50 protein-coding genes (1 of these 50 running past the window's edge) are annotated in these 57671 nt (G+C 74.1%); 45 read left to right on the forward strand and 5 right to left on the reverse strand.

Annotated elements, in window-relative coordinates; genetic code table 11:
* From FH969_RS05335 to FH969_RS05415, 17 genes are all read left to right on the forward strand, one after another.
* Positions 1-257 (forward strand): GyrI-like domain-containing protein (locus tag FH969_RS05335; RefSeq protein ID WP_139986397.1); only part of this gene is annotated, 257 nt, incomplete at its 5' end.
* Positions 258-373: 116 nt separating this feature from the next.
* Positions 374-2413, forward strand: a complete 2040-nt coding sequence (gene thrS / locus FH969_RS05340; protein ID WP_139986398.1) for a threonine--tRNA ligase — start codon at positions 374-376, stop codon at positions 2411-2413.
* 3 nt (positions 2414-2416) lie between these two features.
* Positions 2417-3070, forward strand: coding sequence for an HIT family protein (locus FH969_RS05345; protein ID WP_246071722.1), 654 nt, complete (start codon positions 2417-2419; stop codon positions 3068-3070).
* Positions 3070-3708, forward strand: a complete 639-nt coding sequence (gene pgsA, locus FH969_RS05350; protein WP_108717496.1) for a phosphatidylinositol phosphate synthase — start codon at positions 3070-3072, stop codon at positions 3706-3708. Before FH969_RS05345 ends, pgsA begins: the two co-directional genes overlap by 1 nt.
* On the forward strand, positions 3705-4670 hold the full coding sequence (locus FH969_RS05355) for a phosphatidylinositol mannoside acyltransferase (RefSeq protein WP_139986399.1): 966 nt from the start codon (positions 3705-3707) through the stop codon (positions 4668-4670). Before pgsA ends, FH969_RS05355 begins: the two co-directional genes overlap by 4 nt.
* Positions 4667-5812, forward strand: a complete 1146-nt coding sequence (locus tag FH969_RS05360) for a glycosyltransferase family 4 protein (protein ID WP_139986400.1) — start codon at positions 4667-4669, stop codon at positions 5810-5812. Before FH969_RS05355 ends, FH969_RS05360 begins: the two co-directional genes overlap by 4 nt.
* Positions 5809-6414 (forward strand): hypothetical protein, encoded by a 606-nt coding sequence (locus FH969_RS05365; RefSeq protein WP_139986401.1) that lies wholly within the window; start codon positions 5809-5811, stop codon positions 6412-6414. Before FH969_RS05360 ends, FH969_RS05365 begins: the two co-directional genes overlap by 4 nt.
* 36 nt (positions 6415-6450) lie before the next feature.
* A complete protein-coding gene (locus FH969_RS05370) occupies positions 6451-7926 on the forward strand; it encodes a PrsW family intramembrane metalloprotease (RefSeq protein WP_139986402.1) in 1476 nt (491 codons plus the stop codon).
* A 119-nt stretch (positions 7927-8045) separates the two neighbouring features.
* Positions 8046-8666 carry an NUDIX hydrolase gene (locus tag FH969_RS05375; RefSeq protein WP_246071723.1) on the forward strand — a complete coding sequence of 207 codons (621 nt, stop codon included), beginning with the start codon at positions 8046-8048 and terminating at the stop codon, positions 8664-8666.
* Positions 8667-8868: 202 nt separating this feature from the next.
* On the forward strand, positions 8869-9630 hold the full coding sequence (locus FH969_RS05380) for a YebC/PmpR family DNA-binding transcriptional regulator (protein WP_108717492.1): 762 nt from the start codon (positions 8869-8871) through the stop codon (positions 9628-9630).
* Positions 9631-9769: 139 nt separating this feature from the next.
* Positions 9770-10486 carry a crossover junction endodeoxyribonuclease RuvC gene (gene ruvC, locus FH969_RS05385; protein WP_246071724.1) on the forward strand — a complete coding sequence of 239 codons (717 nt, stop codon included), beginning with the start codon at positions 9770-9772 and terminating at the stop codon, positions 10484-10486.
* Between the two features lie 67 nt (positions 10487-10553).
* On the forward strand, positions 10554-11180 hold the full coding sequence (gene ruvA, locus FH969_RS05390; protein WP_139986403.1) for a Holliday junction branch migration protein RuvA: 627 nt from the start codon (positions 10554-10556) through the stop codon (positions 11178-11180).
* Position 11181: 1 nt separating this feature from the next.
* Positions 11182-12201, forward strand: a complete 1020-nt coding sequence (gene ruvB / locus FH969_RS05395) for a Holliday junction branch migration DNA helicase RuvB (RefSeq protein WP_246071725.1) — start codon at positions 11182-11184, stop codon at positions 12199-12201.
* A 69-nt stretch (positions 12202-12270) separates the two neighbouring features.
* Positions 12271-12699, forward strand: a complete 429-nt coding sequence (gene yajC, locus FH969_RS05400; RefSeq protein WP_139986405.1) for a preprotein translocase subunit YajC — start codon at positions 12271-12273, stop codon at positions 12697-12699.
* A gap of 56 nt (positions 12700-12755) precedes the next feature.
* Positions 12756-14813, forward strand: coding sequence for a protein translocase subunit SecD (secD, locus tag FH969_RS05405; RefSeq protein ID WP_246071726.1), 2058 nt, complete (start codon positions 12756-12758; stop codon positions 14811-14813).
* Complete coding sequence (gene secF / locus FH969_RS05410; RefSeq protein WP_108717488.1) at positions 14813-15910, forward strand: protein translocase subunit SecF; 1098 nt, start codon at positions 14813-14815, stop codon at positions 15908-15910. Before secD ends, secF begins: the two co-directional genes overlap by 1 nt.
* Before the next feature lie 181 nt (positions 15911-16091).
* The gene (locus tag FH969_RS05415) at positions 16092-18425 is read left to right on the forward strand and encodes a RelA/SpoT family protein (protein WP_139986406.1); all 2334 of its coding nucleotides are present in this window, start codon (positions 16092-16094) and stop codon (positions 18423-18425) included.
* Between the two features lie 51 nt (positions 18426-18476).
* On the opposite strand, the gene FH969_RS05420 is transcribed toward FH969_RS05415, so the two are convergent.
* From FH969_RS05420 to FH969_RS05430, 3 genes are all read right to left on the reverse strand, one after another.
* Positions 18477-19058 carry a hypothetical protein gene (locus FH969_RS05420; RefSeq protein ID WP_139986407.1) on the reverse strand — a complete coding sequence of 194 codons (582 nt, stop codon included), beginning with the start codon at positions 19056-19058 and terminating at the stop codon, positions 18477-18479.
* 283 nt (positions 19059-19341) lie between these two features.
* On the reverse strand, positions 19342-21264 hold the full coding sequence (locus tag FH969_RS05425; RefSeq protein WP_246071727.1) for a DUF349 domain-containing protein: 1923 nt from the start codon (positions 21262-21264) through the stop codon (positions 19342-19344).
* Entirely contained in the window at positions 21261-22103 is an 843-nt protein-coding gene (locus tag FH969_RS05430; protein ID WP_139986408.1) for a peptidylprolyl isomerase, read from the reverse strand. Before FH969_RS05430 ends, FH969_RS05425 begins: the two co-directional genes overlap by 4 nt.
* Before the next feature lie 231 nt (positions 22104-22334).
* On the opposite strand from FH969_RS05430, the gene hisS reads away from it, so the two are divergent.
* Positions 22335-23735 carry a histidine--tRNA ligase gene (hisS, locus tag FH969_RS05440; RefSeq protein WP_139986410.1) on the forward strand — a complete coding sequence of 467 codons (1401 nt, stop codon included), beginning with the start codon at positions 22335-22337 and terminating at the stop codon, positions 23733-23735.
* Positions 23736-23903: 168 nt separating this feature from the next.
* Here hisS and FH969_RS05445 read toward each other — a convergent pair whose 3' ends face one another.
* Positions 23904-25724 carry a DEAD/DEAH box helicase gene (locus tag FH969_RS05445; RefSeq protein WP_139986411.1) on the reverse strand — a complete coding sequence of 607 codons (1821 nt, stop codon included), beginning with the start codon at positions 25722-25724 and terminating at the stop codon, positions 23904-23906.
* 357 nt (positions 25725-26081) lie between these two features.
* Here FH969_RS05445 and FH969_RS05450 point away from each other — a divergent pair, with 357 nt between their 5' ends.
* From FH969_RS05450 to FH969_RS05460, 3 genes are all read left to right on the forward strand, one after another.
* Positions 26082-27248 carry a pyridoxal phosphate-dependent aminotransferase gene (locus tag FH969_RS05450; protein WP_139986412.1) on the forward strand — a complete coding sequence of 389 codons (1167 nt, stop codon included), beginning with the start codon at positions 26082-26084 and terminating at the stop codon, positions 27246-27248.
* A 64-nt stretch (positions 27249-27312) separates the two neighbouring features.
* The gene (gene aspS / locus FH969_RS05455) at positions 27313-29178 is read left to right on the forward strand and encodes an aspartate--tRNA ligase (protein ID WP_139986413.1); all 1866 of its coding nucleotides are present in this window, start codon (positions 27313-27315) and stop codon (positions 29176-29178) included.
* Positions 29175-30080, forward strand: a complete 906-nt coding sequence (locus FH969_RS05460; protein ID WP_139986414.1) for a GNAT family N-acetyltransferase — start codon at positions 29175-29177, stop codon at positions 30078-30080. The genes aspS and FH969_RS05460 overlap by 4 nt, the downstream gene beginning before the upstream one ends.
* Positions 30081-30119: 39 nt before the next feature.
* Here the strand turns inward: FH969_RS05460 and FH969_RS05465 are convergent, their stop codons facing one another.
* Positions 30120-32414: an MMPL family transporter gene (locus tag FH969_RS05465; protein WP_139986415.1), complete on the reverse strand. Its 2295-nt coding sequence runs from the start codon at positions 32412-32414 to the stop codon at positions 30120-30122.
* A gap of 66 nt (positions 32415-32480) precedes the next feature.
* Between FH969_RS05465 and FH969_RS05470 the strand changes: the two genes are divergently transcribed.
* From FH969_RS05470 to FH969_RS05590, 24 genes are all read left to right on the forward strand, one after another.
* Complete coding sequence (locus FH969_RS05470; RefSeq protein WP_139986416.1) at positions 32481-33908, forward strand: replication-associated recombination protein A; 1428 nt, start codon at positions 32481-32483, stop codon at positions 33906-33908.
* Between the two features lie 462 nt (positions 33909-34370).
* The gene (gene rpsD / locus FH969_RS05475; protein ID WP_108717477.1) at positions 34371-34994 is read left to right on the forward strand and encodes a 30S ribosomal protein S4; all 624 of its coding nucleotides are present in this window, start codon (positions 34371-34373) and stop codon (positions 34992-34994) included.
* A 138-nt stretch (positions 34995-35132) separates the two neighbouring features.
* Positions 35133-35495, forward strand: a complete 363-nt coding sequence (locus FH969_RS05480) for a DUF948 domain-containing protein (protein ID WP_108717476.1) — start codon at positions 35133-35135, stop codon at positions 35493-35495.
* On the forward strand, positions 35495-35815 hold the full coding sequence (locus tag FH969_RS05485; RefSeq protein ID WP_108717475.1) for a hypothetical protein: 321 nt from the start codon (positions 35495-35497) through the stop codon (positions 35813-35815). Before FH969_RS05480 ends, FH969_RS05485 begins: the two co-directional genes overlap by 1 nt.
* Positions 35816-36006: 191 nt before the next feature.
* Positions 36007-38697 carry an alanine--tRNA ligase gene (alaS, locus tag FH969_RS05490; protein WP_108717474.1) on the forward strand — a complete coding sequence of 897 codons (2691 nt, stop codon included), beginning with the start codon at positions 36007-36009 and terminating at the stop codon, positions 38695-38697.
* 2 nt (positions 38698-38699) lie between these two features.
* Positions 38700-39164 carry a Holliday junction resolvase RuvX gene (gene ruvX / locus FH969_RS05495; RefSeq protein ID WP_180359680.1) on the forward strand — a complete coding sequence of 155 codons (465 nt, stop codon included), beginning with the start codon at positions 38700-38702 and terminating at the stop codon, positions 39162-39164.
* 18 nt (positions 39165-39182) lie between these two features.
* Positions 39183-40442 carry an endolytic transglycosylase MltG gene (mltG, locus tag FH969_RS05500; RefSeq protein WP_108717472.1) on the forward strand — a complete coding sequence of 420 codons (1260 nt, stop codon included), beginning with the start codon at positions 39183-39185 and terminating at the stop codon, positions 40440-40442.
* Positions 40443-40509: 67 nt separating this feature from the next.
* A complete protein-coding gene (locus tag FH969_RS05505; RefSeq protein ID WP_139986417.1) occupies positions 40510-41364 on the forward strand; it encodes a shikimate dehydrogenase in 855 nt (284 codons plus the stop codon).
* On the forward strand, positions 41361-42059 hold the full coding sequence (locus tag FH969_RS15950; protein ID WP_180359678.1) for a prepilin peptidase: 699 nt from the start codon (positions 41361-41363) through the stop codon (positions 42057-42059). Before FH969_RS05505 ends, FH969_RS15950 begins: the two co-directional genes overlap by 4 nt.
* Before the next feature lie 114 nt (positions 42060-42173).
* Entirely contained in the window at positions 42174-43361 is a 1188-nt protein-coding gene (aroC, locus tag FH969_RS05515) for a chorismate synthase (protein WP_108717469.1), read from the forward strand.
* Positions 43358-43993 (forward strand): shikimate kinase, encoded by a 636-nt coding sequence (locus FH969_RS05520; RefSeq protein WP_139986419.1) that lies wholly within the window; start codon positions 43358-43360, stop codon positions 43991-43993. Before aroC ends, FH969_RS05520 begins: the two co-directional genes overlap by 4 nt.
* Positions 43990-45099 carry a 3-dehydroquinate synthase gene (aroB, locus tag FH969_RS05525; protein ID WP_139986420.1) on the forward strand — a complete coding sequence of 370 codons (1110 nt, stop codon included), beginning with the start codon at positions 43990-43992 and terminating at the stop codon, positions 45097-45099. The genes FH969_RS05520 and aroB overlap by 4 nt, the downstream gene beginning before the upstream one ends.
* Before the next feature lie 86 nt (positions 45100-45185).
* Positions 45186-45899, forward strand: a complete 714-nt coding sequence (locus tag FH969_RS05530; protein WP_139986421.1) for a helix-turn-helix domain-containing protein — start codon at positions 45186-45188, stop codon at positions 45897-45899.
* 219 nt (positions 45900-46118) lie between these two features.
* Entirely contained in the window at positions 46119-46625 is a 507-nt protein-coding gene (locus tag FH969_RS05540) for a hypothetical protein (protein ID WP_180359679.1), read from the forward strand.
* Positions 46626-46833: 208 nt separating this feature from the next.
* Positions 46834-47391, forward strand: a complete 558-nt coding sequence (efp, locus tag FH969_RS05545) for an elongation factor P (protein ID WP_108717465.1) — start codon at positions 46834-46836, stop codon at positions 47389-47391.
* Positions 47392-47396: 5 nt separating this feature from the next.
* The gene (gene nusB / locus FH969_RS05550; protein ID WP_108717464.1) at positions 47397-47855 is read left to right on the forward strand and encodes a transcription antitermination factor NusB; all 459 of its coding nucleotides are present in this window, start codon (positions 47397-47399) and stop codon (positions 47853-47855) included.
* Positions 47856-47915: 60 nt separating this feature from the next.
* Positions 47916-48509, forward strand: coding sequence for a bifunctional pyr operon transcriptional regulator/uracil phosphoribosyltransferase PyrR (gene pyrR, locus FH969_RS05555; protein ID WP_108717463.1), 594 nt, complete (start codon positions 47916-47918; stop codon positions 48507-48509).
* Positions 48506-49495: an aspartate carbamoyltransferase catalytic subunit gene (locus tag FH969_RS05560; protein ID WP_108717462.1), complete on the forward strand. Its 990-nt coding sequence runs from the start codon at positions 48506-48508 to the stop codon at positions 49493-49495. The genes pyrR and FH969_RS05560 overlap by 4 nt, the downstream gene beginning before the upstream one ends.
* A complete protein-coding gene (locus FH969_RS05565; protein ID WP_108717461.1) occupies positions 49492-50799 on the forward strand; it encodes a dihydroorotase in 1308 nt (435 codons plus the stop codon). Before FH969_RS05560 ends, FH969_RS05565 begins: the two co-directional genes overlap by 4 nt.
* Positions 50796-51386 carry a PH-like domain-containing protein gene (locus FH969_RS05570; RefSeq protein WP_234417629.1) on the forward strand — a complete coding sequence of 197 codons (591 nt, stop codon included), beginning with the start codon at positions 50796-50798 and terminating at the stop codon, positions 51384-51386. The genes FH969_RS05565 and FH969_RS05570 overlap by 4 nt, the downstream gene beginning before the upstream one ends.
* Positions 51383-52642 carry a glutamine-hydrolyzing carbamoyl-phosphate synthase small subunit gene (gene carA / locus FH969_RS05575; RefSeq protein WP_108717460.1) on the forward strand — a complete coding sequence of 420 codons (1260 nt, stop codon included), beginning with the start codon at positions 51383-51385 and terminating at the stop codon, positions 52640-52642. Before FH969_RS05570 ends, carA begins: the two co-directional genes overlap by 4 nt.
* Positions 52642-55989: a carbamoyl-phosphate synthase large subunit gene (gene carB, locus FH969_RS05580; RefSeq protein WP_108717459.1), complete on the forward strand. Its 3348-nt coding sequence runs from the start codon at positions 52642-52644 to the stop codon at positions 55987-55989. Before carA ends, carB begins: the two co-directional genes overlap by 1 nt.
* Complete coding sequence (gene pyrF, locus FH969_RS05585; protein ID WP_218975269.1) at positions 55986-56921, forward strand: orotidine-5'-phosphate decarboxylase; 936 nt, start codon at positions 55986-55988, stop codon at positions 56919-56921. Before carB ends, pyrF begins: the two co-directional genes overlap by 4 nt.
* An 86-nt stretch (positions 56922-57007) precedes the next feature.
* On the forward strand, positions 57008-57671 hold the 5' portion of the coding sequence (locus tag FH969_RS05590) for a tyrosine-protein phosphatase (protein ID WP_139986423.1). 146 nt of this gene lie beyond the right edge of the window; only the first 664 of its 810 coding nucleotides appear in the window; its start codon is at positions 57008-57010; the stop codon falls past the right edge of the window.

Here is a 57671-nt window from a genome sequence, read left to right on the forward strand (position 1 = left end):
TGTGGGTGTCCTGGGTCGCCGGACCTGACCCCGTCGAGGGTGAGGGGTGGCAGGTGGTCTCGTTGCCCGCCGTCGAGCGCGCCGCCGTGCTCACCTACCGCGGCGCGATGGCGGGCATCGGCGAGGCGTGGGCGAACCTCTGGGCGGCGGTCTCGGCCGACGGGCACTCCGCAACAGGTCCCAGCCCCGAGGTGTACCTCGTCTCCGACGGACCGCAGGAGTCCTGGGTCACCGAGCTGCAGATCCCCGTCGCCTGACGTCGCCCGACGGGCGAGACCCTGCGCCGCGCGCCACGAGCCGCACGCCCCCGGCCCGAGTAGGCTCGGGCGTCGGGCCGTTCGGCCCGGTCAGCCCCCGACCCCAGGAGTCCGCAGTGCCCAGCGTGCGCATCACCCTCGACGGCATCGACCACGAGATCGAGGCCGGGACGACGGGACTGACGCTCCTGGGCAAGGAGAAGGCGGTCGTGGCCGTGCGGGTGGACGGCGAGCTGCGCGACCTCCACCGCGAGCTGCCCGGCGGCGCGGCGGTCGAGCGGGTCGGCATCGACACCCCGGACGGGCTCGCGATCCTGCGCCACTCCACCGCGCACGTGCTCGCACAGGCCGTCCAGCAGGTGAACCCCGACGCCAAGCTCGGCATCGGCCCGCCGATCACCGACGGCTTCTACTACGACTTCGACGTCGAGACCCCGTTCACGCCAGAGCAGCTGCGCGAGCTCGAGAAGGTGATGACCCGGATCATCCGCGACGGGCAGTCCTTCCGCCGCCGCGTGGTGACCGAGGAGGAGGCGCGCGCCGAGCTGGCCGCCGAGCCGTACAAGCTCGAGCTCATCGGGCTCAAGGGCGGCACCGGCCAGGGTGACACGGGCGACGCGGACGTCAGTGAGGTCGCCGAGGGCGCGAGCGTCGAGGTCGGCGGCGGCGAACTGACGATCTACGACAACGTCGCGCGGACCCGCGAGGGCGAGGAGGTCGTGGCGTGGAAGGACCTGTGCCGCGGTCCCCACGTCGCGAGCACCCGGGTGCTCGGGAACGGCTTCCAGCTCATGCGCAGCGCCGCCGCGTACTGGCGGGGGAGCGAGAAGAACCCGCAGCTGCAGCGCATCTACGGCACCGCGTGGCCGAGCAAGGACGAACTGCGCGCCTACACCGAGCGACTCGCCGAGGCCGAGCGGCGCGACCACCGGCGCCTCGGCGCCGAGCTGGACCTCTTCTCCTTCCCGGACGAGATCGGCTCGGGCCTGGCGGTGTTCCACCCCCGGGGCGGCATCATCCGCTCGGCGATGGAGGAGTACTCCCGCAAGCGGCACGTCGAGGCGGGCTACGAGTTCGTCTACACCCCGCACGCCACCAAGGGCCGACTCTTCGAGGTCTCCGGGCACCTGGACTGGTACGCCGACGGCATGTACCCGCCCATGCACCTGGACGCCGAGCACCACGCGGACGGCAGCATCAAGCGCGAGGGCCAGGACTACTACCTCAAGCCGATGAACTGCCCGATGCACAACCTGATCTTCGACGCGCGCGGCCGCTCCTACCGCGAGCTGCCGCTGCGGCTGTTCGAGTTCGGCACCGTGTACCGCTACGAGAAGTCCGGCGTCGTGCACGGCCTCACCCGGGCGCGCGGGTTCACCCAGGACGACGCCCACATCTACTGCACCCGCGAGCAGATGCGGGACGAGCTGAGCAGCCTGCTGACCTTCGTCCTGGACCTGCTCAAGGACTACGGGCTGGACGACTTCTACCTCGAGCTGTCCACCCGCAACCCGGAGAAGTCCGTCGGTGACGACGCGACCTGGGAGGAGGCGACCGAGACGCTGCGCGAGGTCGCCGAGGCCTCGGGGCTCGAGCTCGTCCCCGACCCGGGTGGCGCGGCGTTCTACGGACCCAAGATCTCGGTCCAGGCCAAGGACGCCATCGGCCGCACCTGGCAGATGTCGACCATCCAGCTCGACTTCAACCTGCCCGAGCGGTTCGACCTCACCTACCAGGCCGCCGACGGCTCCCGCCAGCGCCCGGTGATGATCCACCGTGCGCTGTTCGGCTCGATCGAGCGGTTCTTCGCCGTCCTGCTCGAGCACTACGCGGGCGCCTTCCCGGCGTGGCTCGCGCCCGTGCAGGTGCTCGCCGTCCCCGTCGCGGAGCCCTTCAACGACTACCTCGCGGACGTCGTGGCGCAGCTGCGCCGTGCGGGCGTGCGCGCGGAGCTCGACGACTCCGACGACCGCTTCAACAAGAAGATCCGCAACGCCACCACGCAGAAGGTGCCGTTCGTCCTCATCGCCGGAGGCGAGGACGCCGAGAACGGCGCGGTGTCGTTCCGGTTCCGTGACGGCAGCCAGCGCAACGGGGTCCCGGTGGCCGAGGCGGTCGAGCTGGTCCGGACCGCGATCGCCGAGCGGACGGCCTGACACGTGACGCGCGACGCGCCCGGCCCGGACGTGCCGCTCGAACGGTCCGAGTCGTTCGCGGGCGACCCCGACCGCTTCGAGCGGCTCTGGACGCCGCACCGGATGGTCTACATCGACGGCGCCGACAAGCCCGCCGACGCCAGCGCCGGGGAGTGCCCGTTCTGCCGCGTCCCCTCGCTGGACGACGCCACCGGGCTCGTCGTGCACCGCGGCGAGCTCGCCTACGTCGTGCTCAACCTCTACCCGTACAACCCGGGCCACCTCATGGTCGTGCCCTACCGGCACGTCGCGGGTTACTCCGAGCTCACGACGGCGGAGCTCGCCGAGGTCGGCGACCTCACCCAGCGCGCCATCCGCGTCCTGCGCGCCACCTCACGTCCCGACGGGTTCAACCTCGGCGTGAACCAGGGCGCCAGCGGAGGGGCCGGGATCGCGGCGCACCTGCACCAGCACGTCGTGCCGCGGTGGACCGGCGACGCGAACTTCATGCCGGTCGTCGCCTCGACCAAGCCGCTCCCGCAGCTGCTCGGCGCGACCCGCGAGCTCCTGGCGGGCGCCTGGGCCACGCACGCCGACCCCGTGGCCGCTGCCGACGTGACCGCTGCCGACGCGAGCACTGCCGACGCTGCCGACTCACCCCGGGTCGAGGAGGCCTGATGCTCAAGCACCTGCGCGCCGTCGTCGGCCGGATCCTCGGCCCGATCGCGGCGTTCCTGCTGCGGATCGGCCTCACGCCCGACGTCGTGACGATCGTCGGCACGCTGGGCGCCATGGCCGGGTCGCTCGGCCTCATCGCGCGCGGCGAGCTGTTCGCGGGGACGATGGTCATCACGTTCTTCGTGCTGTTCGACGTGCTCGACGGCACCATGGCGCGCCAGGCCGGGACTACGGGGCCGTGGGGTGCCTTCCTCGACTCGGTGCTCGACCGGTTCGCCGACGGCGCCCTGTTCGCCGCCCTCACGATCTACCTCGCCGGTCAGGACGAGAACGTGGCGGCCGTCGCGGCGCTCGCGTGCCTCGTGCTCGGCTCGATCGTGCCGTACGCCCGCGCCAAGGCCGAGTCGATCGGGTTCACCGCCACGGTCGGCATCGCCGAGCGCGGCGACCGGCTGCTCCTCACGCTCGTCGCCACCGGCCTGGTGGGGCTCGGGCTGCCCCCGGTGCTCCTCACTGTCGTCCTCGTGGTGCTCGCGGTCCTCTCGCTCGTGACCGCGGTGCACCGCATGCTGTACGTCCGGCGCCAGGCGCTCGCGGCGCAGCGCGTCGACCCGGCCGCGGGGGAGGGCCACGCGTGAGTCGCGCCCGGCGGTTCCGCGCCCCCGGCACCACGCAGCTGTTCGCCTTCGCCTGGCGGAACGTGCGTCACCTGCCCGACGGCCTCGTGCGCGCCCTCGCGGCGCTCGCCGCCGACGTGACGTGGCTGTCCCGCACCGACGGCGTGCGCCGGCTCGAGGCCAACCTCGCCCGCCTGCGCCCCGACCTGGACGCGCGGGCCCTGCGTCGCACGTCGCGCGCCGGGATGCGCTCCTACCTGCGCTACTACGCCGAGGTGTTCCAGCTGCCCGGCTGGAGCGAGGCACGCGTCGACGCGCGCGTGCGGGCCACCGGGCTCGACGAGGTGCGCACCGCGCTCGAGGACGGCAGCGTCGTCCTCGCGCTCGGGCACGCCGGCAACTGGGACCTCGCGGGGGCGTGGGCGGCGCGGCACCTCACGCCGGTGCTCACCGTGGCGGAGAAGCTCCCCGACGGCCTGTACGAGGAGTTCGTCTCGTTCCGCAACGCCCTCGGGATCGAGATCGTGCCGCTCGAGGGCGGCGCCACCTTCCGCCGGCTCGTGCGGCGTTCCGGCGCGCAGACGTTCCTCGTCCCGCTCCTCGCGGACCGCGACCTCACGGCGCACGGCATCGAGGTCGACCTGCGCGGCCACCCCGCGCGCGTCGCGGCCGGCCCGGCGGCGCTGGCACTGGCACGCTCCCGACCGCTGTTCGCCGTCGCGATCCACTACGAACGCCTCACCGGGGCGCGCCGGCGTGCGGCGGGCTCGCCCTGGGGCATCGTCCTGAACTTCCTTCCCGTGGCCACGACCGACGACGGCGGAGCGCGCCTCGACGTCCGGACCCTCACCCAGGCCTGGGTCACGGCGTACTTCGACGCGATCGCAGCGTTCCCGCAGGACTGGCACATGCTGCAGCGGGTCTTCCTCGCCGACCTCGACCTCGAGCGGCTCGCCCGTGCCCAGGACCGTGAGCGCGGATGAGGATCGGCATCGTCTGTCCCTACTCGATGGACGCACCCGGCGGTGTCCAGGTGCACGTCAAGGACCTCGCCGGGCGCCTCATCGCCCTCGGCCACCACGTGAGCGTGCTGGCGCCCGCCGAGGACGAGACCGACCTGCCGGACTTCGTCGAGGGCACCGGGCGGTCCGTCCCGGTGCGGTACAACGGCTCGATCGCGCGCCTCGCGTTCGGACCGGTGACGGCGCGGCGCGTGCGCACGTGGCTCGAGGACGGCGCGTTCGACGTCGTGCACATCCACGAGCCGCTGAGCCCGAGCGTCAGCCTCATCGCGCTGTTCCAGGCCGAGAGCGCCGTCGTCGCGACGTTCCACACGGCGACCGACCGCTCCCGTGCGATGCAGATCGCCTACCCGATGCTGCGGCCGGCGCTGGAGAAGATCGCCGCTCGGATCGCGGTGTCGGAGGAGGCCCGGCGCACCGTCGTCGAGCACATCGGCGGCGACGCCGTGGTGATTCCCAACGGTGTGGAGCTCGCGACGTTCCGCCGGGCGGACCCCGATCCGCGCTGGACGAGCACGCCGGAGCGGCCGACCGTGGCGTTCCTCGGCCGCACCGACGAGCCCCGCAAGGGCCTCGGCGTGCTTCTCGAGGCGCTGCCCGACCTCGCCGCACGGGTGCCCGGCCTGCGCGTGCTCGTCGCGGGGCGCGGTGAGCTCGACGAGGCGCGCGAGGCGGACGAGCGCACCCCGGGGGTGCTGGAGCTCCTGGGCGAGGTGAGCGACCGCGACAAGGCCGCCCTGCTGCGCTCGGTCGCCGTGTACATCGCGCCGCAGACGGGCGGGGAGAGCTTCGGGATCGTGCTGGTCGAGGCGATGGCGGCCGACGCCGTCGTGGTCGCGAGCGACCTGGCCGCGTTCCGGCGCGTGCTCGACGAGGGGCGGGCCGGCGCGACGTTCGAGGTCGGCAACCCAGGTGCGCTCGCCGACGCGGTGGTCTCGATGCTCGCGGACGGCGACCACCAGGACGCCTGCCGGACGCACGCACGCCGCTGGTGCGAGCAGTACGACTGGGACGTGGTGACCCGCCAGGTGCTCGACGTGTACGCGCTGGCCGTGGGGGAGAGCCCCGAGCCGATCGATCGCCTCGCCGGTGGGCGCGCATGACCGCCGAGACCTGGCTCGTCGCGCTCGCCGTCGCGGTCCTGCTCGTCTGGCTCGCGCTCGCCCGCGCCAACCGGATCGACCTGCTGCACCAGAAGGTGACGCGGACGGCCGCCACCCTGGACGCGCAGCTCCTGCGGCGCGCCGCGCTCTCCGCCGAGCTTGCGGTGTCGGGGGAGCTGGACCCCGCGTCCGGGCTGCTCGTGGCGGACGCCGCGAACGCGTGCCTCGCCGAGGCGCGCGAGGACGTGGAGGCGGACCTGGCGCTGCGGTCCGGATCGGGCGGGCGGCGCCGCCCGCCGGCGCTGCCTGGTCGGGTGACGCTCACCGAGGACCGAGAGACCGTCGAGAGCGACCTGTCCCGGGTGCTGCGCCAGGCGATGGGCGAGGTGGGCGACGACGGCGTGGCGGCCAGCGCAGGCGAGGGCACGCTCGCCGGCGACCTCGTCGCGACCTGGCGCCGCGTGACGCTCGCGCGGCGGTTCTACAACGAGGCGGTGGCACAAGCCGTCCGCGTCCGATCCCAGCCGATCTCGCGGCTGCTGCGCCTCGCGGGTCGCGCGCGGATGCCGCGCATGTTCGAGATGGACGACACCCTGCCCTGACCCGGCTCGACGGCGAGCGTTGGCTAGGGTGCTCGCGTGACGTATCCCCCCACGCCTCCGCCCACCGGCGGGTACCCGCCGCCGCGCCGGGCGGCCGACCCGGCGCAGGCCGACCAGCAGGGTGCGCCGCAGGGGTACCCCCGGCAGACACAGCCGCAGCAGCAGGGTTACCCGCAGCAGCACGGGTACCCGCAGCAGACTCAGCCGCAGCAGGGGTACCCGCAGCAGCAGGGCTACTCGCAACGGCAGAGCTACCCCACGGCGAGCCGCCCCGTCGCTGCCGGGCCCGTCGCCGCCGGCAACCGGGGCGTTCCGGGCGGCCCGCCGGGCTCGCCGGGAGCCCACGCGGCGTGGTCCGGCAGCGCCGTCGTGCCGCAGCAGTGGGCCCGCTCGCGTGGCAGCGGCTCCGTGGGCACCTGGGCGGCGCTCGGGATCCTGGGGTTATCCGCACTGTGGGGCATGTGGATCGTGCTGTCCAACGTCGGCACGGCCCCGGCCGCGGTCGGCTTCGTGGCGGCGCTCGTGCCGCTGATCGCCGTCGTCGCCGTCGTGATGTGGCTGGACCGCTGGGAGCCGGAGCCGCGGATCATGCTGCTGCTCGCGTTCCTGTGGGGCGCCGGCCCCTCCGTGGTCATCGCCTACTTCGGCAACACCGCGGTCGCACAGGCCATCTACGACGCGACTGGCGACCCCGGCGTCGCGAGCGTCCTCGGCTCGGTCATCTCGGCGCCGGTCCTCGAGGAGCTCGCGAAGGGCACGGGCGTGCTCCTCATCTTCCTGCTGCGGCGCTCGTACTTCGACGGCGTGGTCGACGGCATCGTCTACGCCGCCATCGTCGCCGCTGGTTTCGCCTTCACCGAGAACATCCTGTACTTCGGGCGGTACATCGACTCCCTGGTGCCCGTGTTCGTGCAGCGCGGCGTGATGTCGCCGTTCGCGCACATCCTGTTCACCGCCTGCACCGGAATCGCGCTCGGCCTCGCGAGCCGGAGCAGGAGCCGACGGTCGGCGTGGTGGTTCTTCCCGCTCGGCCTGCTGAGTGCCATGGCGCTGCACGCGCTGTGGAACGGGTCGGCGTCGCTCGAGGCGCTCGGCGTCCAGGGCGTCAGCTTCTTCCTCCTCTACGCCGCCGTCCAGGTCCCGCTGTTCGTCGCGGCGATCATGCTCGTCGTCTGGCTGCGCCGGCAGGAGAGCGCGGTGATCCGGGACCGCCTCGGCGAGTACGCCGCCGCCGGGTGGTTCGCGCCGCACGAGGTCGCGATGGTGTCGTCGCTGCGGCAGCGCTCGCAGGCGCGCACGTGGGCCGCCCGGGTGGGGCCGACCGCCGCCCAGGCCATGCGCACCTTCATCAAGGACGCGACTTCGCTCGCCTACCTCCGCCAGCGCGCCGTGTCCGGCCGCGCGGACCTGCGCACGCACGCCACCTCCGAGACGGACCTGCTGGGGCGGATCAAGGAGGACCGGCAGACCTTCCTCGCCGCGGCCGGCGTCGCGGGAGCTCCACGGGCCTGAGCCCCGGTGGCACGCCTCCTGCCACGGGCGGGCTCGAGGCGCGGGCGCGCCCGCGTCCCGGCCGTCTGCGATGCGGTAGACACGTCACGGGCAGACGAGCGATCGACGAGGAGGTACGCGTGCGCAGCACACCCGCGCAGACGACGCCCGACGGCGAGCACCACGGCGCGAGCGCGCCCGACGGCGAGCACCCGCCCCTGCCGGGCGGGGAGTGGGCGATCGGGCCGGACGGCATGCCCGTCCGCGAGGCGGCGCGCCTCGTCCTCCTCGACGCCGCAGGCCGGGCGCTCCTGGTGCGCGGGCACGACGCGCACGACGTCGAACGCACCTGGTGGTTCACCGTGGGTGGCGGCATCGAGCCCGGCGAGGACCCGGTGGCGGCCGCCGTGCGAGAGCTGCACGAGGAGACCGGGCTGAGGCTCGCCGTCGCCGACCTCGCCGGACCGGTGGCCACGCGCTCCGCGGTGTTCGACTTCTTCGCGCGCTCGGTGCGCCAGCGCGAGGTCTTCTTCGTGGCGCACCTGGACCGCGAGGTGCCGCAGGAGGAGCTCGTCCGGCACGGGTGGACCGATGTCGAGCGCGCCTTCATGGACGAGCTCGCGTGGTGGTCGGCCGACGACCTCGCCGACGTCGCGATCGAGGTGTTCCCGCGCGACCTTCCCGACCTCGTGCGCTGGCTCGCGCCCGGCTGGGACGGCACGCTGCGCGACCTCGGCCACGAGGGTGAGGGCACCGCCTGAGCGGCGCCGCGACCCGCCACCGCCCGGCCTGCGAGCGATCGGCGGCCGGGACACGCGGCGGGTCCTGGCCCGCGACCCGCGGACGCGCACGGCGCGCGAGTAGGATCGACCGGGCCGTTCCTGCCAGCTGCCGCGACGCCGACGCTCTGCTCGGAGCTGCGCCGCGACGCCCGGGACGGGAATCGAGACGAGGGCGAGGAACATGTCGGGTCACTCCAAGTGGGCCACCACGAAGCACCAGAAGGCCGCGAAGGATGCCAAGCGCGGCAAGCTGTTCGCGAAGCTCATCAAGAACATCGAGGTCGCGGCGCGCACCGGCGGCGGGGACCCCGCGGGCAACCCCACGCTCTACGACGCCATTCAGAAGGCCAAGAAGACCTCCGTTCCGAACGACAACATCGATCGCGCGGTCAAGCGCGGCTCCGGCCAGGAGGCCGGCGGCGCGCAGTACGACACGATCATGTACGAGGGCTACGGACCCGGCGGGGTGGCCGTGCTCGTGGAGTGCCTCACGGACAACCGCAACCGCGCGGCGGCCGACGTGCGTGTCGCCTTCAGCCGCAACGGCGGGTCGATGGCGGACCCGGGCAGCGTGTCCTACCTGTTCTCGCGCCAGGGCGTCGTCGTGGTGCCCAAGACCGACGGCCTGACCGAGGACGACGTCCTCGTGGCCGTCCTCGACGCGGGCGCCGAGGAGGTCAACGACCTGGGCGAGGCGTTCGAGGTCCTGTCCTCCGCGAGCGACTTCGTCGCCGTGCGCAAGGCCGTCCAGGAGGCCGGCCTCGACTATGAGTCGGCCGAGGCGGAGTTCCGCCCGTCCGTCGAGGTCGAAGTCGACGTCGAGGGTGCGCGCAAGATGCTCCGCCTCATCGACGCGCTCGAGGACTCCGACGACGTGCAGAACGTCTTCGCGAACTTCGACGCCTCCGACGAGGTCATGGCGGAGCTCGAGGCCGAGGACTGACGCTCGCCACCGCCCGACGCACCGAGCGCTCGTCCGACGGCGAGCATCGGGTCAGCCGGCGGCCCCGCCGGCCGCCGGGGTTGCGGTCCGCGCGTGTCGCAGCGCCCCCTCGGCGCTGCCCGTACCGCACAGTGGAGCGGTGACCGCGACCGCCGTGCCCCGACCGGGTGATCCCGGTTCCCAGGTCCGCGGGCGCACCGTGCTCGGCGTCGACCCCGGCCTGACCCGGTGCGGGCTCGGCGCCGTGACGGTCACGGGCGGGCGGGTCGTCCGTATCGTCGACGTCGGTGTCGCCACCTCCAGCCCCGACGAGCCTGTCGAGCGGCGGCTGCTCGCGATCGCCGACGCGATCGAGGCCTGGCTGGACAGGCTGCGCCCGGACGCGGTCGCCGTCGAGCGCGTGTTCGCGCAGTCCAACGTCAGCACCGTCACCGGCACCGCGCAGGTCGCCGGGCTCGCGATGGTCGCGGCGACCCGGCGCGGCATCCCGGTGGGGCTGCACACCCCGAGCGAGGTGAAGGCCGCGGTGACCGGCAACGGCCGCGCAGGCAAGGAGCAGGTCACCACCATGGTGACCCGCGTGCTGGCCCTCGCCGAGGCTCCGCGACCTGCGGACGCCGCGGACGCCCTCGCGCTGGCCATCTGTCACGCCTGGCGGACCGGGCCGATCTCGGGCGCCGCGGCCGCCGCCGCGGCCGCCGGGGGAGTCCGTGCAGCGTCCGACGCAGGTACGGGCGCGGGATCTCCTGGCGGCTCGTCGCTGACGGCGGCCCAGGAGGCGTGGCGCGGCGCGGAGGCCAGCGCCCGCCGGTCCGGACGGCGCGTCGCGCCTGCCCGGCCCACCGTGGGACGCTAGTCTTCGATTCGTACACGTGTTCGCCGTCGTGCCCTCTCGGGACGCGACCCGACGTCCCGGAGGTTCCGTGATCGCCCTGGTTCGCGGCGAGGTCGCCGCCATCGGCCTGGACCACGCCGTCGTGGTGGTGAACGGCGTCGGGATGCGCGTGCACGCCGCTCCGAACACGCTGGCCGAGCTACGGCACGGCACGGAGTGCACGCTGCACACCACCCTCGTGGTGCGCGAGGACTCCCTCACCCTGTTCGGCTTCGCCGACGTCGACGGGCGCGACACGTTCGAGATCCTGCAGACGGTCACGGGCGTCGGGCCACGCCTCGCGCTGGCCATGCTCGCGGTGCACACGCCGGACGACCTGCGCCGCGCTGTCGCGACCGAGGACCTGGCCGCGCTGTGCCGCGTGCCGGGCATCGGGCGCAAGGGCGCGAGCCGCCTCGTGCTCGAGCTCGGGGACCGGCTGGGGGCGCCGCTGGGCGCCGGCACGGCGGCCGGAGCCGGGGGAGCCGCCGCCCCCGCCCTGACGTCGGCCGGGATCGAGGACGACGTGGTGGCGGCCCTTGTGGGCCTGGGTTGGAACGCGAAGGCGGCCCAGGACGCGGTGGCCGGCGTGATCGAGCGCGGCGAGGCGACGGCGAGCGACGCCGCCGGTGTGCTGCGCGCCGCCCTGCGGGCACTCGCGGCTCAGGGTCGCTGACGTGAACGAGGAGGGGCTGCTCGCCGCGGAGGCCGACGAGCTCGAGCGGGCGGCGGAGGCCGCGCTCCGGCCGCGCCGGCTCAGCGAGTTCGTGGGTCAGCGGGTGGTGCGCGACCAGCTCTCGCTCGTGCTCGAGGCGGCGATCGCACGGCGCCGGCCGCCCGACCACGTGCTGCTCGCGGGCCCGCCCGGACTGGGGAAGACGACGCTCGCGATGATCGTCGCGAGCGAGGTGGGCGCCGCGCTCCGGCTCACCTCGGGTCCGGCGATCGCCCACCCCGGTGACCTCGCGGCGATCCTGTCCGGCCTGCAGGAGCACGACGTGCTCTTCATCGACGAGATCCACCGCCTCGCGCGTCCCGCGGAGGAGATGCTCTACCTCGCGATGGAGGACTTCCGGGTCGACATCGTGGTGGGCAAGGGCGCGGGTGCCACCGCGATCCCGCTGAGCCTGCCGCCCTTCACCGTGGTCGGTGCCACCACGCGCGCCGGACTGCTGCCGGCGCCGCTGCGCGACCGCTTCGGGTTCACCGGCCACATGGACTTCTACGAGACGGCCGACCTCGAGAAGGTGCTCGCGCGCTCCTCACGCCTGCTGGGCATCGAGCTGTCGGGTGACGCCGCGCACGAGATCGCCAGCCGGTCGCGCGGCACACCGCGGATCGCCAACCGCCTGCTGCGCCGCGTGCAGGACTGGGCGCAGGTGCGTGGCGAGGGCGTCGCCGACCTCGCCGCCGCCGAGGCTGCGCTGCGCGTCTTCGAGGTGGACCCGCGGGGGCTGGACCGGCTCGACCGCGCCGTCCTGCGGGCCCTCTGTGAGCGTTTCGGCGGCGGACCGGTGGGCCTCACCTCGGTCGCGATGGCCGTGGGGGAGGAGCCGGAGACGGTCGAGACGGTCGCCGAGCCGTTCCTCCTGCGCGAGGGCTTCCTCGCCCGCACGCCGCGGGGACGGATCGCCACGGAGCTGGCCTGGCGACACCTGGGCCTCACGCCGCCGGCCGCCGGCACGCTCTTCGACTGAACTACACTCGACCGAGCACCGCGCCCGCTCCGCCTGCGCGCGCCCCCCGACACGAAGGTCTGCACACTCATGGGTGAGTCCCTCCCGCTGATCCTGCTGCTCGGCGTCGCCGTGATCGGCATGCTGTTCATGAGTCAGCGCGGCAAGAAGCAGCAGGCCAAGCAGAGCGACTTCCGCAACACGCTCGAGCCGGGCCAGCAGGTGATGACCTCCTCGGGCCAGCTCGGCGCCGTGGTCGAGGTCGTCGGCGACGCGGTGACGATCGAGACCACCCCCGGCGTCCAGACCCGCTGGGTCAAGGCGGCGATCCAGGCCGTGCCGCCGCAGTTCGCGAGCGTGCTGGAGCCGGTCGAGTCCACCGAGGCCCTCAACGCGCTCGAGACGGGCGAGGCGACCTACGTGGACGACGTCCTCACCGACCCGGGTGCGGAGCGTCCGAGCTACGGGACGGCGCAGGACCGCGACGACGAGGGGACCTCGGGCCCCGCTCGGGCCTGATCTCTCCGAGATGAGAGCCGCGGCCTCGCCGCGGCGCGAGTAGAAGGAAGACCCCGGTGGCCCGACGCAGCACGATCGCGCGCCCGCTCTACGTTCTCGCACTGCTGCTGGTCGCGATCTACGGTGCCGTCGGCATCGGGGTCGCGACCGGCAGCTCCGGCGTGGGCAAGGCCTCGTTCACCCCGGCGCTCGCGCTGGACCTCGAGGGCGGAACGCAGCTCATCCTCACCCCGCGCACCACCACGGGGGAGGACATCACCAGCGACGACGTCAACCAGGCGATCGCGATCATCCGCCAGCGCGTGGACGGCTCCGGCGTGGCCGAGGCCGAGATCACCAGCCAGGGCGGCCAGAACATCGTCGTGGCCATCCCGGGCGAGGTGGACGACACCACGGTCGACCTCATCACGCAGTCCGCACAGATGCGGATGCGCGCGGTGCTCATCGAGTCCGGCCCGGGCACGATCGACCCCGCCGCGCTCGAGGCGAGCGAGGACCCGACCGCAGACCCCAGCGCTGACGCGACGGCGGAGGCCGGCACGGACGCGACGGCGGAGGCCGGCACCGATGCAACGGCGGACGCTACGGAGGAGCCCACCGCGACCCCGACGTACACGCAGGACCAGATTGACGAGGCTGCGTTCACCGCGGCCGACGCGGACGGCGACGGCGTGCTCTCGAACACGCCGGCCACGACGCCGACCGACGCCTCCGACCAGGCCTGGGTGACCGAGCAGGTCACGTACGACTACCTGCGGCTGGACTGCACGCTCCCGGAGAACCGCATCGGCGGCATCGACGACGACGTGGACGCCCCGCTCGTCACCTGCTCGCAGGACGGCACCTCGAAGTACGTGCTGGGTCCGGCCGAGCTCACCGGCCAGGACCTCTCCTCGGCACAGATGGGCTACAAGCAGTCCTCGACCGGCATGCAGACCAACCAGCCGATCGTCCAGCTCACGTTCACCGACGAGGGCGCCACGAAGTTCGCGACCGTCACCACGCGCCTGTCCGCGCAGACGACGCCGCCGGCGAACCAGTTCGCGATCGTCCTCGACGGTCTCGTGATCTCGGCGCCGACCGTGAACGAGCCGATCCCGAACGGCATGGCCGAGATCTCCGGCCCCACCACCAACCCGTTCACCCGGGCGGAGGCGACCTCGCTCGCCAACCAGCTCAACTTCGGTGCGCTCCCGCTCACGTTCGAGGTGCAGTCCCAGGAGCAGATCTCCGCGACGCTCGGCACCGAGCAGCTCCAGCGCGGCATGCTGGCCGGCGCGATCGGCCTCATCCTCGTCGTCGCGTACAGCTTCCTGCAGTACCGCGGCCTGGGCATCGTAACCGTGGCCAGCCTCGTCATCGCGGCGGCGCTCACGTACGGCGTGATCCTCGTGCTCTCCTGGACGCAGGGTTACCGGCTCTCGCTGCCCGGCGTCACCGGGTTGATCGTCGCGATCGGCATCACCGCGGACTCGTTCATCGTGTACTTCGAACGTATCCGTGACGAGGTGCGCGAGGGCAGGTCCCTGTCCGCGGCCGTCGAGCACGGCTGGACGCGCGCGCGCCGCACGATCCTCGCCTCCGACGCCGTGAACTTCATCGCCGCGATCGTGCTGTACCTGCTCGCCGTCGGCGGCGTGCGTGGCTTCGCCTTCACGCTCGGCCTCACGACGATCATCGACCTCGTCGTCGTCATGCTCTTCACGCACCCGCTCATGCGCCTCCTCATCAAGACGCGCTTCTTCGGCGGCGGACACAAGTGGTCCGGCCTCGACCCCGTATCGCTCGGCGCCTCGGTGGCCGCCTACGCGGGCCGAGGCCGCGTACGGACGCCCGTGGAGCGCAAGGCCGCCGTCGCGAACGCGGACACCCGCACCATCGCGCAGCGCAAGGCCGACGCCGAGCGCGCCGCCCGCGAGGCGGCCGCAGCCGACGCGACGAGCACGGTCGCGGGCACGACGGCGAGCGACCCGGACGCGACGGCGGCGGACCAGGGCGCGACGTCGGCGGGCACCGAGCCCGCGACCGCACCGCCCACCGAGCCCTCGACGAAGGCCCCGGGCGTGGTTCCCGTGCCCTCGGCGACCGACGAGCCGGAAGGAGGCTCCCGCTGATGGCCGGCAAATTCTCCCAGTTCGGGAACGACCTGTACTCGGGCAAGCGCTCGTTCGACATCATCGGCCACCGCCGTCGCTGGTACCTCATCGCGTGCGGCCTGGTCGTGTTCTCGCTCGCGCTGCTCCTCGCGCGTGGCCTCAACCTCGGCATCGAGTTCCGCGGCGGCTCGGAGTTCACCGTGTCGGGCGCGTCGACCACGGCCTCCGAGCCGGCGCAGGAGGCGCTCAACTCGGTCGACGCGAACCAGGTGGCGCGGGTCTCGGTGGTCGGCGGCAACTCGGTCCGCGTCCAGACCGAGGCGCTGGGGGCCGACGACACCGAGGCGATGCGGGACGCGCTCGCCGTGGCGTACGGGGTGGATGCGACGCAGGTGACCTCGTCGTTCGTCGGGCCCAGCTGGGGTCAGGACGTCACGGCGAAGGCGCTGCAGGGTCTCGTCATCTTCCTCGTGATCGTCACGGTCGTGATGGCGTTGTACTTCAGAACCTGGAGCATGGCCATCGCCGCGCTCGTCGCGCTGCTGCACGACCTCGTCGTCACCGTCGGGCTGTACGCGGGGGTCGGGTTCGAGGTGACGCCGGCGAGCGTCATCGGGTTCCTGACGATCCTCGGGTACTCGCTCTACGACACGGTGGTCGTCTTCGACAAGGTGCGCGAGAACACCGCACACGTCCTGGACCAGAGTCGCGTCACGTACGCCGAGGCCTCGAACCTGGCCGTGAACCAGACGATCGTCCGCTCGATCAACACCTCGGTCGTGGGCATCCTCCCGGTCGCGTCGATCCTGTTCGTCGGCGCCTTCCTGCTCGGCGCCGGCACCCTGCGGGACATCGCGCTCTCGCTCTTCATCGGCATGATCGTCTCGACGCTCTCGTCGATCTTCCTCGCCTCGCCGCTCGAGACGACGTTCCGCCTGCGGCGGCCCGCGTACCGCGAGCACACCGCGAAGGTGCTGGCGCGTCGTGCGGCGAGCGCGGACGCCGACGTCACGATCACCTCCGACGACGTGCGCTCCGAGGCCGATCGCGTCACCGCGCTGCTGCCCGGCGGACACCAGGGCCAGGCGGCCCAGCCGAAGCGCAAGAAGCGCTGAGGTCCGCCCGCACGAGCGCCCGCCGGGGTCACCCGGCGGGCGCTCGTGCGTTCCGCCGTCGGGCACAGGCACCGACCCGGCGCCCTGTGGACCGCGCCGCCCCGCGGACGCTCGCTCGCCGTCGTGCCCGCCCGCGGGACCCGTGGACGGGTGGGCCCGTTCGCGGACCTAGGATGACGAGATGGCGGACGAGGGGCGTCACAACCTTCCCGGAGGCAGCGAACCTGTCATCCCGCGGTCGCGCATGCGCTCCACGCTGGTGCGGTTCGGCTCGCGCGGTCACTCGAGCCCGCCAGCGATCGAGCCGCTGCTGCAGGTGGTTCGCGCGAACCACCCGCGTGAGGACCTCGCCGTCATCGAGCGCGCGTACCTGGCCGCGGAGCGGGCGCACGAGGGGCAGCTGCGCAAGAGCGGCGACCCCTACATCACGCACCCGGTGGCGGTCGCGACGATCCTCGCCGAGCTCGGCCTCACGTCCTCGACGCTCGCGGCGGCGCTGCTGCACGACACCGTGGAGGACACGCCGTACACGCTCGACCAGCTGCGCACGGAGTTCGGGCCGGAGATCGCGGCCTTGGTCGACGGCGTGACGAAGCTCGACAAGGTGACGTTCGGCGAGGCGGCGCAGTCCGAGACGGTCCGCAAGATGGTCGTGGCGATGGCGCGCGACATCCGGGTCCTCGTCATCAAGCTCGCCGACCGCCTGCACAACGCGCGGACGTGGCGGTACGTCTCCTCCGCCTCGGCCGCGAAGAAGGCGCGCGAGACCCTGGAGATCTACGCCCCGCTGGCGCACCGGCTGGGCATGAACACCATCAAGTGGGAGCTCGAGGACCTCTCGTTCGCCACGCTGTACCCCAAGGTGTACGACGAGATCGTGCGGCTCGTGGGGGAGCGGGCGCCGGCGCGCGAGGAGTACCTCGGCGTGGTGCGCGAGCAGGTCGGCGAGGACCTCAAGGCCGCAAAGATCCGAGCCACGGTGACCGGCCGGCCGAAGCACTACTACTCGATCTACCAGAAGATGATCGTGCGCGGCCGCGACTTCGCCGACATCTACGACCTCGTCGGCGTGCGGGTCCTCGTGGACTCGGTGCGCGACTGCTACGCGGCGCTCGGCGCGCTGCACGCGCGGTGGAACCCGGTCCCGGGCCGGTTCAAGGACTACATCGCGATGCCGAAGTTCAACATGTACCAGTCGCTGCACACCACGGTGATCGGGCCCGGCGGCAAGCCGGTCGAGATCCAGATCCGCAGCCACGAGATGCACCGGCGCGCCGAGTACGGCGTCGCCGCGCACTGGAAGTACAAGGAGCGTCCCGCGCCCGGGGCGGCCGCGCGCGGCGAGCGGGGCGGCGAGGCCGGCGAGATGCCGTGGCTGCGCCAGCTCGTGGACTGGCAGCGCGAGACGAGCGACCCGGGGGAGTTCCTCGACTCCCTGCGCTACGAGATGGCCGGCACCGAGGTCTACGTGTTCACGCCGAAGGGCGACGTCGTCTCGCTGCCGGACGGGTCCACTCCGGTCGACTTCGCGTACGCCGTGCACACCGAGGTGGGTCACCGCACCGTCGGGGCGAAGGTGAACGGCCGCCTCGTGCCGCTGGAGTCCGCGCTGGAGAACGGCGACACGGTCGAGATCTTCACCTCCAAGGCGGAGGGGTCTGGCCCGAGCCGGGACTGGCTCGGCTTCGTGAAGTCCCCCCGCGCCCGGAACAAGATCCGCGCGTGGTTCACCAAGGAGCGCCGCGAGGAGGCGATCGAGGAGGGCAAGGCCGCGATCGCCAAGGTGATGCGCAAGCAGAACCTGCCGATCCAGCGGCTGCTCACGCACGACTCACTCGTCGCGCTCGCCGCCGACATGCGCTACCCCGACGTCTCCGCGCTCTACGCCGCCGTGGGGGAGAACCACGTCTCCGCGGCCAACGTCGTGCAACGGCTGGTCGCGAGCCTCGGCGGCGAGGACGGCACCACGGAGGACCTCGCCGAGGTCACCACGCCGGGGTCGGGCCACATCGCGCGGCCGCGGGGCGGCATCGTCGGGGTCATCGTCGCCGGCATGGACGACGTCTGGACCAAGCTCGCCAAGTGCTGCACACCGGTGCCGGGCGACCCGATCGTCGGGTTCGTGACGCGCGGGCAGGGCGTCTCGGTGCACCGCGCGGACTGTCCGAACGTGGCGGTGATGCGTAGCGAGCCCGAGCGGTTCGTCGACGTGGCCTGGGCGCCGGACGCGCAGAGCGTCTTCCTCGTCCAGATCCAGGTCGAGGCGCTCGACCGGGCGCGTCTCCTGTCCGACGTCACCCGCGTGCTGTCGGACAACCACGTCAACATCCTGTCCGCCACGGTGTCGACCTCGAAGGACCGGGTCGCGCTGAGCAAGTTCGTGTTCGAGATGGGCGACACCTCCCACCTCGGCCACGTGCTGCGCGCCGTGCGGGACATCGACGGCGTCTTCGACGTCTACCGCGTCACCGGCGTCCGCCCGGACGCCGCCCCGGTGCCGTCGGCGCGCAGCTGATCGTCGGCGCCGCGCCGCGTCGCGTCGCCGGCGTTGGCGGCGCCGCGCCGGTCACTCGTCCGCGAGCACGACGGCGAGCAGCGCCTTCGCGCGTCGGGCGTGGGCGCGCTCGGGCTGGCTCGTGAGCAGCCGTTGCACCTGTGCCACGCGCGTGCCGGCGTCGAGCAGGGCTCGGACCGCGGCGACGACCTCGCGGGCGTCGAGCTCGCCCTGCCCCGGCGTCGCTCCCGGGAGCGCGCCGAAGCGCAGCAGGTCGGCCGCCGTCTGGGCGGGTGTGGTGACGGCGACCCCACCCAGGACGAGGATCTCGTCGGGCGGCAGCACGAGGGTGCGCGGTCGCACGCGGTAGGTGCGGGTGCTGCGGGGTGTCCGGTAGGCGACGTCGAGCGCGTCAGGGCGGACGCGGCCCGTGTGCACCCACGCCGCGGCACCGAGAACCACGATGGCGCCGGTCGGCACGAGCGAGCGCAGCGAGGTGGCGCGCTCGGCGGGTCCGGGTGGGACGTCGGGGGCGGTCGCGCCGGCCCAGAGCGCGGTGGCCGGGTCGATCGCGAGCGGCGGCGGGCACAGCCCGTCGGTCGGGAGAACGACGAGGGGCGCAAGGGGGAGCGGGCGCCAGGCGGGGAGGGTCACGCCGTCAGTCTCGCGCTGCTGGCCGCGCTGGGGAACGACGACGGCGCGCCTGTGGATCCACGTGCCGGTGGCGGGCGAGGGGTGAGGTCTGCCGCGTGTGGGGTTGACGTGGCGGCGCCGGTGGCGGGCGAGGGGTGAGGTCTGCCGCGTGTGGGGTGGACGTGGCGGCTCTGCAACCCACCCGGGACCGCCGACGGGGCGCCTGGAGTGATCCAGGCGCCCCGTCGAGGTGACCATCGGACGCGGCGAGCGGGCGGACCGAGCGCCCGTTCGCCGTCGGGCGTCAGCGCTGCGAACGCTGCACGGCGTCGAGCCACTGCCGCCGAGCGGCCAGCGCGGTCCGCGCGGTCTCCACCGCGCGGGCGTCGCCCTTGGCCTCGGCGGCCGCGAGGTCGGCCTCGAGGGCGTTGATCGCGTCGACCAGCTGGGCGGTCGCGCCCTCGACGCGGGCCTTGAGCTCGGGGTCGCTGCGCCGCAGGTCGGCCTGCTCGGCGTCGCGCACCGCCTGCTCGACGGCGCGCAGCCGCGCCTCGACCCGGCTGATGTCCTTGCGGGGCACCTTGCCGGCCTCGTCCCAGGCGTCCTGGATCGCGCGCAGCTCACGCTTGGTCGAGGCGAGGTCCTTGACCGGGAGCAGGGCCTCCGCACGCGTGAGCAGCTCGAGCTTGACCTGGAGGTTCGCCTCGAACTCCGCGTCCACGGCCTCGTTCGCCGCCGTGCGGGCGCCGAAGAAGTGGTCCTGCGCGGCCTTGAAGCGCGCCCACAGCGCGTCGTCGTCCTTCCGGGAGCCGCGGGGGGCGGCCCGCCAGGAGTCCATGAGGTCGCGGAACTCCCCGCCGGTGGCGCCCCAGTCGGTGGAGTCCTGCAGCGCCTCCGCCCGCGCGACGAGCGCCTCCTTGACGCTGCGGGCCTCGGCGTTGCGCTTGTCCAGCGTCGCGAAGTGCGAGCGGCGTGCCTTGTCGAAGACGGTGCGCGCGTGCGAGAACCGCTTCCAGAGGGCGTCCTCGGTGGGGCGGTCGATGCGCACGCCGCTGCGCTGCGCCGTCTTCCACTCCTCCAGGAGGGCGGCGACCTTCGCCGTCGCGTCGCGCCACTGCACGCGCTCCGGGTCGGTCGCGGCGAGCGCCTCGACCTGCTCGACGATGGCGGTGCGCTCCTCGACGGCGCGCGCCCGGCTCTGCTCGCGCTCGGCCTGCGCCGCCGCGGCGATCTCCTGCGCGCGGACGGCCGCGGCCGACAACCGGGTGCGCAGCGCGGGCAGGTCGCCGACCGCAGCGGGCTCGGTGAGCTGCTCCTGGAGCGAGGCGATGGTCGAGGTCGCGTCCTTGGCGGGCAGGCCCGGCAGACGGGTCTCGAGCAGCTGGACCTGAGCGGCGAGGTCGAGGTACCGGCGGACGTAGAGGCTGAGGGCCTCCTCGGGCGCGCCACCCGGGACTTGGCCGACGACGCGGACCGTGTCGCCGTCGCGCACCGACACCGTGCCGTCCTCGGCCACGACGCCGAACTCGGCCGCGGCGGTCGCCGCCTCGTCCAGGGGTGCGGGGATCGGGGCGGGCGCCGCGGCCGGTGTGGCGGGGGCGGCTCCCGGGCGCGGTGCGGGGCGGGCCCCGCCGCCACCGGGTCGAGGACCGGGGCGCGGGCCCGGCCGGGGGCCCGGCGTGGGGCGCGGACGCGGCGTCGGAGGGGGCTCGGAAGCCGTCTCGGCTGCCGGCGTCTCGGGCTCCGGCGCGGCGACCGACTCGGTGGCGGCCTCGGGCTCGGCAACGGGCTCGCTGGCGGCCTCGGGCTCGGCCTCGCTCACGGCCTCCTGCTCGGCGGGCTCGTCGGAGGCGTCGGGGTCCGTGGCCACGTCGGCCTCGACCGCGGGCTCCGGCTCCGCAGCCGCGTCCGGGTCCGACGCGACGTCGGGCTCGTTCGCCTCAGGAGCCTGGACCGAGATCTCGGCCTCGACCGGGACGTCCGGCTCGACCGCCACCGCGGGCTCGGGGGCGGCGGCGACCGCGGGCTCGGGGTCGGCGGCGGTCTCGGCCGCGGCGTCGGGCTCCTGCTCCAGCGCGGGTGCGTCGTCGACCATCTGGTCGACCGGCTGGCCGCCTGCCGGCTCGGCAGACTGGTCGACGGCCGGGTCGAGCTCGCCGACAGGCCCCTCCTGGAGGGCGTCCTGCGGCTCGGGGGTCGTCTCGAGCGGGTCTGGGGTGGTGGTCACGAGATGGTCACCTTCTCGATGATGACCGCCGTCGCCGGCGGTCCGTCCGAGGCACCGGTGGTGGTGCCTGCTGCGCCTACGGACTGAAGGATGTCCAGTCCCTGGGTCACGGTACCGAACACCGTGTACCCCCCGGCAGCGTCGTCCGGGAGCGTGGTGTCCTCGAACACGAGGAAGAACTGGCTGCCCTGGCTGTCGGCGATGCCGGGCTGCCGCGCCATGGCGACCGTGCCGGCCGGGTAGGCCTGGTCGCTCGGCGAGTTCTCGATCGGCCCGAAGCTGTAGCCGGGACCGCCGGTGCCGCTCGCCGTCGGGTCCCCGCACTGCAGCAGCGCGTCCGGGAGGAGGCGGTGGCACGCCGTGCCGTCGTAGAAGCCGTCGCTCGCGAGCATGAGGAAGGACGCCACCGCCTGCGGGGCGGCCGCGCCGTCGAGCTCGAGCACGATGTCGCCGAGGTTCGTCGTGACCGTGGCCGTCCACGTGGTGCCGAGCGAGTCGGTGGCGGGCGGGGGTGCGTCGTAGGTGCGCGGCACCGTGGTCGGCAGGGCGTTCGGGTCGATCGACGCTGACGCGCCCGCCTCGGTCGCGCCCGCCGTCGCCTCGGCGGTCGCGGTCGCGGTCGCGGTCGCGCCGACCGTGGCCGTGGGGTCGACGGCCGGGTCGTCGCCGACGTCGCCCAGCGTGACCGCCGCGACCACGCCCGCGAGCACGAGGAGACCCGCCACGAGGCAGATCGCCACGATCCGTCGCTCCCGACGCAGCTTCGCGGCCCGCTCGTAGCGCGCCTGCGCCTTCGCTGCGCGTCGCCGCTCCGCGTCGCGCTGCTGCCTGCTGACCACTGCGGCCTCCCGCCGTCCCCGCCGATGCTCTGTGCGTCGCCGCCGCTACCCGTGCCGCGGCCGTCGGCAAGTCTAGGTCGGCGCCGCCCTCTGCCGGACCGCGCGCCGCCCCGCTCGACGACCGGCGCGGCGCCCCGCTCGGCGACTGGCGCGCCGCCCCGCTCGACGACCGGCTCGGCGCCCGCTCGGCGACTGGCTCGGTCGATCCGAGGGACCTGGAAGGATCGAGGCATGGCACGTGCATCCCTGTCCGGCTTCCCCGAGTGGCTCCCCGACCAGCGCATCGTCGAGCAGCGCGTGCTCGACGTCATCGCGCGGACCTTCGAGCTGCACGGGTTCGCCTCGGTCCAGACCCGCGCCGTCGAGCCGCTCGGCGAGCTCCTGCGCAAGGGCGAGACGTCGAAGGAGGTCTACGTGCTCTCGCGCCTGCAGGCCGACGAGGGCGAGGCCCCCGCGGACGAAGTCGACCGCCTCGGCCTGCACTTCGACCTCACCGTCCCGTTCGCGCGCTACGTCGTGGAGCACGCCGGTCGCCTCACGTTCCCCTTCAAGCGCTACCAGATCCAGCCGGTCTGGCGCGGCGAGCGGCCCCAGGACGGCCGGTTCCGCGAGTTCTGGCAGGCCGACATCGACGTCGTCGGCGACGGCGAGCTCCCCTTCCACCTCGAGGTCGACGTCGCGCTCGTCGCCGCCGAGGCGCTCACCGCTCTCGGGGCGCTCGGCCTGCCGCCGGTGCGCATGCTCGTCAACAACCGCAAGGTGGTCGAGGGGTTCTACGCCGGGATCGGCCTCGACCGCACGGAGGAGGTGCTGCGCGTCGTCGACAAGCTCGCCAAGATCGGGCCCGACGACGTCGCTCGCCTCCTGCGCGAGGAGGTCGGGGCGAGCGAGGCGCAGGTCGAGGCGTGCCTGGCCCTGTCCCGCCTCGGCGGCGACGTCACGGTAGTGGATCAGGTGCGCGACCTGGCCGACCGGTACGCCGTCGTCACCGCCGACGACCCGGCGCGTGCGCTGCTCGCGACCGGGCTGGGCGAGCTGTCCGCGCTGCTCGAGGCCGCCGAGCAGCGTGCCCCCGGGGTCGTGGCCGCCGACCTCTCGGTGGCCCGCGGCCTCGACTACTACACGGGGTCGGTCTACGAGACCGTCCTGCTCGGGCACGAGAATCTCGGCTCGATCTGCTCCGGCGGGCGCTACGACTCCCTTGCGACGGACGGGAAGCGCACCTTCCCCGGCGTCGGGATCTCGATCGGCGTGTCCCGGCTGCTCTCGCGGCTGTTCTCCGCCGACCTGGTCCGTGCGACCCGCAGCGTGCCGACGGCGGTGCTCGTCGCCGTCGTGGACGAGGACCGTCGTGCGGCGTCGGACGCGATCGCGGCGACGCTGCGCTCGCGCGGCATCCCGACCGACGTCGCCCCGACGGCGGCCAAGTTCGGCAAGCAGATCCGGTACGCCGACCGCCGCGGCATCCCGTTCGTGTGGTTCCCGGGCTCGGACGAGCCAGGCAGCGATCAGGCGGCGCACGGCGAGGTCAAGGACATCCGCTCGGGCGAGCAGGTGGCCGCCGACCCCGCGATGTGGAGCCCGCCGGCCGAGGACCTCTGGCCGCGCGTGGTCGCGGTCGTTCCGCAGTAGCCGGGGACCCCGCCGCCCGGCGCACCACGCGCGAGAGGCCGGTCCCGAACGGGACCGGCCTCTCGCCGTCGTGCAGGTGAAGCGTGCGCACGGGTGACCCGACGGCGGCGGGTGGACGAGCGTCCACCCGCGCCGCGTGGTCGGTGTGCGCCGATCAGTGCGTGCTGATCAGTGCGCGAAGGTGCGCGGGCGGCGCGGACGGTCGTCGCGGTCGCGCGGGCCGGCCTCACGGCCGCCGCGCGAGGGCGGACCGGAGTCCGCCTTGATCCGCAGCTGACGCCCAGCCACCTTGGCCGCGCTGATCCGGCGCTCCGCCTCGGCGTCGATCCCGAGCGGGATCTCGACGATGGAGAAGGACCCGAAGATGTCGATCTTGCCGATCTCGGCGCCGCGCAGGCCGCCCTCGCCGGTGATCGCGCCGACGATGCCCTGGGGCGTCACGCCGTCGCGGTGGCCGACCGAGATGCGGTAGCGGTTGCCACCCGACTCACGCGAGTCGCGACGGCCCGAGCGCTCACGGCCGCGACCGTCACGGTCGCCCCGCTCCTCGCGCTCGCCGTAGGAGCGGCGGTCGTCGCGGAGCGCGAACTCCTCGGGAACCTCGCGCGTCACGCCGTCGTCGCCCACGGCGAGCGCGAGGAGCGCGGCGGCGACGTCGAGGATGTCGGTCCCCGTCTCCTCGCAGTGCGCCACGAGCTGGGCGCGGGTGGTCGCGAGCGGGCTCGCGCCGATCCGGGCCTGCGCGGAGCCGAGCGCCGCGCCGAGGCGGTGGGTGAAGACGTCGGCGCGCGAGGGCAGCCGGGTCTCGACGAGGGTGGAGCCCGTCACGCGCTCGATCGTGCGCAGGCGGGGCTTCTCCTTCGGCGTGAGGAACGTGAGTGCCACGCCCGTGCGGCCGGCGCGGCCGGTCCGCCCGATGCGGTGCACGTACGTCTCGACCTCGCGCGGGACGTCGAAGTTGACGACGAGGCCGATGCGCTCGACGTCGAGCCCGCGGGCCGCGACGTCGGTGGCGACGAGCACGTCGAGCGTGCCGGCGCGCAGGCGGTCCACGATCTTCTCGCGGTCGCGCTGGGCGACGTCGCCCGAGATCGACGCGGCGTTGACGCCCATGGCGCTCAGCGCGGCCCCGACCTCCTCGGCCGTCTCCCGGGTGCGGACGAAGACAATCGCGGCCTCGGCGTCGCTCGTGGCGAGCACGCGCGCGACGGCCTCGGTCTTGTTGCGGAAGGGCACGACGGCGTAGCGCTGCTCGACCGAGCCGATCGGCGTGGACTGACGCGCGATCGAGATCTCGACCGGGTTGCTCAGGTGCGTGTTGGCCACCGCGCGGATCGCGGCGGGCATCGTCGCGGAGAACAGGGCGACCTGCTTGCTCTTGGGCGTGCCCGCGAGGATCGTCTCGACGTCCTCGGCGAAGCCCATCCGGAGCATCTCGTCGGCCTCGTCGAGGACCACGAAGCGCAGCGTGGACAGGTTGAGCGCGCGGCGCTCGATCATGTCCATGACGCGGCCGGGCGTCCCGACGACGACCTGGGCGCCGCGCTCGAGGCCCCGCAGCTGGGGCACGAAGCTGGCGCCGCCGTAGATCGGCAGCACCGTGGCGCGCGAGCCGGACGGCAGGAACGACGAGATCGCGTCGGCCACCTGGATCGCGAGCTCGCGGGTCGGGGTGAGCACGAGCGCCTGCGTCTCGCGCGAGGAGCCGTCGACGGCGGCGAGCATCGGCAGGCCGAACGCGGCGGTCTTGCCGGTCCCGGTCTGGGCGACGCCGACGATGTCGCGGCCGGCGAGCAGCGCCGGGATCGCGCGGGACTGGATCGGGGTCGGGGTGGTGAAACCGAGGGCGTCGACCGCCGCCATGATGTCGGCGGGCAGGCCGAGGCCAGCGAAGGTGGGGCCGGTCTCGACGGACGTCTCGACGGACGTCTCGGCCTCGGACGAGGTGTCGGCGGGCGTGCGGGCAGGGCTGTCAGCAAGGTCTGGCATGGCAGGGATATCCCAACGTGTCGAGCGGGGGGAGAGGTCGACGCGCGACGGGTCGCGTGCCGCACGTCCGCGCCCGGCCCGTCGTCCTGCCGTCGCACTCTGCGACGCGCGTGGTCCCGTCCGCTGCCTGGTCGTGCTGCAGCGCTCTGCGGGAGCTTGTGATGGGGCCCTGTGGCGGATTCGCACTCCAGGAACTCCCATAGCCTACCGGACGGGGTCCGCGCGGGCGGGGACGCCCCCGGTGACCTGGCTCACCCGCGCCCGCAGCCGCTGCGACCGCCGTGTCCGTGCCCAAGCCAGCGCCGGTGCCAGTGCCGGTGTCAGTGCCGGTGCCAGTGCCAGTGCCAGAATGCCGGGGTGTCGCCGTCCCGTCGCTCCGCCGTCGCGCCGTTCGAGGTGATGGACGTCGTCGCCGAGGCCATGCGGCGCCGCGCGGAGGGGCTCGAGTCGTACCTGCTGTGCGTGGGGGAGCCGAGCGGGGGAGCGCCCGCCGACGTGCGCGCCGCGGCCGAGCGCGCGCTGGCCGACCCCGCCGGGATCGCGCACGCCTACACGCAGCCCTCGGGCCTGCCCGCGCTGCGCGAGGAGATCGCGGGTCACTACGACCGGTGGCACGGCGTCGCGGTCGACCCCGCCGACGTCGTCGTGACAACGGGCGCGTCCTCCGCCTTCCAGGTCGCGGCGCTCGCCGCGTTCGACCACGGCGACCGGGTCGCCGTCCCGGCGCCGGGCTACCCCGCCTATCGCAACCTCCTGGCCGCGCTCGGCTGCGAGGTGGTCGACGTCGACGCGGGCGCCGCCTGCGACTACCGGCTCACCGTGGCGGCCCTCGCGGAGCAGCACGCCCGCCGGCCCCTCGCCGGGGTCGTGCTCGCGAGCCCCGCCAACCCCACCGGCACCATGGTCGACGCGGTCGCCATGGCGGCGCTGACGCGCTGGTGCGCCGAGAACGGCGTCGTCCTCGTGAGCGACGAGATCTACCACGGGCTCACCTACACGGGCTCGCGCGGCGAGAGCGCGCTCGCGCACACCCGTGAGGCGTTGACGGTGGGGTCGTTCTCCAAGTACTGGGGCATGACCGCGTGGCGGCTGGGCTGGATCGTGCTGCCGCGTGCCCTGCGCGCCGCGGGGGAGGCGCTGGCGGGCAACCTGCAGCTGTGCGCGCCGTCGCTCGCGCAGGTCGCGGCGCTGCGCGCGTTCACGCCCGGCAGCTATGCCGAGTGCGACGCGCGGCGGGACGCGCTGCACGCCGCACGGGACGCCGTCGTGGCGCGCGCACCGGCGCTGGGCTGGCGTGACGTCGCCCCGCCGGACGGCGCGTTCTACCTGTGGGCGGACGTGTCGGGCAGCGGGCTGGACTCGCGCACGTACTGCGCCCGCCTGCTCGAGGCCACGGGGGTGGCGCTGGCGCCCGGGACGGACTTCGACCCGGTCGCCGGGAGCTCGCACGTGCGGCTGTCGTTCTCGCCCGGCGCCGAGGTGGTCGCGCGGGCGTGCGACCGGATCGCGGACTGGAGCGCCTGAGCGCGACTACCATCGAACGTCGGCTCGCGCGCTGCGGGCCGAGACACCCGGAAGGAACCTCCTCGTGCTCCGCACCCACACCGCAGGCGACCTGCGCGCCACCGACATCGGGACCACCGTCACCCTCACGGGCTGGGTGGATCGCCGTCGGGATCACGGCGGCGTGGCGTTCCTGGACCTGCGCGACGCCTCCGGCATCGCCCAGGTCGTCGTGCGGGACGAGGAGGTCGCGCACCCGCTGCGCGCCGAGTGGGTCCTCCAGGTCACCGGTGAGGTGACGCGCCGACCCGCGGGCAACGAGAACCCGAACCTCCCCACCGGTGAGATCGAGGTGGTGGCGAGCGACGTCGTCGTGCTCAACCAGGCCGCGCCGCTGCCCTTCCAGGTCTCCACCGCGCTGGACGCGACCGAGCACGCCGCGATCGGTGAGGAGGCGCGTCTGAAGTACCGCTACCTCGACCTGCGCCGCCCGGCGCCCGCCCGCGCGCTCCGCCTGCGCGCGAGGGTCTCGCAGGTCGCGCGTCGCGTGCTCGACGGCGAGGGCTTCGTGGAGATCGAGACGCCCACCCTCACGCGGTCCACGCCCGAGGGCGCGCGCGACTTCGTGGTGCCCGCGCGCCTGTCCCCGGGGTCCTGGTACGCGCTGCCGCAGAGCCCGCAGCTGTTCAAGCAGCTGCTCATGGTCGCGGGCATGGAGCGCTACTACCAGATCGCCCGGTGCTACCGGGACGAGGACTTCCGGGCCGACCGCCAGCCGGAGTTCACCCAGCTCGACGTCGAGGCGTCGTTCGTGGACCAGGACGACGTCATCGCGCTCACCGAGAAGCTGCTGGTGGAGATCTGGCGCCTCGTCGACGTCGAGGTGCCCACCCCGATCCGGCGGATTACCTACGCGGACGCGATGGCGCACTACGGCACCGACAAGCCCGACCTGCGGTTCGGGCTCGAGCTCGTCGACCTCACGGCGTACTTCGCGCAGACCCCGTTCCGCGTGTTCCAGGCGCCGTACGTCGGAGCCGTGGTGCAGCCCGGCGGCGCCGCGACGCCGCGCCGCGGCTTCGACGCGTGGCAGGAGTGGGCCAAGCAGCGCGGCGCCAAGGGCCTGGCCTATGTGACGGTCGGCGAGGACGGCACGCTCGGCGGGCCCGTCGCCAAGAACCTCACCGACGACGAGCGTGCCGGCCTGGCGCAGGCCACGGGCGCGGGCCCGGGCGACGCGATCTTCTTCGCGGCCGGCGCCGCGACCGCGTCGCGCGCGCTGTTGGGCGCCGCGCGCCTGGAGATCGGCCGCCGCGGCGGCCTCATCGACGAGGACGCCTGGTCGTTCGTGTGGGTGGTCGACGCGCCGCTGTTCAAGCCCGTGGGCGAGGACGACGACGTCGCGGTCGGGGCCGGTGCCTGGACCGCGGTGCACCACGCGTTCACGTCGCCGACCCCGGACTGGATCGACACGTTCGAGAACGACCCGGGCGCCGCCCTCGCCTACGCCTACGACATCGTCTGCAACGGCAACGAGATCGGCGGCGGCTCGATCCGTATCCACCAGCGGGACGTGCAGGAGCGCGTGTTCGCCGTCATGGGCATCGACCCCGAGCAGGCGCAGGAGAAGTTCGGCTTCCTGCTCGAGGCGTTCTCGTTCGGAGCGCCCCCGCACGGCGGGATCGCGTTCGGCTGGGACCGCATCGTCGGCCTCCTCGCGGGCACCGACTCGATCCGCGACGTCATCGCCTTCCCGAAGTCCGGCGGCGGTTACGACCCGCTGACCGGCGCGCCCGCGCCGATCACGGCGCAGCAGCGCAAGGAGGCCGGCGTCGACGCGGCGCCGCCGAAGCCGAAGGCCGGTCAGGCCGAGACGGCCGCTGGGGACGCCGCCGCGACGCCCGACGGCGAGGCACCGGCCGCGCCCTCCGTCACCTCGGCGCGGGCGTGAGGCTCGCGCTGCCCGACCCGCTCGTCGACCACCCCCTGCTGCTCGCCGAGCGCGGGGAGTGGTCGGCCGCGCGCGTCGAGCGCACCGCTGACGCGGTCCTGCTCGTGCGACCCGGCGCGCAGGGCGACGTGCTGTTCGCGCTCGGCCCGGACGCGGGCGTGCTGGATCTGCTCGACGCCGAGGCGCGGCTGCGCTACCGGTCCGAGGCACGGGGGGCGATGTGGCTGTCGGCCCCGGCCTCCGTCGCCGTGCCCGCCTGGGTGCTGGACGCGCTCGGGCTCGCGGCGTTCTCGCGCTGGGACTGGCTCGCCACGACGGAGCGGCCCGGGGAACGTGGCCACGACGCCGGCACCGTGCGGCTCCTCGATCGCCTGGCGGACCAGGATGCGATCCGCGCGGTGCTGACAGCCGCGAACCCCATCTCGACGGCGGATCCGTCCGCCGCCGGCGAGGTCGCGTGGTTCGGCGCGTACGACGGCGAGGCGCTCGTCGGCGTGATCGGCGCCCGGATCGCCCAGGGTGGGCTCGGCGAGGACGAGCGCGGGGGTCGTGGAGCGGACCGGGTGGGCTCGGCGTGGGGCACGGCCTCGGGCACGGCGCCGGATTCGGTGTCGCACGAGGCGTCCGCCGAGGAGCCGACCGTCGAGCCCACGGACGGCGAGCCGTTCTCCTGGCACCTGCACGGGCTCGCGGTGCTGCCGCAGACACGCCGGCGTGGCCTGGGCGCGGCGCTCACCGCGGCGGCCACCGCCGCCGGCCTGGATGCCGGCGCCGACTGGGTCTCGCTCGGGATGTACGCGGACAACGCGGGCGCCCGGCGTCTGTACGAGCGGCTCGGCTTCGTCACGCAGGCGCGCATGGCCTCCTACGGGCCCCAGGGCGTGACGCGGCCGCTGCGCTGACGGCGGGCGCGGGCAGCATCGGGGCGCGGACGCGGCGGCTCAGTGCTCGATCGCGAACCGGGCGGCGATCGGGCGCATCCACCGCGGCGCCCACCAGTTGAGGTCGCCGAGCACGGTCATGGTCGCGGGCACGAGCAGCATCCGGACGAGGGTGGCGTCGAGCGCGACCGCCACGGCCAGCGCGAACCCGGCCTCCTTGATCGGCAGCAGATCGCCCGAGGCGAAGCCGGCGAACACGACGATGATGACGAGCGCGGCGGACGTGATGATCCGACCCGAGCGCTGCAGACCGAGCCGCACTGCGTCGTCGTTCGTCGCGCCGTGGTCGTACAGCTCCTTGATCCGCGAGATGAGGAAGACCTCGTAGTCCATCGCGAGGCCGAACCCGAAGGCGATGACGATCGCCACGACGTAGCTCTCGAGCCCGCCCGACGGCTCGAACCCCAGCAGCCCTGCGCCGTGGCCGTCCTGGAACACCCACGTCGTGATCCCGAGCGAGGCGCAGATCGACACGGCGTTCGTGAGCAGCGCCTTGATCGGCACGAGGACCGACCCGGTCATGAGGAACAGCAGCACGAAGGTCGCGAGCACCACCATGCCGCCCGCGAGGGGCAGGCCCTCGAGCAGGGCCGCGGTGAAGTCGGCCTGGCCCGCGGCCTGGCCACCGACCAGCAGCGGCTCGGGGGTGTCGAGGGCGCGAATGTCGTGGACCACCGTGACCGCGTCGGCGCTGTCCGGCTCGATCGAGTCGCCCAGGCGCACGCCGAGGAGCACGTGCTCGCCGTCGGCCCCCACGGGTGCGGCCGCGTCGACCGAGGCGACGCCCGGCACGTCCGCAAGGTCGGCGGCGATCGCGGCGACGTCGTCCTCGGCGGGGGACACGGCGTCGGGCACCACCCAGATGTCCGCCGCGGACGTGGCGGGGAAGCGCTCGGCGACCGCGTCGTACGCGCCTCGCGCGGCCGAGGACTCCGGCAGCGCGTCGATGCCGGAGTTGCGCAGGTGCAGGTGCGCCAGCGGCGACGCCGCGACCAGCAGCAGCGCGAGGCACGTGAGCAGCACGAGCCACGGCCGGCGCTGCACCCACGTGGTGAGCCGGGAGAACACGCCGTGCTCGGGGGCGACGTCGCCCAGGCGCCCGACCACGCGCCGCACCAGCGGCACCCGGGCCAGCACCGAGGGGCGCAGGAAGCGCCGTCCGCTCAGCGTGAGCAGCGCCGGCACCAGCGTGATCGCCGTGAGCAGCGCGATGACCACGACGATGCCGCCCGCCACGCCGAGGCCCTTGAGCAGCGACGGCGACATCGCGGTGAGCGCGCCGACGCAGATCGCGATGGTCAGCGCCGAGTAGAGCACCGTGCGGCCGGCGGTCGCCACGGTCCGCTCGACGGCGCGCACCACCAGCGGGTCGCGCCGGCGGCCGCCGCGGCGGCGCTTCCCGAGGGCGATCCCCGCCGTGATCGCGAGCTCCATCTCGTCGACGAGGTGCTTCAGCTCCTCGCGGAACCGCGACACCATCAGCAGGCCGTAGTCGATCGAAAGGCCAAGCCCGAGCAGCGTGACGACGTTGATGACGACCGAGTCCAGGTCCATCACGTACGACAGCGCCCAGATGCTCCCGAGGCCGCTCGCGATCGACGCGAGGGCGCCCACGATCGGCATCCCCGCGGCCAGCGCCCCGCCGAACACGATGATCATGACGAGCAGCGAGATGGGCAGCGCGACGAGCTCGCCGCGGACGAGGTCCCGTTCCATCTGGTGGTTGAACTCGCGGATGAGGATTGCGCCTGACGTCACGTCGGCGTCCGTGGCCAGGTCCGCGTCGACGAGCTCCTGGCCGAGCGCGACGAGCCGGTCCTCCACCTCGAGGCCGACCGCCTTCTCCCGCGCGTCGGACAGGTCGCTCTCGAGCGTCACGGTGACGAGGAAGGCCTCGCCGTCCTCGGACACGAGGGCCGCGACCTCGGGCGCCGTGGGACCGAGTGGGTGCTGGTAGGGGTCGGCCTCCTCGGCGACGCCGTCGATCGCGGTGAGGTCCGCGCGGGCGTCGTCGAGGATCGCGTCGGTGGCGGCGACCGCGTCGGCGTCGGTGAGGTCCACGCCGTCGACCATGAGCGTCGTCGTCGCGCCCGAGGCGGACTCCTGCAGCAGCTGCGAGACCTGCTCGGACTGGCTGCCGGGGACGGTCGGCTCGCCCGTCTCGAGCTTCTTGAACAGCGGCGTGCCGCCGAGCCCGGTCATGGCGGCGCCTGCGGCGATGCCCGCGACGAGCACCCAGACGACCAGGACCCACAGCGGGCGGCGCGTGACGAGGTGGCCGAGGCGGACGAACACGGGGTCAACTCTCCCACGGGCCGCGCGCGCAACGGGGGCGTCAGCGCCTCGCCGTAGGCTTCCGGGGTGGATCTGTTCGAGGCGGCCTCGCGCGCCGACGACGGCACGCCGGCCGTGCGCGCCGACGCGCCCCTCGCGGTGCGGATGCGCCCGGCCCGGCTCGAGGAGGTCGTCGGCCAGGACCACCTGCTCCAGCCCGGCTCTCCGTTGCGCCGCCTGGTCGAGCCCGCCCGCCCGGGTGCGGTGCCGCCGTCGTCCGTCGTGCTGTGGGGCCCGCCGGGCACCGGGAAGACGACCATCGGCTACCTCGTGGCCTCCGCGCAGGGACGTCGGTTCGTCGAGCTGTCCGCGGTCACCGCCGGGGTGCGCGACGTGCGTGCCGTCATCGAGGACGCCCGGCGCCGGCTCGCGGGCGGCGGCGAGGAGACCGTGCTGTTCGTGGACGAGGTGCACCGCTTCTCCAAGACGCAGCAGGACGCGCTCCTGCCCAGCGTGGAGAACCGGTACGTCACGCTCGTCGCGGCGACCACCGAGAACCCGTCGTTCTCGGTCATCTCGCCGCTGCTGTCCCGCTCGCTGCTGCTCACGCTTCGCCCGCTCGAGCCCGACGACGTCGCCGGCCTCGTGCGTCGCGCCGTCGCCGACCCGCGCGGCCTGGCCGGCCGGTTCACGATCGACGACGACGCCGTCGCGCACCTCGTACGCCTCGTCGGCGGCGACGCGCGCAAGGCGCTCACCGTGCTCGAGGCGGCCGCGGCGACGGCGGGCGACGAGGCCGCAGCCGGCGACGCGGCAGCCGGCGAGGACGCGGCGGGGGCGCCCGACGGCGAGCCCCCGGTCGCGATCGACCTCGCCACCGTGGAGCGCGCCGTCGACGTGGCGGCCGTGCGCTACGACCGCGACGGGGACCAGCACTACGACGTCGCGAGCGCGTTCATCAAGTCGATGCGCGGCAGCGACGTCGACGCGGCGCTGCACTACCTCGCCCGGATGCTCGCGGCGGGGGAGGACCCCCGGTTCGTGGCGCGGCGCATCGTCATCGCGGCGAGCGAGGAGGTCGGGATGGCCGACCCCACCGCGCTGTCCACCGCCGTCGCCGCGTTCCAGGCCGTGAGCTTCATCGGCATGCCCGAGGCGCGGATCGTGCTCGCGCAGGCCGTGGTGCACATCGCGACCGCGCCGAAGTCGAACGCGTCCTACGCCGCGATCGACGCGGCGCTGGCCGACGTGCGCGCGGGTCGTGCCGGGTCCGTGCCCAGCCACCTGCGGGACGCGCACTACGCGGGCGCCGAGCGGCTGGGCTACGGCCAGGGCTATGCCTACGCGCACGACGCACCGCACGCCGTCGCCGCCCAGCGCTACCTGCCCGAGGGGCTCGAGGGTGCTCGGTACTACGCGCCGACCGGGCGCGGCAACGAGGCGCAGGTGGCCAAGCGGCTCGAGCGGATCCGGGAGATCCTCGACTCCGTCGGGCCTGTTTCGCCCCCGGTGTGACGCTGGGCGCGGCCGGACCGGCCGGTGTGACGCTGGGCGCGGCCGGACCGGCCGGTGTGACGCTGGGCGCGGCAGGGCCGGCCGGTGTGACGCTGGGCGCGGCAGTGCTCGCCGGTGTGACGCTGGGCGCGGCAGGGCCGGCCGGTGTGACGCTGGGCGCGGCAGGGCTCGCCGGTGTGACGCTGGGCGCGGCAGGGCTCGCCGGTGTGACGCTGGGCGCGGACGGGCTCGCTCTGCCGCGCCGAGCGTCACACGCGGGATCTCCGACGCGCAGCAGCACGAGGCGATGCGGTAGGATCCTTCAGTTGCCTTGCGCCCGCCCACGACCACCCGGTCGCGATCGGACAGCACGGCCCTGGGGTCCTAGCCACCGCACCGGCTCGCCGGAGCACCGAAGGTCGGCCCCACCCCCGGACGGACACGCCGCGCCGGGAGTGACATCGAGACAGGAACGAGAACAGCATGGCTTCCAGCCGCGCCCGCAACCAGGTGCGCCTCTCGCGCGCCCTGGGCATCGCCCTCACGCCGAAGGCCGCTCGCGCCTTCGAGAAGCGTCCCTACCCACCCGGTGAGCACGGTCGTGCGCGCAAGCGGCAGGAGTCCGACTACGCGGTGCGTCTCAAGGAGAAGCAGCGTCTGCGCGCGCAGTACGGCATCCGCGAGGCCCAGTTCCGCCGCACGTTCGACGAGGCGCGTCGTCACCCGGGTCTGACCGGTGACCGCTTCGTCGAGCTGCTCGAGATGCGTCTCGACGCGCTCGTGCTGCGCTCCGGCTTCGCCCGCACGATCGCCCAGGCCCGCCAGGTCGTGGTGCACCGCCACATCCTCGTGGACGGCGCGATCGTGGACCGCCCGTCCTTCCGCGTGAAGCCGGGCCAAACCATCCAGGTCAAGCCCAAGAGCCAGGCCACCACCCCGTTCCAGATCGCCGCCGCCGGTGCGCACCGCGACGTGCTGCCCCAGGTGCCGGGCTACCTCGACGTCCAGCTCGAGAAGCTCCGCGCCTCCCTGGTGCGCGAGCCGAAGCGCGCCGAGGTCCCCGTGCAGGCCGACGTCCAACTGATCGTCGAGCTCTACGCCCGCTGATCCGCGACCGTCCGAGTCCGTCGCGTCGACTCGACCCACCGCGTGTGCCCCGGCTCGTGCCGGGGCACACGCGCGTCTGGGTAGTCTCGTCCGAGGATCCGCCACCTCCCGGCTCCGACTCCACGGAAGGGTGCACTCGTGTCCGTATCGCTCGGTGACATCGCCGGCCTGCTCGCCGCGCTCGCGTTCGTCGCGCTCGTGGTGGTGCTTGCCGTCCCGCTGCTGCGGCTCGGCGCCGTGCTCGACGAGACCCGGACCAGCGTCACCCGGTTCACAGAGCACACGCTGCCCGTGATCGACGAGGCCGCCGAGACCGTGCGGGGCGCCAACGCCCAGCTCGGCAAGGTCGACACCGTGACCACGTCGGCCGCCGAGATCGGCACCAACGTCTCGGCCCTCACCACGCTCGTGTCGGCCACCCTCGCCCGCCCGATGATCCGGGTCGCGGCGTTCTCCTTCGCGGTGCGCAGCGTCGTCGCGCGCCGTCGGGGGCGGTCCTGATGCGCCGCCTGGTCTGGGCCGGCCTCGGGGCCGCGGTCGCCGTCGCCGTCGTGTACCAGGTGGGCCGCGCCCGCTCGGCGGCCGACTCGGTCGCCCGCACCCTCACGCCGCGCGGCCTCGCCGACGCCGTCACGCGCGGTGTCACCGAGCTGCGCGTCGCCGCGGGCGAGGTCGCCGAGGCGATGCGCGAGCAGGAGGCGCGCCTGGCCGCCGACCTCCTGCCGCCGCCCGACGCGGTCGCCGAGTCACGCACGCACCGCGCCGCCCGGACGCGGCCCCGCGCCGCGGACGCGTGGGACGTCGACGACGAGGACTTCTAGCCGACGGTCGTCGCCGAACGCACCGGCCCGCAGGACCGGGAGCTCGTGCCCGCCGGCGACCGGAGCCCACCCGTAGCATCCACCTCCGGCCGGCTCGCTGGCCGACCCGCTCGCCCCAGCACCCACCCGGCTGCTCACCCCGCACCCACCGCCGCCGCCTGCGGCTCCACGAGGACCCACGAGGACCCACGATGCGCACCGCTCAGATCCGCCGCCGCTACCTCGACTTCTTCGAGGAGCAGGACCACACGATCGTCCCGAGCACGTCCCTCATCTCCCCGGACCCCTCGATCCTCTTCACGATCGCCGGCATGGTCCCGTTCATCCCTTACATCGTGGGGACCGAGCCCGCACCGTGGCCGCGGGTGGCGAGCGCCCAGAAGTGCATCCGGACCAACGACATCGAGAACGTCGGGCGCACCACGCGGCACGGCACGTTCTTCCAGATGCTCGGCAACTTCTCGTTCGGCGACTACTTCAAGGACGGGGCAATCGCCTACGCGTGGGAGCTCCTCACCGGTGACCCGGAGAGGGGCCGGTTCGGCTTCGACGGCTCACGGCTGTGGGTGACCATCTGGGACCAGGACGACGTCGCGCTCTCGGCCCTCACGAACGTGGGCGTCAACCCCGACCAGATCGTGCGCCTGCCGCGCGAGGAGAACTTCTGGGACACGGGCCAGCCCGGCCCGGCGGGCCCGTGCGCGGAGTTCCACTACGACCGCGGGCCCGAGTTCGGCCCCGAGGCGGTCGGCGGGACGGTCGACCCGGGCGGTGACCGCTACCTCGAGATCTGGAACCTCGTCTTCGACCAGTTCCTGCGCGGAGAGGGCACCGGCAAGAGCTACCCGCTGCTCAAGGAGCTGGACTCCAAGGCCATCGACACCGGCGCGGGCCTGGAGCGCATCGCCTTCCTCAAGCAGGGCAAGGCGAACATGTACGAGATCGACGAGGTATTCCCCGTCATCCAGCGCGTCCAGGAGCTCTCGGGCCGCACCTACGGGGGCGGCGACGGCGTGAGCGAGCCCGAGGACGACGTGCGGATGCGCGTCGTGGCCGACCACGTCCGCTCGGCGCTGATGCTCGTGGGCGACGGCGTCCGGCCCGCCAACGAGGGCCGCGGCTACGTGCTGCGCCGTCTCCTGCGCCGGTCCGTGCGGGCCATGCGTCTGCTCGGCGTGACCGACCCGGCGCTGCCGGAGCTCCTGCCGGTGTCCAAGGACGCGATGAAAGCCTCCTACCCCGAGCTCGAGGCCGACTTCGCGCGCATCTCGGGCATCGTCTACGACGAGGAGGACGCGTTCCGACGCACCCTGGAGTCCGGCACGACGATCCTCGACACCGCGGTGCGCCGCGTGCGGCAGTCCGGCGGCACGGCGATCACCGGCGAGGACGCGTTCAAGCTGCACGACACCTACGGCTTCCCGATCGACCTCACGGTCGAGATGGCGTCCGAGCAGGGCCTCTCGATCGACACCGAGACCTTCCGCCGGCTCATGACCGAGCAGCGCCAGCGCGCCCGCGCGGACGCGCTCGCGAAGAAGACCGGCCACGTCGACACGTCGATCTACACCGCGATGGCGGGCGACCTCGCTCAGCCCGTGCAGTTCCTCGGCTACACCGACGCGACCGCACGGGTGTCCGTGGTGGGTCTGCTCAGCGGCGGTGCCCCGGTGCCCACCGTGTCCGCGCCCGCGGACGTCGAGGTCGTGCTGGACCGCACGCCCTTCTACGCCGAGGCCGGCGGCCAGCTCGCCGACCAGGGCCAGATCGTGCTCGACGGCGGTGGCGTGATCGAGGTCGACGACGTGCAGGCCCCGATCAAGGGCTTCTCCGTGCACCGCGGACGCCTCGTCGAGGGTCAGGCGACGCTCGGCGACGGCGGCGTGGCGAGCATCGACACCGAGCGCCGGCACGCGATCGCGCGTGCCCACACCGCCACGCACCTCGTGCACAAGGCGCTGCGGGAGACGCTGGGGGAGTCGGCCACCCAGGCCGGCTCCGAGAACGCGCCGCACCGGCTGCGGTTCGATTTTCGGGCCGGCAGCCAGCCGCCCGCCTCCGCGCTGCCCGAGATCGCCGAGCGCGTGAACTCACGCGCGGCGGAGGACCTCGAGGTCACCGACCGCACGATGGCGCTGGACGACGCGCGTGCACTCGGCGCGATGGCGCTCTTCGGGGAGAAGTACGGCAACCGGGTGCGGGTCGTGGAGATCGGCGGCGACTGGTCACGCGAGCTGTGCGCCGGGACCCACGTGCGCTCCACCGGGCACCTCGGCCCCGTCACCCTGCTCGGGGAGTCCTCGATCGGCTCCGGCGTGCGCCGGGTCGAGGCCCTCGTCGGTGACGCGGCCCAGCGCTTCCACGCGCGCGAGCAGGTCCTGGTCTCCCAGCTCTCCCAGCTCGTCGGCGTGCGCAGCGAGGAACTGCCCGAGCGGATCTCCGGCCTGCTCGGCCGGCTCAAGGACGCCGAGCGCGAGCTCGCCGCGCTGCGCCAGTCCCAGCTCCTCGCGAAGGCGGGGGCGCTCGTCGCGCAGGCGCAGGACGTCGACGGCGTGCGCGTCCTCGCGCACGACGCGGGCGAGGTCGCAGGCGGGGACGACGCACGCACGCTCGCCCTCGACCTGCGTGAGCGGCTCGGCGGCGCGGCCGTCGTGGTGGTGGGCGCCGTCGCCAAGGGGCGGCCCGCCGTCGTGGTCGCGACCTCTGAGGCGGCGCGCGGGCGCGGCCTCAAGGCCGGCGACCTGGTGCGCGACCTCGCGGCCGCCCTCGGCGGTCGCGGCGGCGGTCGCGACGACGTCGCGCAGGGCGGCGGGGCCGACGCCTCGGCGCTGCCCGCGGCGCTGGCCGGCGCGGCCGAGTCGGTGCGCTCGAGGCTGGCCTGAGCGTGCGTCGCGGGGTCCGGGTGGGTGTCGACGTCGGCAGCGTGCGCGTCGGCGTCGCCCGCAGCGACCCCGACGGCCTCATCGCGACCCCGGTCGAGACGGTGCGGCGCACGCCCGGCCAGGATGGGTCCGCCCGGGTTGTGGAGATCGTGCGCGAGTTCGACGCCGTCGAGGTGGTGGTCGGGCTCCCGCGATCCCTGGACGGGCGCGAACGTGCGGCCGCCGGCCTCGCACGGGGTTACGCTCGGACGATTGCGCGCGCCGTCGCACCGGTCCCCGTCCGTCTCGTGGACGAGCGATTCTCGACGTCGACGGCGCAACGGGCGATGACCGCCTCGGGCCGCAGGGCCCGAGACCAGCGGTCCGTCGTCGACCAGGTGGCAGCGGTGGTGATCCTGCAGGCTGCTCTCGACCTCGAGCGCTCCACGGGGACGCCGCCGGGGACTGAACTGACGTCAGGGGGCTGACGTGGAGGAATCGATACCGTGACGGATCTCTTCGGGGACTCGCCCGAGCACGACGAGCTCGAGTACGAGGAGGAGCGGGCCAGCCGGCGCCAGCGGCGCACGTCCGGCCAGGGGGGCAACGGACGCGGCGACAGCAGGTCCGCGCGCGAGGTCGCGCGCCGCCGTCGGCGCTCGATCTTCAGCTTCGTCGTGATGATCGCGATCCTGGGGGGGATCGGGTTCTTCGCGGTGAAGATCATCGTGCCGTCGGTCACGCCCGACCCGCAGGCGACCCCGATGGTCACCGACTATCCGGGTCCCGGCCACGACGAGGTCACGGTGGACATCCCCGAGGGGGCCAACGGCGCTCAGATCGGCGACATCCTCACCACGGCCGGCGTGGTCGCGACGACCGACGCGTTCTCCGCGGCGTTCGCCGCGAACTCGGCCGCCACGTCGATCCAGCCCGGGTCGTACTCCCTCGCCCTGGAGATGAAGGCATCCGACGCCGTCTCGGCGCTGCTGGACCCGAACCGCCGGGTGGACAGCCGCATCACCATCCCGGAGGGCTGGCGCGCCGACCAGATCTACGCGCGGATCGCGGACAACCTCGGCATCCCCGTCGAGGACGTCACCACGGCCGCGCACGACTACGCGAGCTTCGGGCTCGACGGTCCGCCCAACACCAACGACGGCGTGCTGGACCCGATGGAGGGGTGGTTCTACCCCTCGACGTACTCGGTCCCGCCGGGCTCCACCGCCGCCGACGTGCTCAAGCAGATGTACGACCGCACCATCAGCGAGCTCGACAAGCTCGGCGTTGCCCCCGAGGACCGCCTGCGGGTCCTCACGATCGGCTCGATCGCGATCAAGGAGGCGTTCTTCGAGGAGGACTGGCCCAAGGTCACCCGCGTCATCGAGAACCGCCTCGTCCCGGGCAACGCGACGGGAGCCACCACGCTGGGCATGGACTCGACGCTCGACTACGCGTGGTCGGTGCAGAACCCGGGTCAGACGATGGACCCCTCGCTGCACAACAGCGACACGAGCCCGTACAACACCCGCAAGAACTCCGGCCTGCCGCCGTCGCCGATCGGCTCGATCGACTCGCGTCTCATGGAGGCCGCGGTGTACCCGGAGGAGGGCGACTGGGTGTTCTTCGTGTCCACCGACCTGTGCTCCGGCGTCACGACGTTCACCGACGACTACAACGAGTTCCTCCAGCTGCAGGAGCAGTTCCGGGCCTGGAACGAGAAGTACGTCGCGAACGGCAGCACGTGCCCCGTCCCCGAGGGCTGAGTCGGTGACTCGCGGCGCACCTGCCGCGCCTGGCACGTCCGGACGCTCCGGCCCGCACACGCCGCCCGTGCGGCGGGCCGGCGTCGTCGGACACCCCGTGGCGCACAGCCTGTCACCCGTGCTGCACGGCGCCGCCTACCGCACGCTCGGCCTCGACGGCTGGTCCTACGACGCGATCGACGTGCCCGACGGCGAGCTCGCCGCATGGCTCTCGGGTTGCGGTCCGGAGTGGGCCGGGTTGTCCGTGACGATGCCTCACAAGAAGGCCGCGCTCGCGCTCGCCGACGTCACCGACCCCCTGGCCGCGACCGTCGGTGCGGCCAACACGCTCGTCCTGCAGGGCGCCGGTGCCGGTCGCCTCGTCGTGGCCGCGAACACGGACGTCCACGGCGTGGCCCAGGCCGTGCGCGAGGTGCGCGGTGCGGACCCGGCGACCTCCGCCGTCGTGCTCGGTGCCGGCGGCACCGCCGCGGCGGGCCTCGCGGCGCTCGCCGAGCTCGGGGTCAACTCGCCGGTCGTGTGCGTGCGCTCGAGCGCACGCGCCGCGGACCTGCTCCAGGCCGCGCACCGGATGGGGGTCGACGTGACGCTGCGGCGGTTCGACCAGGCGGCGCGGTTCATCCTCGGGGCGGACATCGTGCTGCAGACCGCGGTCGCGGGCGCCGCCGATCCCGTCGCGGCCGGGCTGACCGCCGAGCTGGCCCGCTCCGGGGCTCGGCTGCGGCCGGACCAGGTGCTCCTCGACGCGATCTACGACCCGTGGCCCACGGCGCTCGCGCGGGCGTGGGAGGACTGCGGCGGCTGCGTCGCGCCGGGCTGGCTCATGCTGCTGCACCAGGCGGTCGAGCAGGTCCGGCTGATGACGGGCGTGCCCGCGCCGGTGGACGCGATGCGCGCGGCGCTGGTCGCAGCGCTGCCGTGAGCCTGCCCGCTGCGGCGGTGGCGGCGCTCGTCGCACTCCTCGCCGGGGCGGCGGGGTGGCGCGCCGCGCCGTGGCTGCGCACGCTCGCCCGGCTGTCGGCCCACGACCAGCGCCGGCCGTGGACCCTGCGGCCCGCCGTGGTGGCGTGCACGTGCGCGGGCCTGGCCGCGCTGAGCGTGCTCACCGCGCACGCCCAGGAGCTGCCGCCGGCGACCTGGTCGGGGCTCGCCGTCGGCTGGGTCGCGGCCGGTGCGGCGGCGCTGGTGGACGCCGCGGCGCACCGCCTGCCCGACGTCCTCGTCCTGCGGGTCGGGGGAGTCGGGGTCGCGCTCGCTGTCGTGGGCGCCCTCATCGCCGGGCGCCCCGCGCTCGTGCTGGGCGCGCTCGCGGGTGCCGTGGTCGGGTACCTCGTGCTCGGCCTCGTCGCGTTCGCCTACCCGCCGGGGATGGGCTACGGCGACGTCAAGCTCGCCGCCCTGCTGGGAGCCCTGCTGGGCCTCGCGTCCGGGTTCGGACCCGCGCCCTGGTGGGGCGGGGCGATCGTGGCGGTGGCGATGCTCCTGCTCGCGTTCGTCGTCGGCGGCGTGGGCTCGCTCGTCCTGCTCGCCGCACGCCGGGTGACGGCGCGCACGGCCGTGCCGTTCGGACCGGTGCTCGTGCTCGCCGCCGCGGTGGTGGCCGCGGGGTTCGCCTGACGCCCCCCAGCGTTCCCCTGAGACTCGCGTGATCGGTGCGAGCCCGCACGACGGCGGGTCTCGCCACCCGGCCACGCGCGGCGGGTCGCGGTGCGGCGTGGGAGGATGCCGATCATGCTCAGGTGGTTGACCGCCGGCGAGTCGCACGGTCCGGCGCTCGTCGCGATGCTCGAAGGACTTCCGGCCGGGGTCGCCGTGACGACCCAGGAGATCCAGGAGGCGCTCGCGCGTCGGCGCCTCGGCTACGGCCGCGGCGCACGGATGAGCTTCGAGCAGGACGAGGTGACCCTGCTCGGCGGCGTGCGGCACGGGCGTTCGCAGGGCGGCCCCGTCGCGATCGAGATCGGTAACACCGAGTGGCCCAAGTGGGAGCAGGTGATGAGCGCCGATCCCGTCGACCCGGCGATCCTCAGCGGCGCCCGCGGCGCCCCGCTCACGCGACCGCGACCCGGGCACGCCGACCTCATCGGCATGACGAAGTACGGCTTCGACGAGGCGCGTCCCGTGCTCGAGCGCGCCAGCGCGCGAGAGACCGCGGCCCGCGTGGCGCTCGGCGTGCTGGCCGCGCACTACCTCGAGCAGGTCGCCGGCGTCCGGCTCGTCTCGCACGTCGTCTCGATCGGCGAGGTCGCCGTCCCCGACGACGCACCCCTGCCGGGTCCCGACGACGTCGCGGCGTTGGACGCCGACCCCGTGCGCTGCCACGACGCGAACACGTCCGCGGCGATGGTCGCGGAGATCGACGAGTGCAAGAAGGCCGGCGACACCCTCGGCGGCGTCGTCGAGGTACTGGCCTACGGCCTGCCGCCGGGCCTCGGCTCCTACGTGCAGTCCGACCGCCGGCTCGATGCCCGGCTCGCCGCCGCGCTCATGGGCATCCAGGCGATGAAGGGCGTCGAGGTCGGCGACGGCTTCACGACGGCGCGGCGGCGCGGCTCGGCCGCACACGACGAGATCGAGCGGGACCCCAGCGGCGTGCTGCACCGGCGCAGCAATCGCGCGGGCGGGCTCGAGGGTGGCATGACGAACGGCGAGGTCCTGCGTGTGCGCGCCGCGATGAAGCCGATCTCGACGGTGCCTCGCGCGCTGGACACCGTGGACGTCGCGACGGGGGAGGCCGCCAAGGCGATCCACCAGCGCTCCGACGTGTGCGCGGTGCCGCCCGCGGCCGTGGTCGCGGAGGCGATGGTCGCGCTCGTGCTCGCGCAGGCGCTGCTGGAGAAGGTCGGTGGGGACAGCGTCGAGGAGTCCGCGCGCAACCTGCGCGCCTATCTCGACGCGGTGCCCGCGACGATGCGATGACGCCGTTCGTGCTGCTCGTCGGGCCGCCGGGGGCGGGCACCTCGACGGTCGCGCGCGAGCTGGCCGCGGCCCGCGGGCTCGCCGTGGTCGACACCGAGCGGGTGACGGCCGAGCAGCTCGGCCACACCGACGTCGCGACGGCGTTCGTGGTCCGCGGCGAGGACGCGTTCCGCGCGGCGGAGACGCAGGTCGTGCTCGCGCTGCTCGGTGGCCGTGCGGTACCGGGCGACGGCGATGGCGGCGACGGCGACGGCGAGAGTGCGGTGCCGGAGGGCTCCGGCGTGGCGCCCGAGGAGTCGGACGCGGCGGTGACCGCAGGGCCCGACAGCAGCCCCGTCGTCGTGGCCCTCGGCTCGGGTGCGCTCACCGCGCCCGAGGTGCGCGACGCCGTCGTCGGCCTGCCGCTGGTCCAGCTGACGGTGTCGCTCGCGCACGCCGCGCCCCGGCTCGGGCTCTCGACGGCGCGACCGGTCTTCCTCGGCAACCCGCGCGCACAGTGGGCACGGCTCGCCCAGGAGCGCCGCGCGCTGTACGACACCGTGGCGGTGGCCGCCGTCGACACCGACGACCGCACGCCTGCCCAGGTCGCCGCGGACGTCGTCCGCGTGCTGGAGGAGAGGGACCCGCGATGACAGGACCGGCCACGAGGATCACGGTCACGGCCGAGCGCACGTACGACGTCGTGATCGGGCACGGGCTGCTCGGCGAGCTCGCGCCGCTGCTCGGCGAGGGCGTGCAGCGCGTCCTGCTGCTCGCGCCGCACGCGCTCGCCGCGACCGCCGAGGCGGTGCGCGAGGACCTCGTCGCGCTCGGTTACGAGGCGTACATCGCCGAGGTGCCCGACGCCGAGGAGGCCAAGACCGCGCAGGTCGCCGCCTTCTGCTGGGGCGTCCTCGGGCAGGCCGGGTTCACCCGCAGCGACGCGGTGGTCGGCATCGGCGGGGGTGCCACGACGGACCTTGCCGGGTTCGTGGCGGCGACCTGGCTGCGCGGCGTGCGGGTAGTGCAGGTCCCGACGACGCTGCTCGCGATGGTCGACGCGGCCGTCGGCGGCAAGACGGGGATCAACACGGCCGAGGGCAAGAATCTCGTCGGCGCGTTCCACTCGCCGGTCGGCGTGCTGGCCGATCTCGGGACGCTCGAGACGCTGCCGAGGCACGACCTCGTCGCGGGGCTGGCCGAGGTGGTGAAGTGCGGGTTCATCGCGGACCCGGTGATCCTCGACCTCGTGGAGGCCTCACCGGACGAGGCCGCGACGCCGGGCTCGCCGGTGCTGCGCGAGCTCGTCGAGCGCGCCGTGGCGGTCAAGGCCCGCGTGGTGTCGCAGGACCTGCGGGAGGCCGACCTGCGGGAGATCCTCAACTACGGGCACACGTTCGCGCACGCGATCGAGCAGGTCGAGCGCTACCAGTGGCGGCACGGCGCGGCGGTGAGCGTGGGGATGGTCTACGAGGCCGAGCTCGCGCGTCTCTCCGGGCGCCTGGCGGAGGACGTGGTCGACCGGCACCGGGCGATCCTCACCTCGCTCGGGCTGCCCGTCACCTACCGGGGCGACCGGTGGCCCCGCCTGCTCGAGGCCATGCGGCGGGACAAGAAGACTCGCGGCGACATGCTCCGCTTCGTCGGCCTTGAGGGGGTGGGCCGTCCGATCCGGATCGAGGGCCCGGACCCCACGCTGCTGACCGCCGCCTACGCCGAGGTGAGCGAGACCGCGGCCGGGGGTGCGGTCGACCTGTAACGGTGCTGCACGCGGGATCCGGTTGATCAGGCATGATCAACCCTTCGTGGTTGATCGTATTACATCAACCCGCTAGGGTTGATGCCATGCTGGTCATCACGGCGGATCAGGAGGGCAGTCGCCACGGCGTGGATCGGGTGCCGGAGGCGCTCGACGTGCTCGAGGGCGTGCCCGTGCTCCTGCCGTTCGTGCGGACGGTGGGTGACGAGCTCCAGGGCGTGCCGGAGGATGCGGCTGCGGCGCTCGAGGCGTGTCTGCGCCTCGTCCGCCTCGGCGGCTGGAGCATCGGCGTGGGCGTCGGGCCAGGACGACTGGCGTCGACCGCGCCCGAGAGCGCGGGGGAGGCGTTCGTGCGTGCGCGCGCCGCGGTCGAGCGCGCCAAGGGCCGCACCGTGCCGCTCCCGCTCGCGATCGAGGCGGCCCCGTCGGGCGGCGGTGTCGGCCCGGACGCGGACGTCGCGGGGACTGCGGGCGTCGCGGGGACTGCGGGCGCCCGGGGGCGCGCGGAGCGCGGGAGCGCCGAGGGTCTCGCCGGTCGCGAGGTGCCCACGGGTCCGGCGGGGGCCGCCGCCGTCGAACCGCTCGTCCACCTGCTCGCCGCCGTGGTCGCCGCGCGGAGCGACACGGCCTGGCGCGTGCTCGACCTCCTCGCCACGGGGACGACGGGTGTCGAGGTGGCGCGCGAGCTGAGGATCTCGCCGCAGGCGGTGAGCAAGCATCGCCGCGCGGCGCTGTGGGACACCGAGCAGGCGGCGCGCCCCGTGGTGGCGCGCCTGCTGGCCGCACTCGACGGCCGCTAGGCCCCGCGCGGGGCTTCCGGGTCGCGATCGCGGCCGCGCAGCCCGCCGCATGCTCTCGTCCGCCTCCCGTCAGTCACGCGCCGGTGTGGCCCAGCCCGGCTCAGCGCAGCCCGGCCCGGCGCAGCCCGGCCCAGCGCAGCCCGGCCCGGCGCAGCCCGGCCCGGCGCAGCCCGGCCCGGCGCGAGCGCACGCGTCGGAGGTGCCTGGTTCGATGGGCGCATGGTGGTGCTCGTCGTCGTCCTCGCGCTCCTGCTCGCGTCCGCGGGCGGGGCGATCGTCGTCCCCGCCGTCCTCGGGCTCACCCCGGAGCGCGGGCGGATGCGCGCACAGGCGGCGTCGCTGCTGCGCGGTGGCCTCGTGATCGGGGTGCTCGAGCGGCTCGCCGTCGCCGGGTCGGTCCTGCTCGGCCACCCGGAGGGCGTCGCGATCGTCGTCGCCGTCAAGGGGCTGGGGCGCTACCCGGAGCTGCGCGGCGCCGCGACGGCACGCACGGGCGCGGCGGGGCCGGTCGCCGTCCAGGGCGACCCACCGACCGACCCCCAGGCGCGCGCCGCGCAGGAGCAGGCCGCGCAGGAGCAGGCCGCGAAGGAGCGCGCCGCACAGGAGCAGGCCGCCGAGCTGAGCGCTGCGGTCTCGGAGCGGTTCATCATCGGCACGCTCGCCTCGCTCGTCTGGGCCGTGGCGTGCGGCGCGGGCGGGCTGTGGTGGCTCGCACAGCTGGCCTGAGGCCCGTGCGTCGCCGCCGCGGCGGCCCGCCCGGTAGGATGAGGTGGTTTGTGTCCGGGCCCGCGAGGCCGGGGCCACGCGCCCGTCACCGGCTGGAGAGCAGCCGGTGACCAGCTGAGGACCGGCAGGTCGTCGCTGATGCAGGGCGCCCACAGGAGATCGAGACGGCGCGCACACGCGTCGACCGCGACGTGAGGACGGACGAGAAGTGGCAACGACCAACGACCTGAAGAACGGCACGGTCCTCAACCTCGAGGGTCAGCTCTGGAGCGTCGTCGAGTTCCAGCACGTCAAGCCCGGCAAGGGCCCGGCGTTCGTCCGCACCAAGCTCAAGAACGTGCTGTCGGGCAAGACCGTGGACAAGACCTTCAACGCCGGCCTCAAGGTCGAGACGGCGAACGTCGACCGCCGCGACATGCAGTACCTGTACAAGGACGGCGACTCCTTCGTCTTCATGGACGCCTCCGACTACGAGCAGATCTTCGTGCCCGAGGCCACCGTGGGCGACGCCGCGAACTTCCTCCTGGAGAACCAGGCCGTGATCATGGCGCTGCACGAGGGCAACCCGCTCTACGTCGAGCTCCCGGCGAGCGTCGTGCTCGAGGTCACCTACACCGAGCCCGGCCTGCAGGGCGACCGCTCGAACGCGGGCACCAAGCCCGCCACGATCGAGACCGGCTACGAGATCCAGGTCCCGCTCTTCATCGAGCAGGGCACCAAGGTCAAGGTGGACACCCGCACGGGTGACTACCTCGGCCGCGCCTGACGCGCATGCCGGACCGCTCCAAGGACCGCCGCCGCGCCGTCGACCTGCTCTTCGAGGCCGACCAGCGCGGCCGCGCCGGTGACCGCGTCGACGTCGTCGAGCTGCTCGCGCAGCGCATCGCCGACCCCTCGGGGCTCAAGCCGATGCGCACGTACGCGGCGGAGATCGTCGAGGGCGTCGCGGCGCACCGCGCGCGGATCGACGAGCTCCTCGCGTCCTACTCCCACTCCTGGACGCTGGACCGGATGCCCGCCGTCGACCTCGCGATCCTGCGGGTCGGCGCGTGGGAGCTGCTGTGGAACGACGACGTGCCCGACGCCGTCGCCGTGGAGCAGGCCACGAACCTCGCGGCCGAGCTGTCCACCGACGAGTCGCCGGGCTTCGTCAACGGCCTGCTCGGCCAGCTGCAGCGCCTCGCGCCCGCCCTGCGGGACGCCCCCGGGCAGGCCGTCGCCGCGGAGTAGGGTGCACGAGAACCTCCACCTTTAACCCCGTCCTGTGAGGCGGAGAAGGAGCGAGCCAGCATGACCCAGTCCCACCACAGTGAGGACCGGGGCGAGCGGGTGGTGCTCTCGGCCGACGAGATCGGCCGGGCGCTGACCCGGATCGCCCACGAGATCCTCGAGCGCAACCACGGCGCCGCCGAGCTCGTCCTGCTCGGCATCCCGAGCCGCGGCGTCCCCCTCGCCGCACGTCTCGCCGACCGGATCCGGCTCGCCGAGGAGCGGTCCCAGGCGCCCGACGGCGAGCCACCGGTCCGCGTGCCGGTCGGCGAGCTGGACATCACGCTCTACCGCGACGACCTGCGCCACCACCCGACCCGTTCCCTGACGCCCACGGTGCTGCCGCCCGGCGGCATCGACGGGCGCGTCGTCGTCCTCGTCGACGACGTGCTCTTCTCCGGGCGGACCGTGCGTGCCGCGCTCGACGCCCTCACCGACCTCGGCCGCCCGCGCGCGGTCCAGCTCGTGGCCCTCGTGGACCGCGGCCACCGCCAGCTGCCGGTGCGCGCGGACTACGTCGGCAAGAACCTGCCGACGGCGGTGACCGAGCGGGTGCAGGTGCGCCTGGAGGAGATCGACGGCGTCGACGCCGTCGCGATCGGAGGAACGCGATGAGGCACCTGCTGGACGCCGGCGACCTGAGCCGGGACGAGGCGGTCGGGCTGCTCGACGTCGCCGAGGCGATGGCGCGCACCCAGTCGCGCCAGATCAAGAAGCTGCCCGCGCTGCGCGGCCTCACCGTGGTGAACCTGTTCTTCGAGGACTCCACCCGCACCCGGATCTCGTTCGAGGCCGCCGCCAAGCGGCTGTCGGCGGACGTCATCAACTTCTCCGCCAAGGGCTCGAGCGTGTCCAAGGGCGAGTCGCTCAAGGACACCGCGCAGACGCTGCGCGCGATCGGGGCCGACGCCGTCGTGGTGCGACACTCGGCCTCCGGCGCGCCGCACCGCCTCGCGCACGCCGGCTGGATCGACACGCCCGTCGTCAACGCCGGTGACGGCACGCACCAGCACCCGACCCAGGCGCTGCTCGACGCGTTCACGCTGCGCCGGCACCTCGCCGACGGCACGGGGGACCTGCAGGGCCGCCACGTGGTGCTCGTCGGGGACGTGCTGCACTCGCGCGTCGCGCGGTCCAACGTGCAGCTCCTGCACACCCTCGGGGCCCGGGTCACGCTCGTCGCCCCGCCCACGCTGCTGCCGGTGGGCGTCGAGGACTGGACGTGCGACGTCTCGTTCGACCTGGACACCGCCGTGGACGGCGGCGCGCCCGCGGGCGCGCCGGACGCCGTCATGATGCTGCGCGTCCAGCGCGAGCGGATGACGAGCGGCTACTTCCCCTCCGAGCGCGAGTACGCCCGGCGCTACGGCCTGGACCGCGCGCGCGTGGACCGGCTGCCCGAGCACGCGATCGTCATGCACCCCGGCCCGATGAACCGCGGCCTGGAGATCTCCGCGGAGGCCGCCGACTCACCGCGCTCCACCGTCGTGGAGCAGGTCGCCAACGGCGTCTCGGTGCGGATGGCCGTGCTCTACACGCTGCTCGCCGGGCAGGACCCCGCCCAGGCCGCCGCCGACATCACCCGGACGGAGACCCGATGACCCGCTACCTCCTGCGCTCCGTGGCGCCCCTGGGCGCCGAGCGGACGGACCTGCTGCTCGGCGACGGGGTGATCCTCGCCGTCGGCGCCGACGCGCGCGAGGCGGCCGGCCGCGACGCCGTGGTGGTCGACGGCGACGGGCTCGTCGCGCTGCCCGGCCTCGTCGACCTGCACACCCACCTGCGCGAGCCCGGCCGCGAGGACACCGAGACCGTCCGCTCCGGCACGCGCGCCGCCGCGGCCGGCGGGTTCACCGCGGTGCACGCCATGGCGAACACCGACCCGGTGGCCGACACCGCGGGCGTCGTGGAGCAGGTCTGGCGGCTCGGGCGCGACGCCGGGTACGCCGACGTGCGGCCCGTCGGCGCCGTGACGATCGGCCTCGCGGGCGAGCGCCTCGCCGAGCTCGGTGCGATGGCGACCTCCGCCGCGCGCGTGCGCGTCTTCTCCGACGACGGGAAGTGCGTGTGGGACCCGGTGCTCATGCGCCGCGCGCTGGAGTACACCCGCGCGTTCGACGGCGTGGTGGCCCAGCACGCGCAGGAGCCGCGCCTCACGCAGGGGTCGCAGATGCACGAGGGTGCCGTCTCGGCCGAGATCGGCCTGGCCGGCTGGCCCGCCGTCGCCGAGGAGGCGATCATCGCGCGCGACGTGCTGCTCGCCGAGCACGTCGGCGGCCGGCTGCACGTGCAGCACCTGTCCACCGCGGGCAGCGTCGAGATCGTGCGGTGGGCCAAGGCGCGCGGCATCCGCGTCACCGCCGAGGCCACCCCGCACCACCTGCTCCTCACCGACGAGCTCGCGCGCACCTACGACCCGGTGTTCAAGGTGAACCCGCCGCTGCGCACCGCCGAGGACGTCGAGGCGGTCCGCGCCGGTCTCGCGGACGGCACGATAGACGTCGTCGCCACCGACCACGCGCCGCACGCCGCGCAGGACAAGGACTGCGAGTGGTCCGCCGCCGCGTTCGGGATGACCGGCCTGGAGACGGCGCTCTCGGTGGTGCAGCACGTGATGGTCGACGACGGACCCTTCGGCTGGGCGGACGTCGCCCGCGTGCTCTCGGTGACGCCGGCCGCGATCGGCGGCGTGACCGACCACGGCCGCCCGCTCGAGGCGGGCGAGCCCGCGTCGCTGGTGCTCGTGGACCCGGCCGCGCGCACCGTCGTCGACCCGGCCGCGCAGGCGACGGCGAGCCGCAACTCCCCGTTCGCCGGCCGCGAGCTCCCCGGTGCCGTGCGCTGGACCTTCCTGCGCGGTCACGCGACGCTCGCCGACGGCGTGCTGACGGAGGCCGACCGGTGACCCGGCCGCTCGCCGTCGCGCTCCTCGTCCTCGTCGGGCTCGCGCTGCTGGCCCTCATGTGGTGGGGCTGGCGCCGCCGCGTGCGGCGCACCGCCGTGGGGCTCGGTGCACCCGCCGCCGCCCTGACCGCGCCGGTGACGCTCGCCGTCGAAGGCGTCTACGTCTCGAGCACGACGGCGGGGGAGTGGCTCGAGCGGATCGCCGCCGACGGCCTCGGCGTGCGTTCCCCGGTCGTGGCCGAGGTGGGCGACGACGGCGTGACGCTGCGCCGGACCGGAGCGCCCGACGTCGTCGTGCCGCGCGCGGCGCTGCTCGGCGCCCGCACCGAGCGCGGCATCGCCGGGAAGGTCGCCCAGCCCGGCGGGATCGTCGTGCTGCGCTGGCGCACCGGCGACGTCGTGCTCGACACCGGCGTCCACCCGCGGCACGCGGCCGACCGCGCACGGCTCGTGGACGCGATCAACGCGATCACGCCGCCGCCGGTCGGCGAGCCAACCGCAGCCACCGCGCCGGGCGCCCCCGACTCACCCGGCTCGCTCGGCGCCCCCGACCCCTCGTCCGCACGATCCCAGGAGGACGTCGCATGACCACCACCACGAGCCAGACCCCGCCCGGTGCCACGAGCGAGGAGGCCTACCTCGTCCTCGAGGACGGCACCGTGCACGTCGGTCGTGCGTGGGGCGCGCGCGGGGAGACCCTGGGCGAGATCGTGTTCTCCACCGGCATGACCGGCTACCAGGAGACGCTCACCGACCCGAGCTATCACAAGCAGATCGTCGTGATGACGGCGCCGCACGTCGGGAACACCGGCGTCAACGGCGAGGACCCGGAGTCGGGCCGGATCTGGGTGTCCGGCTTCGTCGTGCGCGACCCCGCGCGCCGTGCGTCGAGCTGGCGCAGCGAGCGCTCCCTCGACGCCGAGCTCGAGGCGCAGGGCATCGTCGGCATCCGCGAGCTCGACACCCGCGCGCTCACCCGCCACCTGCGGACGGCCGGCGCGATGCGCGCGGGCGTGTTCTCCGGCGACGCGGTGCCCGCGGCCACCGGCCCCTCCCGCGTGGCCGAGCTGCTCGAGCGGGTGCGGTCGAGCTCGCAGATGGTCGGCGCGGACCTGGCCGACGAGGTGACCACGGCGAGTTCGTACGTCGTGGAGCCGGAGGCCGGCACCGACCCGGTCGGCACCGTCGTCGCCGTCGACCTCGGCATCAAGGACATGACGCCGCACCGGATGGCCGAGCGCGGGCTGCGTGTGGTCGTCGTGCCGAGCACGAGCACCCTGGCCGACATCCAGGCGCACGAGCCGGACGCGGTCTTCTTCTCCAACGGCCCCGGCGACCCGGCGGCCGCGGACGACGCCGTCGAGCTCCTGCGCGGCGTCCTCGACGCCGGGATCCCGTACTTCGGGATCTGCTTCGGCAACCAGATCCTCGGGCGCGCACTCGGGTTCGGGACGTACAAGCTCACGTTCGGCCACCGGGGCATCAACCAGCCGGTGAAGGACGTGCGCACCGGCAAGGTCGAGATCACCGCGCACAACCACGGCTTCGCCGTCGACGCGCCGATCGGGCGGGAGTCCGTCGCCCCGCACGACGGCGGTCGCTACGGCCGCGTCATCGTGTCGCACGTGGGCCTCAACGACGACGTCGTGGAGGGCCTGGAGTGCCTGGACATCCCGGCGTTCTCCGTGCAGTACCACCCCGAGGCCGCGGCCGGACCGCACGACGCCGCCTACCTGTTCGACCGGCTCGTCGAGCTGGTGACCAGCCACGGCGCGATCGCCACCAACGCCACCGACGACTCCGCCGCCCCCGACGGCTCCACCGCCCCCGAGGAGAACTCCTGATGCCCCGCCGCTCCGACCTGCACTCGGTCCTCGTGATCGGGTCGGGCCCCATCGTCATCGGGCAGGCCGCCGAGTTCGACTACTCCGGGACCCAGGCGTGCCGCGTGCTGCGCGAGGAGGGCCTGCGGGTCATCCTCGTCAACTCCAACCCGGCCACGATCATGACCGACCCGGAGTTCGCGGACGCGACCTACGTCGAGCCGATCACGCCCGAGGTGGTCGCCGCGATCATCGCCAAGGAGAAGCCCGACGCTCTGCTGCCGACGCTGGGCGGGCAGACGGCGCTCAACACGGCGATCGCGCTGCACGAGAACGGCGTGCTCGCCGAGCACGGCGTCGAGCTGATCGGCGCGAACATCGAGGCGATCCACCTCGCCGAGGACCGCGAGCAGTTCAAGGGCGTGGTCGAGCGCTGCGGCGCGGAGTCCGCACGCAGCTCGATCTGCCACACGATGGAGGAGTGCCTCGCGGCCGCCGAGGATCTCGGCTACCCGCTCGTGGTGCGCCCGTCCTTCACGATGGGCGGGCTCGGCTCGGGCATCGCCTACGACGAGGCGGAGCTGCGGCGCATCGCCGGCGCCGGCCTGCACTACTCCCCGACCACCGAGGTGCTCCTGGAGGAGTCGATCCTCGGCTGGAAGGAGTACGAGCTCGAGCTCATGCGCGACCGCGCGGACAACGTCGTGGTGGTCTGCTCGATCGAGAACGTCGACCCGGTCGGCGTGCACACGGGTGACTCGATCACCGTGGCGCCCGCGCTCACGCTCACGGACCGCGAGTACCAGCGGATGCGCAACGTCGGCATCGCGATCATCCGCGAGGTCGGCGTGGACACCGGCGGCTGCAACGTGCAGTTCGCCGTCCACCCCGAGACCGGCCGCATCATCGTCATCGAGATGAACCCCCGCGTCTCGCGCTCCTCCGCGCTGGCGTCCAAGGCCACCGGCTTCCCGATCGCCAAGATCGCCGCGCGCCTGGCCACCGGGTACACGCTCGACGAGATCCCCAACGACATCACGGGCTCCACGCCGGCCTCGTTCGAGCCGACGCTGGACTACGTCGTCGTCAAGGTGCCGCGGTTCGCGTTCGAGAAGTTCCCGGCCGCCGACCCCACGCTGACCACCACGATGAAGTCGGTCGGCGAGGCGATGGCGATGGGCCGCAACTTCACCGAGGCCCTGCAGAAGGCGCTGCGCTCGATCGACAAGAAGGGCGTCGCGCTGCACTGGAACGGTCCGCGGCCCACGAGCGCCGAGACCCTCGCGCTGCTCGAGGCCGCGCGGGTGCCCACCGAGGGCCGCCTGCTCCAGGTGCAGCAGGCGATCCGGGGCGGTGCGAGCATCGAGCAGCTCTTCGAGGCGACGGCGATCGACCCGTGGTTCCTCGACCAGCTCGTGCTCCTGCAGGAGGTCGCCGAGGCGCTGCAGGCCGCCGAGGCGCTCGACCCGGAGATCCTGCGGCACGCCAAGCGGCACGGGTTCTCCGACGCGCAGATCGCGCAGATCCGCGGCCTGTCCGAGGCCACCGTCCGCGAGGTGCGGCACGCCTACGGGCTGCGCCCGGTCTACAAGACGGTCGACACGTGCGCGGCGGAGTTCGCGGCCCGCACGCCGTACCACTACTCCGCGTACGACGTCGAGACCGAGGTGCAGCCGCGCGAGCGGCCCGCGGTGCTCATCCTCGGCTCGGGTCCGAACCGGATCGGCCAGGGCATCGAGTTCGACTACTCGTGCGTGCACGCCGCCCTCGCGCTCAAGGGCGAGTACGAGACCGTCATGGTCAACTGCAACCCCGAGACGGTCTCGACCGACTACGACACCGCCGACCGGCTCTACTTCGAGCCGCTCACGCTCGAGGATGTGCTCGAGGTCTACCACGCCGAGCTCGCCGTCGGACCCGTCGCGGGCGTGATCGTGCAGCTCGGCGGCCAGACGCCGCTCGCGCTGGCCGCCGACCTCGCCGCGGCCGGCCTGCCCATCTGGGGCACGCCGCCCGAGGCGATCGACGCCGCCGAGGACCGCGGGGTGTTCGGCGGGGTGCTCGTCTCGGCCGGCCTGCCGGCGCCCGCGTTCGGCACGGCCACCACGCTCGCGCAGGCGCTCGAGGTGGCCGAGGGCGTGGGCTACCCCGTGCTCGTGCGGCCCAGCTACGTGCTGGGTGGGCGTGGCATGGAGATCGTCTACGACGCCGACCAGCTCGCGGACTACGTGCGCCGCTCCACCCCGGTCTCGGGCGAGGGCGCCGAGGTGTTCGCCTCCCCGGTGCTCATCGACCGGTTCCTCGACGAGGCGATCGAGATCGACGTTGACGCCCTGTTCGACGGCGAGGAGATGTTCCTCGGCGGGATCATGGAGCACATCGAGGAGGCCGGTATCCACTCCGGCGACTCCGCCTGCGTCCTGCCGTCGGTGACGATCTCGCGGCGCGAGATCGAGCGGATCAAGGCCTCCACCGAGGCGATCGCGCGCGGGGTCGGGGTGCGCGGCCTGCTCAACGTGCAGTACGCGCTGTCCAGCGACATCCTCTACGTCCTCGAGGCGAACCCGCGGGCCTCGCGCACGGTGCCGTTCGTCGCCAAGGCGACGGGCGTGCCGCTCGCGCGTGCCGCGGCGCTCGTCATGGCGGGGGAGTCGATCGCGTCGCTGCGCGAGCGCGGTGTCCTGCCCGCCGTCGACGGCGCGCAGCTGCCCCCCGACTCGCCCATCGCGGTCAAGGAGGCCGTGCTGCCCTTCAAGCGGTTCCGCACCGCCGAGGGGACCGTGGTGGACACCGTCCTCGGCCCGGAGATGCGCTCGACGGGTGAGGTCATGGGCTTCGACGCCGACGTGCCGCTCGCGTTCGCGAAGTCCCAGTCCGCCGCCTACGGCGGCCTGCCCACGTCCGGCACGGTGTTCGTCTCGGTCGCCGATCGCGACAAGCGCTCGATCGTGTTCCCCGTCGCGCGGCTGCAGGAGCTCGGCTTCGAGATCCTCGCGACCACCGGCACGGCCGACGTGCTGCGCCGCTACGGGATCGACTCGCGCGTGGTGCGCAAGGCGTCCGACGGTGCGGGGCCCGACGGCGAGCCCACCATCCTCGACCTCATCACCTCCGGAGAGGTCGACATGGTGGTGAACACCCCCAACGGCCAGGGAGCGCGCGCGGACGGGTACGACATCCGCACGGCGACGACCGCCGTCGACAAGCCGATCGTCACGACGATCCAGCAGTTCGCCGTCGCCGTCCTCGCGATCGAGGCCGTGCGGCGCGGGCCGTTCGGGGTGCGCTCGCTGCAGGAGTTCGACGCGGCGCGGCACGCCGTCGTGACCGGGGGGGACCCCGCGGCCCTTGCCGAGGTGATCGCGTGAGCGCCGGGTCCGGCACGTTCGCCGGGTCCGGGGCGTCCGGTGCGTCCCGTGCGTCGCAGGCCTTCGGGGCGCGCCTCGCGGACGCGATGGACGAGCGCGGCCGGCTGTGCGTGGGCATCGACCCGCACCCGCCGCTGCTGCGCGCGTGGGGCCTGGGCGACGACGTCGCCGGCCTGCGCGAGTTCTCCCTCCGCGTGGTGGACGCCCTGGCCGGCATCGTCGCGGTGCTCAAGCCGCAGGCCGCGTTCTTCGAGCGGCACGGCTCCGGCGGCGTCGCGGTGCTCGAGGAGACGATCGCGGCCGCGCGCGAGGCGGGCGTGCTGACGATCGTGGACGCCAAGCGCGGCGACATCGGCTCCACGATGCAGGGCTACGCCGACGCGTTCGTGCGGGAGGGCTCGCCGCTCGCGGGCGACGCCGTCACGCTCTCGCCGTACCTCGGCTTCGACTCGCTCACGCCCGCGATCGACACCGCGCTGGCGTCGGGGCGCGGGGTGTTCGTCCTGTGCCTCACCTCCAACCCGGAGGGTGCGGCCGTCCAGCTCGCGCGCAGCGACGACGACGGCGCCACGCACGGCGTGACCGTCGCCGCGCGGATCGCGAACGCGGCGGGCGAGGCCAACGCGCTCGAGCTCGCCGCCGGCGGCAACCCCGGCGCGGACCAGCACGCCCTGGGCAGCGTCGGGCTCGTCGTCGGCGCGACGGTGGGGGACGCCGCCCGGCGCGGGGGCGTCGACCTGGCCGGGGTCCGTGGCCCGCTGCTCATGCCGGGACTGGGCGCGCAGGGCGGCTCCGCGGAGTCGGTGCGTGCCGTCGTCGGGACCGCCTGGGGCCAGGTGCTCGCCTCGTCCTCGCGCGAGGTGCTGGGCGCCGGACCGGATGCCGACGCGCTGCGGGCCGCGGCTCGCGCCGCGATCGACGCGCTCACCTGAGCCTCGTCCGGTCCGGAGCCGGCTTCGGGGACCCGTCGTGCCAGCGGCGTCCCCGGGGCGCCGGCTCAGGATGCCAGGATGGCGCCATGACGTCGCCGACCTCTCCGACCACCCGTCCCGAGCCAGACCCGGCCACGGTCGACCTCACGATCGAGGGCACCTGGAACGCGCGGGACGCGGCCAGCCTCACGGGCGTGGCTCCACGGGTGCTGCTGCGCACCGCGGCACTCCAGGGGCTGACGGACGCGGGCCGCTCGACCCTGCTCGAGCTCGGCGTCACCGACGTGGTCGACCTGCGCTCGGACCCCGAGGTGGCCAACCAGGGCGGTGACGCGGTGCCCGACGGCGTCGCGGTCCACCGCCTGGCGATCTCGCCCGGTGCCGCGCTCGCCGGCCAGATCGGCGGTGCCGGTCCCGACCCGGCCGTGATGGCGCAGTTCCTCGAGCTGCTGCGCCAGCCCGGCTGGGCCCAGGAGTTCATGGTGGGCATCTACCGCGAGATCGTCGCCGACGCGGCCTCCGCGGCCCAGCTCGGCGCCGGCCTGCGGGTCATCGCCCGCGCCGAGGGGGCCACGGTGGTGCACTGCTCGGCGGGGAAGGACCGCACCGGGGTGCTCGTGGCTCTCACGTGCACCGTGGCCGACGTGCCCGCCGAGCGGATCGAGCAGGACTTCCTCTGGTCCAACCGGGCCAGCGCGGCGCAGGCAGCCGTGATCCCGGAGCTGCCGGGTCTCGACCCGGCTCTGCTCG

The sequence above is a fragment of the Miniimonas arenae genome (assembly GCF_006351005.1).
Taxonomy (GTDB): domain Bacteria; phylum Actinomycetota; class Actinomycetes; order Actinomycetales; family Beutenbergiaceae; genus Miniimonas; species Miniimonas arenae.

Coding starts and splice junctions, on each gene's coding strand:
- pgsA (WP_108717496.1), top strand. CDS start 3,070: ATGCTCAAGCACCTGCGCGCCGTCGTCGGCCGGATCCTCGGCCCGATC.
- FH969_RS05360 (WP_139986400.1), top strand. CDS start 4,667: ATGAGGATCGGCATCGTCTGTCCCTACTCGATGGACGCACCCGGCGGT.
- FH969_RS05365 (WP_139986401.1), top strand. CDS start 5,809: ATGACCGCCGAGACCTGGCTCGTCGCGCTCGCCGTCGCGGTCCTGCTC.
- FH969_RS05380 (WP_108717492.1), top strand. CDS start 8,869: ATGTCGGGTCACTCCAAGTGGGCCACCACGAAGCACCAGAAGGCCGCG.
- yajC (WP_139986405.1), top strand. CDS start 12,271: ATGGGTGAGTCCCTCCCGCTGATCCTGCTGCTCGGCGTCGCCGTGATC.
- secF (WP_108717488.1), top strand. CDS start 14,813: ATGGCCGGCAAATTCTCCCAGTTCGGGAACGACCTGTACTCGGGCAAG.
- FH969_RS05415 (WP_139986406.1), top strand. CDS start 16,092: ATGGCGGACGAGGGGCGTCACAACCTTCCCGGAGGCAGCGAACCTGTC.
- hisS (WP_139986410.1), top strand. CDS start 22,335: ATGGCACGTGCATCCCTGTCCGGCTTCCCCGAGTGGCTCCCCGACCAG.
- FH969_RS05445 (WP_139986411.1), bottom strand. CDS start 25,724: ATGCCAGACCTTGCTGACAGCCCTGCCCGCACGCCCGCCGACACCTCG.
- rpsD (WP_108717477.1), top strand. CDS start 34,371: ATGGCTTCCAGCCGCGCCCGCAACCAGGTGCGCCTCTCGCGCGCCCTG.
- FH969_RS05485 (WP_108717475.1), top strand. CDS start 35,495: ATGCGCCGCCTGGTCTGGGCCGGCCTCGGGGCCGCGGTCGCCGTCGCC.
- alaS (WP_108717474.1), top strand. CDS start 36,007: ATGCGCACCGCTCAGATCCGCCGCCGCTACCTCGACTTCTTCGAGGAG.
- aroC (WP_108717469.1), top strand. CDS start 42,174: ATGCTCAGGTGGTTGACCGCCGGCGAGTCGCACGGTCCGGCGCTCGTC.
- FH969_RS05520 (WP_139986419.1), top strand. CDS start 43,358: ATGACGCCGTTCGTGCTGCTCGTCGGGCCGCCGGGGGCGGGCACCTCG.
- aroB (WP_139986420.1), top strand. CDS start 43,990: ATGACAGGACCGGCCACGAGGATCACGGTCACGGCCGAGCGCACGTAC.
- FH969_RS05530 (WP_139986421.1), top strand. CDS start 45,186: ATGCTGGTCATCACGGCGGATCAGGAGGGCAGTCGCCACGGCGTGGAT.
- FH969_RS05540 (WP_180359679.1), top strand. CDS start 46,119: ATGGTGGTGCTCGTCGTCGTCCTCGCGCTCCTGCTCGCGTCCGCGGGC.
- nusB (WP_108717464.1), top strand. CDS start 47,397: ATGCCGGACCGCTCCAAGGACCGCCGCCGCGCCGTCGACCTGCTCTTC.
- pyrR (WP_108717463.1), top strand. CDS start 47,916: ATGACCCAGTCCCACCACAGTGAGGACCGGGGCGAGCGGGTGGTGCTC.
- FH969_RS05560 (WP_108717462.1), top strand. CDS start 48,506: ATGAGGCACCTGCTGGACGCCGGCGACCTGAGCCGGGACGAGGCGGTC.
- FH969_RS05565 (WP_108717461.1), top strand. CDS start 49,492: ATGACCCGCTACCTCCTGCGCTCCGTGGCGCCCCTGGGCGCCGAGCGG.
- carA (WP_108717460.1), top strand. CDS start 51,383: ATGACCACCACCACGAGCCAGACCCCGCCCGGTGCCACGAGCGAGGAG.
- carB (WP_108717459.1), top strand. CDS start 52,642: ATGCCCCGCCGCTCCGACCTGCACTCGGTCCTCGTGATCGGGTCGGGC.